The sequence below is a fragment of the Moorena sp. SIO3E8 genome, assembly GCF_010692445.1.
Taxonomy (GTDB): Bacteria; Cyanobacteriota; Cyanobacteriia; order Cyanobacteriales; family Coleofasciculaceae; genus Moorena; species Moorena bouillonii.
In genome coordinates, this window is sequence record NZ_JAAHHM010000061.1 from 1 (window position 1) to 42,148 (window position 42,148).

Annotated in this window: 38 protein-coding genes and 1 pseudogene; 22 read left to right on the plus strand and 17 right to left on the minus strand. The window is 44.1% G+C overall.

Going from position 1 to position 42,148, the window contains the following annotated elements:
- Positions 1-123: 123 nt before the first annotated feature.
- A complete protein-coding gene (locus tag F6K46_RS22815) occupies positions 124-1,197 on the minus strand; it encodes a CHAT domain-containing protein (RefSeq protein WP_293063635.1) in 1,074 nt (357 codons plus the stop codon).
- A gap of 427 nt (positions 1,198-1,624) precedes the next feature.
- Between F6K46_RS22815 and F6K46_RS22820 the strand changes: the two genes are divergently transcribed.
- Together F6K46_RS22820 and F6K46_RS22825 are read left to right on the plus strand one after the other, a co-directional pair.
- On the plus strand, positions 1,625-3,337 hold the full coding sequence (locus F6K46_RS22820) for a TIGR04222 domain-containing membrane protein (RefSeq protein WP_293063633.1): 1,713 nt from the start codon (positions 1,625-1,627) through the stop codon (positions 3,335-3,337).
- A 67-nt stretch (positions 3,338-3,404) separates the two neighbouring features.
- On the plus strand, positions 3,405-3,899 hold the full coding sequence (locus F6K46_RS22825) for a hypothetical protein (RefSeq protein ID WP_293063625.1): 495 nt from the start codon (positions 3,405-3,407) through the stop codon (positions 3,897-3,899).
- Here the strand turns inward: F6K46_RS22825 and F6K46_RS22830 are convergent.
- Positions 3,873-4,427 (minus strand): hypothetical protein, encoded by a 555-nt coding sequence (locus tag F6K46_RS22830; protein ID WP_293063623.1) that lies wholly within the window; start codon positions 4,425-4,427, stop codon positions 3,873-3,875. The genes F6K46_RS22825 and F6K46_RS22830 overlap by 27 nt on opposite strands.
- A gap of 777 nt (positions 4,428-5,204) precedes the next feature.
- Here F6K46_RS22830 and F6K46_RS22835 point away from each other — a divergent pair.
- Both F6K46_RS22835 and F6K46_RS22840 read left to right on the plus strand, forming a co-directional pair.
- Complete coding sequence (locus F6K46_RS22835) at positions 5,205-6,044, plus strand: SDR family oxidoreductase (RefSeq protein WP_293063621.1); 840 nt, start codon at positions 5,205-5,207, stop codon at positions 6,042-6,044.
- Between the two features lie 423 nt (positions 6,045-6,467).
- Positions 6,468-7,367: a sulfotransferase domain-containing protein gene (locus tag F6K46_RS22840; protein WP_293063619.1), complete on the plus strand. Its 900-nt coding sequence runs from the start codon at positions 6,468-6,470 to the stop codon at positions 7,365-7,367.
- Between the two features lie 33 nt (positions 7,368-7,400).
- Here F6K46_RS22840 and F6K46_RS22845 read toward each other — a convergent pair whose 3' ends face one another.
- Genes F6K46_RS22845 through F6K46_RS22855 form a run of 3 tightly spaced genes read right to left on the minus strand, consistent with a single transcriptional unit; the run spans position 7,401 to position 12,847 of the window.
- On the minus strand, positions 7,401-12,410 hold the full coding sequence (locus F6K46_RS22845) for a tetratricopeptide repeat protein (protein WP_293063617.1): 5,010 nt from the start codon (positions 12,408-12,410) through the stop codon (positions 7,401-7,403).
- A 36-nt stretch (positions 12,411-12,446) separates the two neighbouring features.
- A complete protein-coding gene (locus F6K46_RS22850; protein WP_293063615.1) occupies positions 12,447-12,584 on the minus strand; it encodes a hypothetical protein in 138 nt (45 codons plus the stop codon).
- 5 nt (positions 12,585-12,589) lie between these two features.
- A complete protein-coding gene (locus tag F6K46_RS22855; protein ID WP_293063613.1) occupies positions 12,590-12,847 on the minus strand; it encodes a hypothetical protein in 258 nt (85 codons plus the stop codon).
- A gap of 47 nt (positions 12,848-12,894) precedes the next feature.
- On the opposite strand from F6K46_RS22855, the gene F6K46_RS22860 reads away from it, so the two are divergent.
- Positions 12,895-13,479 carry a thioredoxin family protein gene (locus F6K46_RS22860; RefSeq protein WP_293063611.1) on the plus strand — a complete coding sequence of 195 codons (585 nt, stop codon included), beginning with the start codon at positions 12,895-12,897 and terminating at the stop codon, positions 13,477-13,479.
- Here the strand turns inward: F6K46_RS22860 and F6K46_RS22865 are convergent.
- The 3 genes from F6K46_RS22865 to F6K46_RS22875 form a co-directional block, all read right to left on the minus strand.
- Positions 13,464-13,592, minus strand: a complete 129-nt coding sequence (locus F6K46_RS22865; protein WP_293063609.1) for a hypothetical protein — start codon at positions 13,590-13,592, stop codon at positions 13,464-13,466. The genes F6K46_RS22860 and F6K46_RS22865 overlap by 16 nt on opposite strands.
- 213 nt (positions 13,593-13,805) lie before the next feature.
- Entirely contained in the window at positions 13,806-14,372 is a 567-nt protein-coding gene (locus tag F6K46_RS22870; RefSeq protein WP_293063607.1) for a GNAT family protein, read from the minus strand.
- 181 nt (positions 14,373-14,553) lie between these two features.
- Positions 14,554-15,012 carry a helix-turn-helix domain-containing protein gene (locus tag F6K46_RS22875; RefSeq protein WP_293117368.1) on the minus strand — a complete coding sequence of 153 codons (459 nt, stop codon included), beginning with the start codon at positions 15,010-15,012 and terminating at the stop codon, positions 14,554-14,556.
- A 117-nt stretch (positions 15,013-15,129) separates the two neighbouring features.
- Here F6K46_RS22875 and F6K46_RS22880 point away from each other — a divergent pair, with 117 nt between their 5' ends.
- From F6K46_RS22880 to F6K46_RS22895, 4 genes are all read left to right on the plus strand, one after another.
- Positions 15,130-15,747, plus strand: a complete 618-nt coding sequence (locus F6K46_RS22880; protein WP_293063603.1) for an NAD(P)H-dependent oxidoreductase — start codon at positions 15,130-15,132, stop codon at positions 15,745-15,747.
- A gap of 38 nt (positions 15,748-15,785) precedes the next feature.
- The gene (locus F6K46_RS22885) at positions 15,786-15,941 is read left to right on the plus strand and encodes a hypothetical protein (protein ID WP_293117371.1); all 156 of its coding nucleotides are present in this window, start codon (positions 15,786-15,788) and stop codon (positions 15,939-15,941) included.
- A 61-nt stretch (positions 15,942-16,002) separates the two neighbouring features.
- Complete coding sequence (locus F6K46_RS22890; RefSeq protein ID WP_293063639.1) at positions 16,003-16,602, plus strand: glutathione S-transferase family protein; 600 nt, start codon at positions 16,003-16,005, stop codon at positions 16,600-16,602.
- Between the two features lie 836 nt (positions 16,603-17,438).
- Positions 17,439-19,238, plus strand: coding sequence for a mechanosensitive ion channel domain-containing protein (locus tag F6K46_RS22895; RefSeq protein ID WP_293063601.1), 1,800 nt, complete (start codon positions 17,439-17,441; stop codon positions 19,236-19,238).
- A 464-nt stretch (positions 19,239-19,702) separates the two neighbouring features.
- Here F6K46_RS22895 and F6K46_RS22900 read toward each other — a convergent pair whose 3' ends face one another.
- Positions 19,703-19,876, minus strand: a complete 174-nt coding sequence (locus tag F6K46_RS22900) for a hypothetical protein (RefSeq protein WP_293117374.1) — start codon at positions 19,874-19,876, stop codon at positions 19,703-19,705.
- A gap of 265 nt (positions 19,877-20,141) precedes the next feature.
- Between F6K46_RS22900 and F6K46_RS22905 the strand changes: the two genes are divergently transcribed.
- Positions 20,142-22,064: a mechanosensitive ion channel domain-containing protein gene (locus F6K46_RS22905; protein WP_293117377.1), complete on the plus strand. Its 1,923-nt coding sequence runs from the start codon at positions 20,142-20,144 to the stop codon at positions 22,062-22,064.
- Between the two features lie 100 nt (positions 22,065-22,164).
- Entirely contained in the window at positions 22,165-22,857 is a 693-nt protein-coding gene (locus tag F6K46_RS22910) for a CPBP family intramembrane glutamic endopeptidase (protein WP_293063595.1), read from the plus strand.
- A gap of 56 nt (positions 22,858-22,913) precedes the next feature.
- Here F6K46_RS22910 and queD read toward each other — a convergent pair whose 3' ends face one another.
- Positions 22,914-23,297: a 6-carboxytetrahydropterin synthase QueD gene (gene queD, locus F6K46_RS22915; protein ID WP_293063637.1), complete on the minus strand. Its 384-nt coding sequence runs from the start codon at positions 23,295-23,297 to the stop codon at positions 22,914-22,916.
- Positions 23,298-23,931: 634 nt separating this feature from the next.
- Here queD and fumC point away from each other — a divergent pair.
- Positions 23,932-25,326 (plus strand): class II fumarate hydratase, encoded by a 1,395-nt coding sequence (gene fumC, locus F6K46_RS22920; RefSeq protein WP_293063593.1) that lies wholly within the window; start codon positions 23,932-23,934, stop codon positions 25,324-25,326.
- 4 nt (positions 25,327-25,330) lie between these two features.
- Here fumC and F6K46_RS22925 read toward each other — a convergent pair whose 3' ends face one another.
- Complete coding sequence (locus F6K46_RS22925; protein ID WP_293063591.1) at positions 25,331-25,465, minus strand: hypothetical protein; 135 nt, start codon at positions 25,463-25,465, stop codon at positions 25,331-25,333.
- A gap of 129 nt (positions 25,466-25,594) precedes the next feature.
- Here F6K46_RS22925 and F6K46_RS22930 point away from each other — a divergent pair, with 129 nt between their 5' ends.
- A complete protein-coding gene (locus F6K46_RS22930) occupies positions 25,595-25,915 on the plus strand; it encodes a hypothetical protein (protein ID WP_293063590.1) in 321 nt (106 codons plus the stop codon).
- Here the strand turns inward: F6K46_RS22930 and F6K46_RS22935 are convergent.
- A complete protein-coding gene (locus tag F6K46_RS22935) occupies positions 25,900-26,103 on the minus strand; it encodes a hypothetical protein (protein ID WP_293063588.1) in 204 nt (67 codons plus the stop codon). The genes F6K46_RS22930 and F6K46_RS22935 overlap by 16 nt on opposite strands.
- A 19-nt stretch (positions 26,104-26,122) precedes the next feature.
- Here F6K46_RS22935 and F6K46_RS22940 point away from each other — a divergent pair, with 19 nt between their 5' ends.
- A complete protein-coding gene (locus tag F6K46_RS22940) occupies positions 26,123-26,335 on the plus strand; it encodes a hypothetical protein (RefSeq protein WP_293117380.1) in 213 nt (70 codons plus the stop codon).
- Here the strand turns inward: F6K46_RS22940 and F6K46_RS22945 are convergent.
- Positions 26,270-27,226 carry a cation transporter gene (locus F6K46_RS22945; RefSeq protein WP_293065794.1) on the minus strand — a complete coding sequence of 319 codons (957 nt, stop codon included), beginning with the start codon at positions 27,224-27,226 and terminating at the stop codon, positions 26,270-26,272. The two genes, F6K46_RS22940 and F6K46_RS22945, sit on opposite strands and share 66 nt — an antisense overlap.
- Positions 27,227-27,242: 16 nt before the next feature.
- Here F6K46_RS22945 and F6K46_RS22950 point away from each other — a divergent pair, with 16 nt between their 5' ends.
- On the plus strand, positions 27,243-27,470 hold the full coding sequence (locus F6K46_RS22950) for a hypothetical protein (protein ID WP_198954364.1): 228 nt from the start codon (positions 27,243-27,245) through the stop codon (positions 27,468-27,470).
- Positions 27,471-27,830: 360 nt separating this feature from the next.
- Here F6K46_RS22950 and mutL read toward each other — a convergent pair whose 3' ends face one another.
- Together mutL and F6K46_RS22960 are read right to left on the minus strand one after the other, a co-directional pair.
- Positions 27,831-29,588, minus strand: coding sequence for a DNA mismatch repair endonuclease MutL (gene mutL, locus F6K46_RS22955; protein ID WP_293065796.1), 1,758 nt, complete (start codon positions 29,586-29,588; stop codon positions 27,831-27,833).
- Complete coding sequence (locus tag F6K46_RS22960) at positions 29,566-29,703, minus strand: hypothetical protein (RefSeq protein WP_293065799.1); 138 nt, start codon at positions 29,701-29,703, stop codon at positions 29,566-29,568. The genes mutL and F6K46_RS22960 overlap by 23 nt, the downstream gene beginning before the upstream one ends.
- A 526-nt stretch (positions 29,704-30,229) precedes the next feature.
- Here F6K46_RS22960 and F6K46_RS22965 point away from each other — a divergent pair.
- From F6K46_RS22965 to F6K46_RS22975, 4 genes and pseudogenes are all read left to right on the plus strand, one after another.
- Positions 30,230-31,102, plus strand: coding sequence for a sulfotransferase domain-containing protein (locus F6K46_RS22965; protein ID WP_293065802.1), 873 nt, complete (start codon positions 30,230-30,232; stop codon positions 31,100-31,102).
- Between the two features lie 259 nt (positions 31,103-31,361).
- Positions 31,362-32,873 (plus strand): AAA-like domain-containing protein, encoded by a 1,512-nt coding sequence (locus F6K46_RS40230; protein WP_366510829.1) that lies wholly within the window; start codon positions 31,362-31,364, stop codon positions 32,871-32,873.
- 147 nt (positions 32,874-33,020) lie between these two features.
- A pseudogene (locus tag F6K46_RS40235) lies at positions 33,021-34,883 on the plus strand (WD40 repeat domain-containing protein).
- Positions 34,864-35,430: a Uma2 family endonuclease gene (locus F6K46_RS22975; RefSeq protein WP_293036262.1), complete on the plus strand. Its 567-nt coding sequence runs from the start codon at positions 34,864-34,866 to the stop codon at positions 35,428-35,430. The pseudogene F6K46_RS40235 and the gene F6K46_RS22975 overlap by 20 nt, the downstream one beginning before the upstream one ends.
- 353 nt (positions 35,431-35,783) lie before the next feature.
- Here F6K46_RS22975 and F6K46_RS22980 read toward each other — a convergent pair whose 3' ends face one another.
- Positions 35,784-36,038 carry a hypothetical protein gene (locus F6K46_RS22980; protein ID WP_293065805.1) on the minus strand — a complete coding sequence of 85 codons (255 nt, stop codon included), beginning with the start codon at positions 36,036-36,038 and terminating at the stop codon, positions 35,784-35,786.
- A gap of 67 nt (positions 36,039-36,105) precedes the next feature.
- Positions 36,106-36,339 (minus strand): hypothetical protein, encoded by a 234-nt coding sequence (locus F6K46_RS22985; RefSeq protein ID WP_293065807.1) that lies wholly within the window; start codon positions 36,337-36,339, stop codon positions 36,106-36,108.
- A gap of 118 nt (positions 36,340-36,457) precedes the next feature.
- On the opposite strand from F6K46_RS22985, the gene F6K46_RS22990 reads away from it, so the two are divergent.
- The 3 genes from F6K46_RS22990 to F6K46_RS23000 all read left to right on the plus strand — a co-directional run bounded on the left by F6K46_RS22990 (position 36,458) and on the right by F6K46_RS23000 (position 41,330).
- Complete coding sequence (locus tag F6K46_RS22990; RefSeq protein ID WP_293065810.1) at positions 36,458-36,622, plus strand: hypothetical protein; 165 nt, start codon at positions 36,458-36,460, stop codon at positions 36,620-36,622.
- Positions 36,623-36,636: 14 nt separating this feature from the next.
- Positions 36,637-40,341, plus strand: coding sequence for a tetratricopeptide repeat protein (locus F6K46_RS22995; protein WP_293065812.1), 3,705 nt, complete (start codon positions 36,637-36,639; stop codon positions 40,339-40,341).
- Positions 40,342-40,409: 68 nt separating this feature from the next.
- Positions 40,410-41,330, plus strand: coding sequence for an Rpn family recombination-promoting nuclease/putative transposase (locus F6K46_RS23000; protein ID WP_293117383.1), 921 nt, complete (start codon positions 40,410-40,412; stop codon positions 41,328-41,330).
- The last annotated feature ends 818 nt before the right edge of the window (positions 41,331-42,148 follow it).

The window sequence follows — 42,148 nt, forward strand, 5'->3', positions numbered from 1 at the left end:
GGTAGAATACAGGTAACATTGTCAATAGGTAGGTCTTGTTGAACAAAAGAGACCTATCTTTTTTTTAGCACAAAATGGTGAAAGCTTTACATTTAAAGCTTTTCAGGCTATTTCGTCACCCCTTCAGGCTTTAGGATGGTGATAAATTACTGGTAACCAGGTGGCGTAGGGTAATTTTTTATCTAATCGATTCTCTAGATAATGCAGTCTTTTGCGTGCTAGTTTAACTGCCTTCTGGAGAGACTTTCCTTGAGAAAATTCTTCCAGAAAGAACCTGAGAAAAGTCTGGGCAACTTCATCGGGCACTGGCTCTTTCATAATAATCGCTTGTGGCATTTGTAATTTAGCTAGAGCATTGGCTAAACCTAAGCCATCACAGCTATTAAATATAGCTAGCTTCAAACCGTTTTTAATGGCTTGCTTGAGAGCTGGCATTAACTCATCAATGATAATACTGTCTTCCTGATTTATATAAATTCGACCGGTTTCATCATTACATTCGCTATAACTATGACCAGCAAAAAACAGAATATCCCAGCCTTCTTTTTCCCAAAGTTTTTGGTCTAACTCCTCTCGTGTCGGTTCTACTAGAAAGCAAGAGGATGAGTCTAAGCTAGAGACTTGCTGCCAATAGTTGCGGTCTGTTTCGATATCAATTCCGTCACTGTTACCAAGAATGGCTAATAGTCTGACTCGATTTCTCAGTTTAGTTTCTGGATGTGGCTGGTATTCCAAGGGAATTAAACTAAATTCAACGGAGTCATGATTATTTTCCCATACATCCCAGAGGTGCCATGGTAATCGTTGAAGCTGAGGATTATCGGTCTGAATCAATACCCGAGTATCACGATGACGGCTTAACTCAGTTGTTAATTGATCTCTGACCTGGTCAAAGCCATCGGATCTAGAATTCAGCCATTGGTTAATATTGTTCCTTAACTCGTCAACCAATTGCTCACAGGATTTAACCGAAGAGATGTACAGTCCTTTGGGAGTTAAGCGGGGGTTTCGGTAAAAATACTCTAAATTACGATATCCTTGCTGCCAATCGGTGTATAGTTGATAAATTTCGGGGTTTGGGGCCAACCGACTCATAATTTTTCCTTCAGCTGACTTGTCTGTTGTTCCCCATGTCAAAGTGACTCGAATTCCACTATCTAGGTCACCATCTAGTGTTAAAGTAACTACTCTATTCATTTCTATTGATTGCCGTATTTTGGTAGATTGCCAGATCCAATAAGCTACAGGAGTCTCCTTGACTCTGATTGACTTACGAAAATTTGCATGTTGATGATTAGCGCTGTTACTCCCTCAGGATTTACTAGGAATTTTAATCCTAAGAATTGTGAGTCAAGCAGCGCTTTAAGTTATGGGGGTATGGGATTCAGGCAACTAGCATACTTTATAGTATATAGATTATACCATATTTTTTAAATTATCCAGAAATATTTAAACTATCTTCACATTTATTTGAACAAAATCGCGACGCATTCCCCCACCTGGGCGTAGACCACGCTACGGGAACGCAAAATCAAAACACCTTTTCATAAAACCTTATTTTTGGGCTGAATAGAAATATATGGGTAGATTCAGGTAACTAGCATTGTACAAGAAAACACAAACAATGATGAACCTTCAACAAACCCAAATTTATCAACGCCTTCAGGCATTTTCTTTAGATGATCCTGAGGCCAAATTTCCCTTTAGCAAGCGACTAGCTCGGGAAAATCAGTGGAGTCTTAACTACACTCAGCGGGTAATTGAAGAATACAAAAAATTTGCGTTTCTAGCAGTAGTAGCTGACCATCCCGTCTCCCCTTCTGACCCAGTAGATCAAGTGTGGCATCTACACTTAACCTATACCCATTCTTACTGGGATGAATTTTGCCCAAACATTCTACAAACCCCCTTTCATCATCTGCCTAGTGGTGGTGGTGCCAGTGAAAAGTCTAAATTCGACGATTGGTACAGTAAAACCCTAGCCAGCTATCACTATTTCTTTGGGGAAGCACCACCATTAGATATTTGGGCACCTGCTGATATTCATGTTAGTCAGGATATCAATTTTGTGCGGGTAAACCCTCAGCAGCACTGGATTTTACCTAAAGTTAATTGGTTTTGCCCCCCTGCCCCCCAATTTTTCGGTGCGACCCGTGGCGAATTTAATTCGCCAACGGAAAGCGCACCGGGAGGGGTAATGATGTCAAAGTCCCCCAGAATTGGGGGATTTAGGGGGCACTTGCCTAAGGTTAGTTTAGGACTTACGGAGTTTAGTTGGTTTTGCCCCCCTGCCCCCCAAAATTGGGGGATAATGATGTCAAAGTCCCCCAGAATTGGGGGATTTAGGGGGCACTTACCTAAGGTTAGTTTAGACTCACTCCCCAACTTCAGCCTCAACCAATACGCGATTGTTTTCCTATTGTTCGTCTTGGCAGTAACCATCACAGGTTGTGAGTCATTAGCCTTAGTCAATAGCCCAAATCCACTTAATTTCACAGGACCATTATTTCTCAGGTTCTATCTATTGCTAGTAAGTGCTGCGGTAGTCTTGGCCTACGGTTTACGTTGGTATTTACGACAACCAGCTTCCGCACCCTATGGCAAATCGGTCTCTCTCGATGCCTATGAGACAGGCTATTTAGTTGGTGGTCAACAGCGAGCTGTCGATACAGCCATCGTTAACCTTGTGCAGAGTGGACATTTAAAACCTGTGCCTGAATACCGAGGGCTAGAATTAGTCAATCCTTTGGTTTACAAAAATGATCCCCTTGAGTTTAAGATTGATAATGGTGCTAGAACTGGTAAGACCATCACTCCGATCAGAAGAGCCGCTAGATCCGCTACAAACCAAATACGCGATCGCTTAATCGATCTCAATCTCTTACTTACAGAAGACCAAGGCAAATTAGCCCAGCAATATCCCGCACTTCCTATCTTTGCTGTCTTGCTCCTAGGAATCACCAAGATTATAGTAGGCATTTCGCGAGATAAGCCAGTCGGTTTCCTAATCATACTGTGCGTCATGACAGCAATTATTGGTTGGCGCTTTCTGGTTGTACCAGTAAACCGTAGTCGTTACGGCGATAGTGTATTAGGAAACCTAAGAGCTACCCATGGGATGCTGCGAAACCCTAAAGACAAGTCTCAACTAGCCCTGGCATTTGCTCTATTTGGTACTACAGTTTTAAACCAATATGGTCTAGAAGACTTGCTAAAGGTATTTAATCCTCCCAGCCATTCTGGTAATAGCGGTGGCTTCGGTGGCGGTGGCTGCGGTGGCGGTGGCGGTGGCGGTGGCTGTGGTGGCGGCTGTGGTGGCTGCGGTGGCGGTGGCTAAAGAATTATAGCGGTTTCCGCGACTGTGAGGTACATCTTGATCAGCCCTACTAGGGGAAAGCCATTTCTTGTGTACCTCATCCAACCACAGAACCGCTCTATTTGATCGTTATCCTTGTCTTCCTTATGGTGCCAAAGCATTGCTTGAGAGTGACTTTGATGATTGCTTTTGGCTCACCGTTGTTCATCACAGGAGGTCTCTTAGCAAAATATTTAATGATGCCATACCTCAAGGCCAAGCTAGGGCACTAGCTGAATTTTACGCATCAAAAACACCACCTACAGCTCAAGCAGAATCTAAGGAAGCAGTACCCGAAACGCCCAAGCCAGAAGCAAATCAGCCCCCTGTAGAGCCGAGCGCATTATCTGAAGCATCACAGATAGAAGCAGCACCCGAAATGACCCAACCACCAGAAGAGATTCAACCGCCAAAAGAGTCGAGCCAGCAACAGCAATGGGTGGAAAGTCTAGCGCCAGACCTAGCTCAACTTTTGTCAGACGTGCGATCGCGTAGCGTGACCTACGGTCAATCGCCCTTATTTTGCTTGATACGGCAGAGATGAATGGTGCAGATTGATTTTCAGATCACCGTTTTCATCGCGAACATAACCAAAAGAGTATTCTACCTTGATCTCGCTACCGTCTGTTTTGGTGAAAAAATACTCACCCATCGACATGGCTGTATCGCAGTTGGTAATAATTCCTTCATTCTCAAAGCGCACTTTGTTATAGGGCGCAAGAGCAAAACCTTTATCTTCGCTGATGCTGCCGCCGACAAAATAAGACAAAGCCTCTTTCTCCGTGCCTCTGAACGGATCATCGCTGGCTAGTGTTGGTTTGAACAAAACCGTACCAAGATCATAAGCATAAAGCCTGTCAAGAGTACTTTGTGCTTCTGCTTGTGGGTTTTGTGCCTTGCCAATGGCGACAATGGCTTTGCCCCAGCTTTCCTGTGCAGCTAGAACATCGTTTTTTGTGACAGGATTTTCGCATGGCGCAGCCTGTGCCCTTGGCGTACCACCAACGTTCGTGCAACCAGTCATTGTGGTTACTGTGGATAGGATTAAAAGTGCAGAGAAATATGGTTTCATGGTGATCTTTTTCTTTTACTTTTATAAGACTAGGCGTAAATCTCAGTACAGGACAAAAGTTGCCAACAGAGCAGCGTGGGCGTAGCGCAATCGGTGCTTTTGAATAAAAAAAGCTGTTCGCGCAGCGTGAGCTTTAGCTCACCGCTGTTCCCTTAGCTTGGTCTACGGCCAACGGCTGACGGCACATCAAGTAGCCTGAGCCAAAAGCTCACGGCTGTTCGCGCAGCGTGCGCGTAGCGCATATGCTGAGGTTACAGAGTTCGATATCAAGCTGCTGAATCCAGATTAAGCTGTTTAAGCGATCTCAACTCTGTAGCAATACCACAAATACTGTACCACTATTCCTCTCACATAATCCCAAATAATTGGGGTAAGTCGCTGATTTGAACTCTCCTCGACTTGAAACGTTGAGGATTTTGGGCTGATGCTGTGCAACCCTTGGCTAATCGCTGTTAGTTTACGACATTTTAGCACAGCAACGTATGTATTTTACATTACATTTACAAATATTTACATTTAGGCTAAAATTGATATAATAAAACAGCAATATCTATCGGGAAATCAAAAGCTGTTCAGGATTCAGCCAAAACTGTTACGTGATCATAACCTCTGGGAATTCTATTAGAAAGTCCTAGACAGGTTGATCTGACGTTACTTAATCCGGAACCAACAGCTCAACTGTTGAAGTCAAGCATATTCCTCCAACGGATCTATTTAGCGAGGGGTTCAGACTCGCTTTATTGAAATTGTTACGGATGTCCCTAAAGATTATACCTTATGAATATTACCATTATTGGTTGCGGTTATGTTGGCACAGCTCTAGCAAATTTCTGGCATCACCAGCAGGGTCACCAGGTTACAGCTACCACTACTACCCAAGAACGGGTAGCAAAGCTGAAGGAAGTCGCTTCACAGGTGGTGGTGATGAAAGGGGATGATACCCAAGGGATGCAGTCGGCACTTATTGATCAAGACACTATCGTCCTGAGTATTGCCCCGATCAGTAATAGGCAAGTTGATGCCAACTTCTACGAAGCCACCTACATCCCCACCGCTAGCAATTTGGTAGCAGCTTTAGCAGATAATCCCAATGTGAAGCAGGTAATTTACCTAAGTAGTTGCGCCGTCTACGGTAACCAACAGGGAGCATGGGTAGATGAAAATTCTCCTATCGTTCCAGCCAACGAACATGGTCGGGTTTTGTCTTTGACGGAACATATTTTATTAGGTGCAAGCAGTGAAAATTGCAACGTCTGTATCCTGCGCCTTGGGGGGATTTATGGTCCTGGTCGTGAGTTAAGCAAGCGCTTTGAGCGACTGGCTGGCACGACGCTTCCTGGCAGTGGCGATAACTTTATCAATTGGATTCACCGAGACGACATTGTTCAGGCCGTGGAATTTGCCCGACGAAACCGCTGCCAAGGTATCTACAACCTAGTTAACGACCTCAAACTCACGACGCGGGAGCTGACTGATCAAATATGCGATCGCTACAATCTCCCCAAAGTGTTATGGGATTCTTCACAACCTAACTTCCGAACCAATAACGCCCGGGTAGATAATCAGAAGTTGAAAGTTGCTGGTTATGAGTTGATTCATGCCCAAACTCTGATTTAAGCAACACCAGCCAGAGACGCAATCCTGATTTCAAGCTCTTCAAGCCATCGCGGATCCATTTTCAGTCTCAGACAGCCAGGGTGGAAAGTACTGGAAATCTCAGGATTGCGAACTTTCATTTCTACAGTTTTATTGCTACAGTTTCATTCCAAAAAAGAAGCCCCAGGATGAAGAACTATCCGAGCTGGAGCGAATCTATAACCCCGTGCTCTCCCTGAGAGCCCATTTGTATTGAAGATGTGAATCGCCGCCTCAAGGTCTTCAAGATTCTACGAGAGCTCTCATGGAATTAAATTATGACATCAGTTGATAATTGCTTAAAGCCCTGCTATATTATTCTTCCAGAGAAGCAAGGGAGAGTTAACAAACTCCCTGGCCATACCAAGGGCAATAAAGTCTTACCTCAACTTGATTTTGTTGATTATGCATCTTCTTCAAAGCGGACTTCCTAAAAGTGGAAATTTTTGGTTATATCAAATTATTCGCAATATTTTTGAAAAAGCAAACTTAGAAGAGAAAAGCTTTATTAAAAACCAACCAATCTATAAACTTGCCCAAACTTGGGATATGAGCGTTCGAGGACAAGTTAATATTAATTTTTTAGATATTACTGAAACTGCCTTGTTTTATAGAATTAGCAATATTTTCAGATATCCTGTAGATGACATAGACAATTATATTGATAGCTGTACTTTTGTTTGGACTCATTCTCAATTGAATTCTAAATGTCGAGAGGTTTTTCCTAAATTTGATAAGCTGATTTATATTATTCGAGATCCTAGGGATGTTGCAATTTCTTGGTCGAATTTTGTCTTTAGTCCCTATATGAAAAGATATTATCCGTTTCTAACTGATAATGAAATAAATCCTCAAGTGTATTTAACTAATCGCTTAAACGATATTATCTCCGATTGGGTTAATCATGTTAGTGACTATTTAAACTATCGAGATGAGTTTAAAATTTATATTGTTTTTTATGAAAACTTCGTTCAAGACTTTGATAAAGAATTACAAAAACTATTAAATTATTTAGAGATAGAACTTAATAAAGTAGAACTTGATGAAATTAAAAATAAAGTTAAGTTCACTACCATGAAGCAAGAAAATCCTAATCATGTTAGAAAAGGGAATAAAGGACAATGGTTAGAGATTTTTTCTGACGATCAAAATCGACAAGTATTAGAATTAGCTAAACCGTTACTGCAAGTTTTAAATTATCCAATTAATCGAGAAGAATCTTTACCGCAATTAACCCAAGGATTCTCAGAAACGTTTAGTTGTAATTTTGGAAAAGTTTCGTTATTAATTCCCACGCCCCATTAAACTCTATTAGGTGGATCGGGTGGATCTAACTCCCTACTCCCTATTCAAAATTTCTGGTAGAATCCCATCACACAATTTGCGATCGCTTTCACTCAAGGTCGGATTATGGTTCAAATAGTCACTGATCCAATAGCACCCCTTCACCAATAAATCCTTTAAATCAGAGCTTAAATCAGAGCTTAAATCAGACATAGCTGTATGACTCCCCCTGGTAACTATCCCCTGTCCAGGTTTTACATCTACAACTGTATTCCCATTAATCGGTCCACCAACAGTTTTGATTTCTGTACCATCGATATTCCAGATTTTAGCAGTACCATCTTCACTGACAGATACCAAGGTTTGACCGTCAGCCAGGAAACAGGCATTGCACACAGGAGCAAGATGTCCTTTTAGGGTTTTGAATTCCTTACCATCACGAGTCCAAAGCTTTACTGTTCTATCAGCACTAACTGAAGCAATCATTTGACTGTCTGGACTAAAAACAACACCTCTAACTCCTGCTTGATGTCCTTGTAAGGTAGTGATCAGTTTACCATTCAAACTCCACAGTTTCACTGTTTTATCAGCACTAGCGGAAGCCATAATTTCACCATCCCCACTGAATCTCAAACAGACTATTTTTAGACTATGGGCTGGCATCGTATCGATTAAGCTACCATCAAGATGCCAACGTTTAATGGTTTTATCTTCTCCAGCGGAAGCCAGCATCTGACCATCCTGACTGAATCTAATGGTAAGGATTTTAGCAAGATGACCGTTGAGAGTATTTATGATTACTCCGTTATCCTGTCCATACTTATCATCAATCCCCCACAACTTGATGATTCTGTCATTACCCGCAGAGGCCAGGATTTTACCATCAGGACTAAAACTTAGACTTCTGATACTCAGACCATGGGCTGGAAAGGTTTGCAGTAACGCTCCATTAAGATGCCAAATTTTAATGATACCATCCACACTAGCAGTGGCCAATAGTTTTGCTTTAGGACTAAAACTGACACTCCTGACACTAGCTTCATGTCCTGAAAATGTTCTAAGTAATGTGCCGTCTAGACTCCATAGTTTGACTGTTTTATCTTCACTAGCTGAAGCATACTGCTGACCGGTAGAATTAAAACAAAAGCCGATAAGTTTACCAGTATGGCTTTGCTGAGTATTCAGTCCAATGCCCTTGAGACTCCAAAGTCTGATAGTTTTATCTACACTAGCAGAAGCCAGTAGCCGTCCATCGGGACTGAAACTTACCCCACACACAGACCCTTTGTGTCCTCGTAAGGTCTTGAGCTTAATCCCATCAAGGTTATAAAGTCGAATTCGATTATCTTTACTGGCTAGTGCTAATAGTTGACCATCGGGACTGAATCTAACCCGATAGACTGGCAAGCCATAATTATCGATGGAGTTGAGTTCTTTGCCATCTATATTCCAGAGTTTAGCGGTACCGTCCCAACTCCCGGAAGCCAGCATCCGACCATCTGGACTAAAGCAGACACTCAAGACACCCCTAGCATGACGATTGAAAATTTTGGGCCAACTACTGTCTAAATTCCAGAGTTTGATAGTGCCATCTTCACTAGCGATCGCAAGGGATTTACCATCAGGACTAAAACTAATCCCAAAGTTAGCAGGACCAAACCTGGTCAGGGTTTTAATCCTAGTACCATTAGGATGCCAGAGCTGGATGGTGCCATCCTTACTAGCAGCAGCAATGGTGTGACCATCGGGACTAAAACTAATGTTGAAAACTTGGTTTTTATGACCTCTGAGAGTTTTCAGTAACTTGCCATCCCGTTGCCAGAGTTTGATGGTGCCATCAGCACTGGCAGAGGCAAACATTTCACCATTGGGACTAAAGTTAATGCTAAACACTTGCTCCTTGTGACCCCGACAGCTTGCCAAGGCTTTTCCATTAATACCCCAAATCCTGATGGTGCCATCTTCACTAGCAGAGGTAATTAGTTTACCATCAGGACTTAAACAAACACCAAATACTCCCGCATCATGTCCTTCCAAACGATTGCACTCTTGCAAGTTATTGATAATCTCCTGAAGCTGATTCACTTGTTGCTGTTTGATATCACGAGTAACCTCTGTGGTGATTAATCGTTTACCCGCTTTTACACTAGCCACCAATGCTCCTAACTGGTCGTCGGAAGAGAGTAGAGCTTGAGATAGAGAACTCAGGGCTTTAATTTCTGCAATTTCTGCTCGTCTTCGTTCCTCTTGTTCTTGATGGAGTGCTTGCTTTAGTTCTTCTTTGGTCAGTTTTAACTCGGCTAGGATTTGAGGCTCTTGTCCTTGGCGAATAAATGATACTAAATAATCATGAACTAACTGATAACGATCAGCAGGATATTCTGGCACTTCAAATACTAACCCAGACCCCACTAACACCTCCATTACTAAATCCAGTTGCTCCTCGTCTAAGTCCAAATCTTCCGCTAATTCAGCCTGAGTTTTTAGCGGTCGCATCCCGTTTTCATCGGTCAGTAAATACAAAACAAGTTTAGTGATTCGTTCGTTCTCTTCACCACAGTCTTTAATAGCTGTTTCTAGGTATCGTTCAACCAGTTTTTCCTTCGGACCTTTGGCTAGATAATCTGCTAAGGTGGTAATTTTTTCGGCTTGGAGCTGAGCTCCTACCACTTGCAATTCAATGGGGAGCACCTCATTGGTATCTCCTGCTAAATCCTTAACTAGGGCATCGGTTAGGTTTGGCTCTAGAGAAAATGCTGTGTTTTCAGTTAAGCTTTTAATAACTGATTTAGTTTGCTTTGGTGAAAAGTTACCGAGATAGTAAAGAATCGTTTTATTTAAAATATTGTTGTTAATGACATCTAAGTTAATTAGACGGTTACACTCTAACAAATAATGAAGGTCATCTTCTCGAAGGGATAAAATAATTTTTACATAGGGAATATTCAAACAGCTCTTCATAAATTCATAGAAAACCATTCGTTGTTTTCTGTCTTTGGCAGCAAAGAAAAATTCTTCAAATTGGTCAAATACTAAAACAACTAGGATATTATCTTCTGTTATTTGCCAGAATGTCTTGAGAATTGCGGCTGTTGTTTCTAGAGTATTACCATGATACTTAATCAGTTTTTTTTCGGCCAGAGACTTGGCTAATGCTTTCCCAAATTCGGGAATCCAATCGGTATAAATTTGCTGGAAAACCGTTAACACCTCACGGGAGCCAATGGTTTTTTGTTTCAAGGTGGGAATTAACCCAGCTTGGACAAGGGAACTTTTTCCTACTCCTGATGGACCATAAATTACGGTGAGTTTATGGTCACTACGACCCATACGTTGCATTAAGCGATTGACATCCCCTTGTCTACCAGAAGCCGCAATGGCTGGGGTGACAGAATTGTGGTAGTCTAGATCTGGTAATGCTGGGTTAGTTACCTGTTGTTTAGGCTGCAATCGACCAGCACCAATAAAGGCTCGAAAATTGTACTGCTGCTCAATGGAGCGTCGTTCTTGTTTAACCCGAAAAGCTGTCAAATAGTTACCTTGTTGGCAGTAGCACTGGCGCAATTCTTCTAAAATCAGAATGTAAAGCTCTGGATCGTACTGGGGTTTGGTTCTGGCTTTAGCCGTTTCCAGAGTTGTCAGACTGTCTTGGATTTTAGCTTGCTGCTGTTGCTGTTGCGATCGCGCGGCTCCACGATGCGATCGCGCTAGAGACAATAAATACCAACCTTGGTGAAATGAGCGCTCCCAATCACAATCGGTATCGAGTGAGCATGAGGTTGGTGTACACAATTCAGACAATGCCTGTTCTAAGATTAACAGAGCCTGTTGGGCTAACTGTTGCGCTTTATTCCAATCAGATTTCCATAAGGCGACTTCTGCTAAAAAGCCATAGGCTCGCGCTAGTCTAAAGGGATTACCATAGGTTTGATGGATAGTCAAGGCTGTGTTAGCAACTGCTTCCAAGTCATCCCACTGTCCCAGTCGTTGCAGTACCTCTGCCCAAGCATTAATAAACTTGGCAACTAAGTCTGGTCGCTCAGCCTGTTCAAAGACCTTAATACATTGCTGATAATACTCTGCGCCATGACCACAAGCGACTTGATGTTCAGCCCGATGTCTTTCAGCATAGGTACGCCACCATAATCCTAAATAGTACAGTAAGCATCCAACCCGCTCTGATGAGGAGGTGAATGTTTGGGGTTTTCCCTCGGTTTCCCTGACCTCTGGCTCAATCTGCTGCCAAAGGGCTAAACTACGCTGATAATGTTCCAGAGACTCTTGTGATGACCCATCAGCGGCACGACCCAAAACAAATTCTAAGCTGGCTTCTAACGGTGGGTCTAATGTGACTTTACGATGGTTTAGCTCATTCTGGGCTGACTTTAACTCGGTGCGGCGAGTCGAACCAATACCCAAATTCAGGTCATCATTGTCTAGAAATCTGCCAGCACCAGAGTGTAATACTTTGCCATAGACCTGATTGACGGTTTGCTCGATAAAATCAATTAACTCATCCGTTGCCATCTCAAAGCCTATGGGAGTAGCAGCCCAACTGGTGAAATCTGGTGCTACTCGCCTCAGCTTGTGCTGGACCTGATCGGTTACCCATAACACCAGGGGGAAGGGGAAGGTTTTGCGAAATTCATCCCGTGCATTATTGGTAGAAACTAATAACCTATCAATATCCCTGACTAATTCCAAATTGTGAACAATCAGGGCATCGGGTAGTATTGATGTCAGTTCCGCTTGAACATTGCTATAGAGGTTTGTAGCCGATGAGGCCAAAGCCCTGGAGTGAAACTTAATCTGGTAGCGTTCTGTCAGTTGTTGTGTTAATCGCTGCCGCAATGATTGATAATTACAACGGGCTAAAATCAGAGAAAATTGTCCCTGAGAAAATGCGATCGCCCGTGCTAGCATTCTTAATGATTCATTGTTATTCCCATTGAAATCTTTGGGTTGGAGCGTCATATTTATTCCAACGTTTGTGCTTCTGCCAGAATCGGATTTACGCCCTGACCATCCCCTCTGCTGATCTTGGTAGCCATGGAGCGCCTTCATGGGGGGGTTTCTACCATTATTGACTACTGCAAACCCTTAGGGTTTCCACCGTTGGGCAACGGTTTTGGTTTCCAAGGGTAGTGCGTTCGCGTAGCGTGGCCGAAAGGCCAGACAAGGGTTTGATAGGCATCTTTCCCTTTTGCTTGCCTTTGCTGCAACACCTGAAACAGTCATTCCCATTATTTACCAGTAACCGCTGGCACCTGAATCTTCCGTTGCTTTCTGATTACCTTTTCCAAGCAACGACCTCTAGGAAGTTGATCTATTATACCACATTTTTTTTGTTGAACGCGATCGCGTGGCCTTTTGGCCAAGGTTGGTTGGTGGAAGGTTGGTTGGTTGAAGGTTGGTTGGTTGAAGGTTGGTTGGTTGAAGGTTGGTTGTTCCCATAGCGTGGCCGAAAGGTCAAGGTTGTTGGGATCTGATATGGTAGGCAAGGTTAGAAGAAAATCAGTTTTGAGCGCAATAGTTTAGGAGTGAAACCATGGCACTAGTTAATTCGACAATGTTGCCCTTAGGTACCAAAGCACCAGAGTTTCAGTTACCGGATGCAGTGTCTGGCGAGACGATTTCCTTAGAGACCTTTGCCGGTAAGCAGGGGTTACTGGTAATGTTTATCTGCCGTCATTGTCCTTTTGTTAAACATGTACAGGGAGAATTGGCCAAGCTAGGGAAAGACTATGCCGATGCTAATCTTGGTATGGTGGCAATTAGCGCTAATGATGCGGATAATTACCCGGATGATGCTCCCGATAAACTTAAGGAAATGGCTCAGGAGCTGGGATTTACTTTTCCCTTCTGTCATGATCAAACTCAGGAAACTGCTCAGGCTTATACAGCTGCTTGTACCCCAGATTTTTTTCTATTCGATGCTAACCAAGAGCTAGTTTACAGAGGTCAATTGGATGATAGTCGTCCTAGTAATGGGATACCAGTTACCGGTAAGGATTTACGAGCAGCTATTGATGCGGTGCTAGGGTCGCAACCGGTGAATTCTGAGCAAAAGCCTAGTATTGGTTGCAATATTAAGTGGAAGCCGGGGAATGAACCGGCTTATTTTGGTGTTTGATATGTTGTTGAAGGTTGTTCGCGTAGCGTGGCCTTTTGGCCAAGGTTGTTCGCGTAGCGTGGCCTTTTGGCCAAGGTTGTTTGGTTGTTCGCGTAGCGTGGCCTTTTGGCCAAGGTTGTTTGGTTGAAGGTTGTTCGCGTAGCGTGGCCTTTTGGCCAAGGTTGTTTGGTTGAAGGTTACAGGTTTAAGGTTTAAGCTAAATTTGTGAGTCAGCTCAATTCCTTTTGATTACTAATATCCTAATGGGTAATATAGCAATCCGTGTAGGAATTGTGATAATTAATTTTTGATGCCATATTCTCTAGTCCTTCCAGAGCCGCTGTTCCCTACTCCCTACTCCCTGTTCCCTTTGCTAATTGCTGTGATTTCTGCAGCCACTTTTCTTTAGTTAGTATCCAACGATTTACTGTTTGATTAAAGTTGATCAAGCCTGGTGTAGTTTCATAGGTTTTAACAAGCTCAAACCCAGCTTTAGGTAAGGTTTTATTGGGAGCTGGATTGAGAGCATAAGGCTCACAAAACAGGTTTTGCAAATGGAATTTAGTGAAATAGCAATAAATTGATTCGTTAATAAAATATGTGCCATTCCCGCTTCTTCGTTTCTCTGGTTGCCAAAGGTGCAAATGCATGAATGCTTCTTGAGCATAGATAATTTTGTTGAGATTAGAATGCCCAACAGGAGTATCGTCTATTTCCCAGATGAGGTAGTATAATCTGCTGTGTTCTACTGGCCGTTCAAAATCTTCAAGCAGTATTTGACGCCACTTGTCCGAATTTGGAAGTTTACTTGGCTCTACCCCCATTCCCCTGAGAAATTCATGGTCAGCATTTAGGAAATAGTGGATCATTAAGTCTATATCACTGGCTTCAAATTCTCTAATACTTCGTTTCAAATGTCTCTCCTTTTTATTTGAGATGTAAACATAGGATTGATAGAAAAAGCGATACAGCGATGCATCGCTGCATCGCTACTCCCGACTCCCGACTCCCGACTCCCGACTCCCGATTCCCGACTTCCGACTCCCATTAACCCCAAGGGCGGGATACCTCACCGAACTGAGAACTGTTAAAAAATTATATATTATATTCCTCTGCCCATTTCTTTAGCTCCTCTAGAAATCTCAGGGCTGTTCGACCAAAATCTGTGATCTCATAGGCCACAGCAATGGGCTTGGTACTGATTACGTTACGGTTGACTAGGCCCGTATCCTCCATTTCTCTAAGCCGCTGGGTCACCATTTTTTTGCTAGCTCCGCCGATCTGGCGCGCTAGATCGTTGAAGCGCATCGGGCCATCCTTGAGATGCCAAAGAATCGATCCTTTCCATTTGCCACCCAAAATCCGCATTCCACGCTCGATTGGACAGGGGCTGAGACAGGGATCAATGGCTTTCTTGATGCGTTCGCTATCGGTTTTGATCTCGATGTCGCTATCTGTGTCGATGTCGATATCGCTATCAATTTCGATTGTGCGTTCGCGTAGCGGCTCCCTAGGAGCATCGCTATCTGTTTCCATGTCCATGAAGGAACTCATATTTTATACTTGGTTACTAAATGTATACTAGTTGACTATAGTAACTTAAATTTTTACCATGAAGCCATACATGAAGCAATAACTGTACACATTACCTGATTAGCAAAAGTAATAGTCATGAAAACCCTGCTTTTGATTTTGGGCAAAGAGACTAAGGAGTTCGCCAAAGGCCGCTACAATCAAGGTCTTTTTGAGATAGCGGTGGAGATATTGAAAGATCAATACAAGCTACTCACCACTGTTGTGGAAGACGGCTACAACATTCCAGAGGAGATTGCGAAATTCAAGCAAGCTGATGGGGTCATTTTTCAGTACCCAGTGTACTGGTTCATGATGCCGTCAACCCTAAAGCGTTACATAGACGATGTCTACGCCTATGGTGAGTTTTTCGGGCACAGTAATGGCTCATACGGATCGGGTGGCCTGATGAATGGCAAGAAATTCATGCTGTCTACTACATGGAATGCGCCCGCCGACGTCTTTAACAATCCGAATAGTTTTTTTGAAGGACTCTCACTACAAGAAGTGCTGCTGCCCATGCGTAAGAGCCATGAGTTTTGTGGCTTCGAGGAATTGCCCCATTTCGCGTGCTACAACGTCATCAAAAATCCACAATTTGACGCTGACCGAGACCGGTACATCAGTCACCTAAAGATGGTGTTTCTTGACCCCGACCATGATTTAGGTGTTGAAGTAGCGAAGCCTCTGTCTGCTCCGTGCTCCAAAGCTCATTAAAACTAACTGTTAGTAAGTATCTCATCCAAAGAAAAATCATGACGAAACAAGCTGAGATTCATCTCTACACCGCATCGACTATGAACGGATGGAAGCCGCTGATCTTTCTTCATGAAGCAGAGGTGGACTATGAGATGACCTATAGCAGTCGCCAGGGCAGGCGCGGACATGACAAAAGTCTCAAACCTAAGTAAGCGCAAGAGTTTGACTTCTGACTTCTGACTTCTGACTTCTGACTTCTGACTTCTGCTATATATTGATTTTTCCAAAAAAGAACAAAAGTCAGACTGGTACAGATCTCTTAACCCTAACGGGCGTATCCCGACTATCATTGATCGTGGTAATGACGATTTTGTGGTTTTTGAGTCGGGTGCAATTCTTTGGTATCTAGCTGAGAAATATCAAAAGTTCCTTCCCGAGGGGGAAAAAGCTCGATCCCAAGCACTTCAGTGGCTGATGTTTCAGATGAGTGGCATTGGACCGATGATGGGTCAATCGATGTACTTTCAGCGGATTGCAGAACCTCAAGGGCATCGTGATGAATTTGCCATCACGCGCTATGGGTCAGAATCACGCAGGCTGTTGGAAGTCTTGGATCAGCAGCTTGAGGGGAAAAGTTATATCCTTGGTAATGAGTTCACTATTGTAGATATGGCCACTTATCCTTGGGCACGAGCTTATTACTGGGCGAAAGTATCGGTGGATGGGCTGAACAACCTTCAAGGCTGGTTTGAGCGTATTGATGCTCGACCTGCAACTCAACGTGCACTAGAGCTCCCGAAACCTTTTCCTGCTTTTTTTGGAAAAGGGGATGTGGCTGCAGCCTCAGGGGGTGACAACAAGGCTAAAAACTAGACAGGGTATGGGGTGTGGGGGGTAGGGGGTGGGGAAAATAGAAGGGAATTTGGAGTGAGCCCAGGGATAACAATCGCTCCCAAACCTGATTCAACCGTCCCGTTGCAACCTAGCCAGCTCCTGATCTTTCCCCTCCTGGGAGGGGTTAGGGGTGGGTTCCCTACACCCTTCACCCCAAACCCCACACCCTGTAAGGCTTTGAAGGCTGTTTGTCACCCCGTCAGGGCTGCAGCAGAAGCGGCTAATTCTGCACGTTTTCAAAGTGATGTTAAACCATAAGCCATGGATGATGGAAACAAAAATTAACACTCGGGGAAATAAAAATGTGATAAAATCCTAGTCGTTGATCAGGGAAGATTGGGCAAAATTTTTGTCCAAGGTGTTTGTTTGCCAAAAATGTTGGTCAAAAATAAGCACATCCCTTGATTTGATCCAATAAAAGGCTATCTATACCTTTTTGACTGTTTACAGTTAACTGTTAACCGTTAACTATTGATTGCCCCGGGGTCTTCTTTTTAGGGTTAGATATAGAGGATTATTAAGGGATAAATTCTGTCAAAATCCCGAAGAGTTGGGGAAAATTCAGCTCCTATCCTCTTGAGATCTGCCCCCCTCAGTCTAAATCGAGCAATGTTACAGCTGTGCCGATCTTCCGGTGGTAAGGTCGGGAGCAACTGAACAGTGAACCAAACTATACACCTTATATCTTCTTTGATTAACACTGAAAAGTCAACCAAACTGTACAGGTTACATCTTCAGGTGCGCTTGACCTTGGCGAATTTAATTCTTAATAGGTCAAGGGCACCTAATTAACGTCTTATCAACACGAAAAACCAATGATTCGTTACCGACAAAAGAAATTTAGCATTTTGTTTGGCAGTCTCTTAATCGTTGGGGCATGGTGGTTACCTGTCCAAGCTCAACAGACCACTAATTCACCCAATGAGCAAGCGGTTACGACTGAAGATTCAACTATTCCGAAAGCGGTTACTACTGCAGATCCAACTATTCCGATTGAGGAGCTAGAGCTATTGCTCAAGCCATTCACTAAGGATGAGCTGGATGGTGAAGCTCAGGGGTGGATGTCCTTGCTGAAAACTAAAGTTAAAGAACTCAGCGATGCGGAAATTGCTGTCAAGCGCAAAAATCGAGAGCTTCAAAAAACTAAGGAAGCTGTTGATGCCCTAGAAGATGCAAAAAAGGCTCTTGAGGAAGGGACTGAGCCATCCCCATCAGGTGGCGTAAAAGCTAAAGAGGGGGCGGAAGAAGCACAGGAAGCTCTCGAAAAAGCTCAGGAGTCAGTAAAAGAAGCAGTCAAACAAGGAGAAAAGACCGAGCAGGATAAAACCTCGCAAGGGGCGATTGTTCAAGCAGTTGAAGGTACTCAACAGCAGAAAGATAAAGCCAAAACCTCAAGCTCAGAAGAGGAAGTTGCTAAGGTTCAAGAGCAGATCGGGACAATTAGCAACAAAGTCGTTACGGATGAACAAGAGCAGAAAAAGACTGAACAGGGACTGGAAAAAGCCAAAGAAAACATAGAAGAAGCGGTCGATGTGAAGGCCGAAGTTAAAAAGCAAGTACTGGTCAACATGACCAGATTGCGGGATGAACGCACTGCTTTGAGCGATCGCTTTGAGGTGGTACTTGAAGAGCTGGAACTTAAAGGCGGTGATGTCGAGTCGTACAAAAAATACATCGATGCCATCAGTGGGATTAAGGTAGACGTAAGCGACACTGAAGGAACCTGGATTACCATCGTCGGCTGGCTCCAGTCTAAAGAAGGAGGTCTGCGCTGGGCGAATAACATTGGCAAATGTATAGGAATCGTTGCTGGTTTTAGCATCCTATCGGTGATCTTAGGGACAATCCTCGAGAAATCGTTGTGGATGTTCCCAAATATTTCAGTGATGCTCGGTCAGTTCTTGGTTACTATCACCCGCCAAGGATTATTTGTGGTAGGTATTATGTTAGGGATTACTGCCCTAGAGATCAGTATTGGTCCACTGATGGCTATGATTGGAGCTGCTGGTTTTGTGGTAGCCTTTGCGTTTCAAAATACCCTCGGTAACTTTGCCAATGGGTTAATGATCTTGGTCTATAAACCTTTCGACGTGGGGGATAAGATTGAAGTAGCTGGGGTAAACGGTATCGTTAAGGATGTCAACTTAGTTTGCACCACCATCAATACTTTGGAAAATAAAATCGTTATCTTGCCGAACAACTCAGTCTGGGGTAACGTTATTACGAACGAAACCAGTAGCCCCGTCCGCGCTATGTTTCTCTCGATCAGGATCAGCTACCGCAATAGTATTCCTCAAGCGATCCAAGTTCTTAAGGATATTGCCAACTCCCATCCTTTAGTATTGGAAGACCCTGGACCTTGGATCGACACCGGTGAATTGGCTGAAGATGCTGTTAAGATTTGGTTTTTGGCCTATACTAAGACAGAGGATTACTGGACAGCCTATTGTGACATCAGCCGAATTATAAAAGAAAGATTTGAAGAAGAGGGAATTGTGATCCCACTGCCGAGCCAGGAACTATACATCAGCGAAGCTATGGCGTTGGAAGAGGGCAGTATGGCAAAAAGGTTTAAAGACAATGACCTTCCCCTAGAAGAAGTCATGCCCAGATAGCAACTCCTTGCGCTCCATAGCTCTCTCCCCAAGGGTTAAACCCCACATTCCGCAGATTAATTTGTAGTATGCAAAGTAATACGCTAATCCTGTGTACCTTGGGGATTTTTTACGTATGAATATTTAATTATATAATTATATTTATAGGCTACACATAAATCCTGATAATTACGTAGTACACGGTGAAGTGCGGAATATTGGTTAAAGGATGCTCTAATTAGCAGCCAGGTAAATAAAGATATGATAAAATCCTAGTCGGTGCTCAGGGAAGATTGGCCAAAATTTTTGTCCAAGATGTAAGTTAGATGAAAAATTTTGGTCAAAAATAAGCATATCCCTTGATTTGAGCCAATAAAAGGCTATCTATGCATTATTAACTATTTATAGTTGAGTGTAAAATTTTCACTATTCACAGGTGCATCTTAACGTTCTAAATCTATAACTCAAGGAACTGGAGAAGTGTTTTAGCCTTCAATGGTCGTATTTTTCCAAAAGCGATGCAGCGAGGTAGCACGGTCTTGGGGATCCAGCGCGGTCATGGGGGGAACCTCCATGAGCAACTGCCGTGGTTTCCCCGACTCGCGCTTGGGATCAAGACAGTGAGATGCAGCCACTATTGACTGCCCCCGGCTCTTCATTTCTTGGTTAGATACACAGAATTAGAAAGGGATAAATTCTGTTAAAATCCCCAAGATTTGCGGAAAATTCAGATCCGCTCCTCTGGTGCTCTACCCCCCTCAGTCTAGATCGAGCAATGTTACAGCCCTGCCGATCTTCGGGGGGTAATCGGGGAGCAACTGTTCACACTCAACGGTTCACACTCAACAGTGAACCAAACTATACAGGTTGCATCTTCATTGTCTTGATGCAAAGCGCGAGTGGGGGAAACCACGGCAGTCGCTCATGGGGGAGACCCCCTTTGGCGGCGCTGCCTCCCCAAGACCGCGCTGCATCGCTGGTTCACACTTAACAGTGAACCAAACTATACACGTTACCTCTTCATTAACGTCTTATCAACACGAAAAACTAATGATTCGTTACCGACAAAAGAAAATTAGCATTTTGTTTGGCAGTCTCTTAATCGTTGGGGCATGGTGGTTACCTGTCCAAGCTCAACAGACCACTAATTCACCCAATGAGCAAGCGGTTACGACTGAAGATTCAACTATTCCGAAAGCGGTTACTACTGCAGATCCAACTATTCCGATTGAGGAGCTAGAGCTATTGCTCAAGCCATTCACTAAGGATGAGCTGGATGGTGAAGCTCAGGGGTGGATGTTCTTGCTTAAAACTAAAGTTAAAGAACTCAGCGATGCGGAAATTGCTGTCAAGCGCAAAAATCGAGAGCTTCAACAATCTAAGGAAGCTGTTGATGCCCTAGAAGATGCCAAAAAGGCTCTTGAGGAAGCCAAAGACACTAAAGAAAAAATAGAGACTGAGCCATCGCCATCAGCTTCCGTTGAAGCTAATGACGCGGCTGTTGAAGCACAGGAAGCTCTCAAAAAAGCTCAGGAGTCAGTAGAAGAAGCGGTAAAAGAAGAAAAAAAGACCCAGCAGGATAAAACCTTGCAAGGGGCGATTGATCAAGCAGTTGAAAGTACGGAAGAGGATAAAAATAAAGCCAAAACCTCAGACGAGGAAGTTGCGAAGGTTCAAGAGCAGATTGGGACAATTAGCAACAAAGTCGTTACGGATGAACAACAGCAGAAAAAGACTGAACAGGGACTGGACAAAGCTCAAGAAAAGATAGAAGAAGCGGTCGAGGCCAAGACCGAAGTAAAAAAACAAGTACTGGTCAACATCACGAAACTCCGGGATGAACGGGCTGGTTTAAGCGATCGCTTTGAGGTGGTACTTGAAGAGCTGGAACTTAAAGGTGGTGATGTCAAGTTGTACCAAAAATACGTCAATGCCATCAGTGGGATTAAGGTTGATGTAACCGACACTCAAGGAACCTGGATTACTATCGTTGGCTGGCTCCAGTCTAAAGAAGGAGGTCAGCGCTGGGCCAATAACATTGGCAAATGTATAGGAATCATTGCTGGCTTTAGCATCCTCTCGGTAATCTTAGGAACAGTACTCGAGAAATCTTTGGGAATGTTCCCAAATATCTCAGTTATGCTGGGTCAGTTCTTGGTTACTCTAACCCGCCAAGGATTATTTGTGGTGGGTATTATTTTAGGGATTACTGCCCTAGAGGTCAGTATTGGTCCACTGATCGCTATGATTGGAGCTGCTGGTTTTGTGGTAGCGTTTGCGTTCCAAAGTACCCTCGGTAACTTGGCCAATGGCTTAATGATTTTGCTATATAAACCTTTCGATGTGGGGGATATCATTGAAGTAGCTGGAGTAAGAGGTAATGTTCAGGATGTTAACTTAATTTGTACCACCATCAAGACTTATCAAAATAAAATTATTATTGTGCCCAACAATTCAGTCTGGGGTAACGTTATCGAGAATGAAACCAGTAGCCCCGTCCGCGCTATCTTTATCACGGTAAGGGTCAGCTACCACAATAGTATTACTCAAGCGATCCAAGTTCTTAAGGATATTGCTAACTCTCATCCTTTAGTATTGAAAGATCCAGGCCCTTGGATTGATACCGGTGAATTGGCTGAATATGCTGTTAACATTTGGTTTATGGCCTATACTAAGAGAGAGGATTATTGGACAGCCTATTGTGACCTCAGCCGAATTATAAAAGAAAGATTTGAACAAGAGGGAATTGTGATCCCACTGCCTCAGCATGAAATATACATAAGCGAAGCAATGGCTAAGGAAGAGGGCAGTATGGCACAAAGGTTCAAAGGAATGACGTTATCCTAGGGATCCCCTTAGGAAACTTGTACAACTGGCACAGAACTTACCGATAGTTTCCAGCAAAGCTTCTAGCATAACCAATAAAGTTATCACCGGAGAATTTCCAATGCTCAATACTCACTCTGGTAAACATCCCCTATTGGCTCTGCTACTGCTAGTTCCTGCTGGGAGTATCGGTATAGCAATGGCACTATATATTGCTCCAGGATCATTAGGGCAGGCAGTATCCTTATTTTGCAAAGTCTGGTTACTAGCACTGCCTCTTGCTTGGTTTTTCTGGGTGGATCGTGGCAAGTTACGTATATCCTGGCCGAAGGGACAGGAGTTGTTGACTGGAACTATTTTGGGACTGTTGATGTTTGGGATCATCCTTGGGGCTTATTGGCTTTTCGGTCAGCACTGGATTGATCAGACGGATCTTCGCACTAAAGCCCAAGAAGTCGGCATAACTAGTGCATACATTTACCTACTCGGGGCGATGTATTGGACTTTGATTAATGCGTTCCTGGAAGAGTATATCTGGCGTTGGTTTGTCTGGAGCAAGTGCCAGATTCTCATCCCAGGACTTGGGTCAGTATTCCTTTGTGCATTGCTGTTTACCCTCCATCATATTCTTGCTTTAACCTTTTATACCCAGGATTGGCTGGTGGTCATCCTTGGCTCATTAGGGGTGTTCATGGCTGGAGCAGTATGGTCGTGGTGCTATCTAACCTACCGTTCAATCTGGTCTGGTTATGTTAGTCATATTCTGGCTGATTTAGCGATCGCATTTGTCGGTTGGCAACTCCTATTCGGGTAGCTAAGTCCTTGAAGTTGACTGTTGAGTGTTGAGTGTTAACTTCAAGGGCTTTCCATTCAGGGCTTAGGTTTCATGTATCGCGTACCAGAGGTACAGGTTTCTTGTATTTCAACGGCATACAATCCCGGTAAACCGGCTTCTTCAAGTCGCTCAAAAACCCACTTGGCGATCGCTTCACTAGTAGGATTCTCCAAGCCGGTGGTCTCATTGAGGTAATAATGATCCAAAAAGTTATCTAACAGAGGCTTGAGATAGGTCTTGATATCTCCATAGTCCATTATCATCCCCTGTTTGGAACCCTCCTCAATTAGTTGATTACCTTTGACATATACTCGCCCCACCCAGCTATGGCCATGTAACCGACTACATTTGCCGTCATGATGGGGAAGGCGATGAGCAGCTTCAAACCGAAACTCCTTGTAATTTAACCATTCTTCCATCATTAAGAATTAAGAATTAAGAATTAAGAATTAAGAATTAAGAATTAAGAATTAAGAATTAAGAATTATCTGAGAGGTTGTCTGAGAAGTCCCATTTGCTACATCCAAGCCCCCTAAATCCCCCAATTTTGCGGTGCGACCCGTGGCGAATTTAATTCGCCTACGGAAAGCGCACCGGGGGGGACTTTTAGAAGCAAATTGACTCTTCCCCCAAAGTTGGGGGGCTAGGGGGGCAAAATTCAGTATCAAAAAACTTTTCAGATATCCTCTGACAATTCCTAGAAAAAACTCTATTGAGTTTAACCTAATCATAAGAGGTAATCTAGACAAATACTATAACAGGGAACAGGGCACAGGGCACAGGGCACAGGGCACAGGAGAAAATAGAGCGGATTATAGAAAATTTAGGATAATTTAAGATTGGTTTTAATCATTTATTTTAAAATCATAATTAAGTTTTAATATAGCCATAAACGGTTACCAAAATTGCTGATATCTATCGCTATTTTAAACATAGCATGAACTACGATAAAAGCCATGCATACCTACTCCCTACTCCCTACTCCCTACTCCCTACTCCCTACTCCCTGTGCTATACCATAAACGAAGGAAGCAAGGGGAGTTGATATCACCGATGACTAAGATGCGAAGAGAAACCGATAGTATGGGGGAAATCGAAGTTCCTGCTGATCGGTATTGGGGCGCTCAAACTCAGCGATCGCTAAAATATTTCTCGATTGGACAAGACTTTATCCCCCCGGAAGTCATAACAGCGATGGCTATTCTGAAAAAAGCGGCTGCTCTGACTAACTCTGAACTGGGTAAACTACCAGAGGATAAAGCTAAGTTAATCATTGAAGCAGCAACAGAGGTGATCGAAGGCCAGCTAGACGGTAACTTCCCTCTCCGTGTTTGGATGACTGGTAGTGGTACCCAGTGCAACATGAACGTGAACGAGGTGATTGCTAATCGTGCTATTGAACTAGCTGGGGGGGTGATGGGTAGCAAAAACCCAATTCATCCCAATGACCACGTCAATATGTCCCAATCCTCTAATGATACCTTTCCCACAGCCATGCACATCGCGTCAGCGGTAGCCTTTCATGAGCGACTGATGCCCAAGGTCAAGAAAATGCGGGATGCTCTAGAAGAGAAGGCGAAAGCATGGGATAATATCGCTAAAATTGGGCGCACTCACCTTCAAGATGCTGTACCGTTAACCTTGGGTCAAGAGTTTTCCGGTTACGTTGCCCAGCTAGATGCTAATTTAGCACGGATAGACTCTGTGCTTCCTGGCTTATACGAGTTGGCGATTGGTGGAACGGCTGTCGGGACTGGGTTAAATGCTGGCAAGGGGTTTGCTGAAAAGGCTGCTGAGCATATTGCTAAGTTGACTGGCTTGCCCTTTGTGTCTGCTCCTAACAAGTTTGCGGCTCTAGCAGCTCATGATGACATGGTTATGGCTAGCGGTGCCCTCAAAACCCTAGCCTGCTCGTTATTGAAAATTGCTAATGATATCCGTTTCCTAGGGTGTGGACCACGCTGCGGATTTGGGGAACTGAAGCTGCCATCCAATGAGCCAGGGTCTTCGATTATGCCAGGAAAAGTTAATCCGACCCAGTGCGAAGCGATGACTATGGCAGCTACTCAGGTGATGGGCTACGATAGTGCGATCGCATTTGCTGGTGCTCAGGGGCACTTTGAGTTGAATACCTTTAAGCCCATGATTGTGTTCAACTTGCTCCAATCTGTCCATCTACTTGCTGACAGCTGCAACAATTTCACTGACTTCCTGCTGAAGGGACTAGAACCGAATCGAGAGAAAATCCAGTATTTCTTGGAACAGTCCCTGATGCTAGTCACTGCTTTGAGTCCAATCATCGGTTACGACAAAGCCGCAGAAGTGGCGCACCATGCTACTGAGAAGAACCTTACCCTGAAAGCAGCTTGTCTAGAATTAGGCTATGTTTCTGCTATTGAGTTTGACCAGATTGTTGATCCCTATCGGATGGCGTATCCCCTTGATTAGCTTTTTAGGGAGTCGGGAGTCGGGAGTCGGGAGTCGGGAGTCGGGAGTCGGGAGTCGGGAGTCGGGAGTCGGGGGAAGTGTGGGAGGTATGGGAGGTATGGGAGACAGTAGGGTGCGTTAGGGACGGGCTCGCCCTCATGTTTTCGGTAGCCAGTGTTAGGACAGTCCGTCCCGTAACGCACCACCGGGTCAAACTATCTTAAGCAATTCCCAATGTCTGTTAAACCTTTAACTATAAACTGATAAGGATAATCTTAGCAATTTTACAATGTTTGATTTTAATATCCTATTTGATTTCTCCCGTAACCATTGTGTAGCCATCTGTGGCATTTTAGTTCCTGCTAACTTGCTCCTGACCTTACAAACTATCATCTTTACTGTGATTGGTTATCCCCAAGTTCAGGTGCGGAAAGCTGCTTTAGTTGCGTGCATCCCAGCTTTGGTAATGCTATTCCATGTGTATAGTTGGTTGATGATTGGAGTGGTGATGGCTCCCACCTACATTCTGTTTACTTTAGCAGTTGTCTGCTTAAGTATTAATTTTTGGGCAATAAGCTATTATAGTAGATTAGTTTATTTTAGGGAATAGGGAATCGGGAATCGGGAATCGGGAATCGGGAATCGGGAATCGGGAATCGGGAATCGGGAATCGGGAACAGAGGAACCCACCCCTAACCCCTCCCAGGAGGGGAACAGAGGCAAGAGGCAAGAGGCAAGAGGCAATAGGCAAGAGGCAAGAGGCAAGAGGCAATAGGCAAGAGGCAATAGGTAAAACATCGGTAGTGGTAAACAATTCGTGATTTTAGCTCCCGAAACCTTGACCAGACCTGGGCTAAACCACTACCCGACTCCCGACTCCCGACTACCGACTCCCGACTCCCGACTCCCGACTCCCGACTCCCGACTCCCGACTCCCGACTCCCGACTCCCGACTCCCGACTCCCTACTCCCCATCTGGTTCATCTTTACCGTTGATTTGTTGGTTACGGTTCGAACCATTCCATCGTAAGGATGCTGTTAAGTCATCATCGATGTGGAAAATAGCTTGTACTGGTCCGTAGCGTTCTTGAATTCCCCCCTGAATCCGTTCAGCAATCAGGGAAATGACTCCTGAGAACTCTGGATGCACTACCAAATGCATTTCAACATACATGAAGCGTCCGACAACACCCCGGCACTGAATTTGATCACAGCGAGTGACACCTCCAACTTGATGGGCTATGTTAGCGATCGCTTCTGGATCAATGGGAGTTTGTTTGACTAGCAGGGGCAACTGCCAGTTGATAACTTTCCAACAATTTCGCCCGGCAAAAAGCACCAGCACACAACTCAGCAGTGGATCCAGCCATAGGAAACCTTGGGAAACCCCCCAAAGCCCACCGAGTACTAGTATAGTTAAGCCCACATCCTGGAGCATTTGAGCCGCCTGAAACCGTAGGGTAGGACTCCTGACCACTTTAGCTTGGTAAATCATCAGGCAAGACCAACCAAGGCTCATGGCTAATACTGCTCCCAACAATTGTATTAAGGGTAAACTGAGCCGGACAGGAATAGTTAAGGTTCCTCCCTGAATCAGGGTTAGTAACTGCTGAGAGGAGAGTAAGCACAAATTTCCCCCAGCAAAGCCGAAAAAGGCAATTAGCACAAAGGTAATCACCGTTTCCCGTTTACCATGACCATAGACTGACAGATCTGGCGAATTGTCATAGGTAGTGATCATCAGCAAATTGATAAGGGTATTAAAGCAAATTAATAGGGTGAACAGGGATTCCCCCATCAGACTGAGCGATTGGGTAGCCCAAGCTGCTGACACCTTGACTGATAAAACAAACAAGCTGAGCCAGAGGGTAATGAATAATACCAGACGACTAGTCTGATCGCGGTTTGGTCCTTCGGTCATGGCCTGAAGGTAACAGATGTGGATTACCTTCACATTATCTTTGATTACCCTATTATTGATTGAGGCATCAGGCAATTATGCCATTTTATGGCAGTTCTTAATGGTTTTGGGGAGTTGGGAGTCGGGAGTCGGGAGTGTGGGAGGTGTGGGGAGTGTGGGGCGGGGGCGCAGGGAGTGTGGGGCGGGGGCGCGGGGGGAGAAGAAAGAAGAGCAGAGAAGAGCAGAGAAAAGGAGAGAAGAGTAGCAGGGAAGAGGGGAAAAAATCCTGTGTACCTCATTACTATGAACACTGCTATTATTAATGAGCAAGTTTTAACCTTACAAACTTGCTAACTTGCCAACTTAATAACCTTTAACTTGATAACTTAATAATCTTCAACTTGCTAACTTGATAACTTGCTAACCTTCAACTTGATAACTTGCTAACCTTCAACTTGCTAACTTGCTAACCTTCAACTTGATAACTTGCTAACCTTCAACTTGCTAACTTGCTAACTTGATAACTTGCTAACTTACCAACTTGCTAACCTGCTAACCTTCAACTTGCCAACCTTGGCCAAAAGGCCACGCTACGCGAACAACTTGCTAACCTACCAACCCTTCCTTATATCCCATGACTTTTCCCAATCACCCAATGACGGCGGAAAAAACGGGAAAGAGCAGACTCTTTTAACGATAAATAAATGGGACGCCCGTGGGGACAAGTGCGAGGGTTTCTAGTCTTTTTCCACTGATCTAATAACTGCTGCATTTGTGATAAACTTAGAGGGATACCATTGCGAATTGCACTGCGGCAGGCAGTTGCTACTTGAGCGGTTTGTAAGTCTCCTCCTAAACTCAGCTCTAATAGGGCTTTGGCACAATCGTCTCGCTCGCGCAACAGTTCTGGTGCATTCCGTACTGCCCACAGCTCTTCTCCAAAGGGGTCAACTTCTAAACCAATGCGCTGTAGTTGCTCCACCTGGCTAGGGGATAACTGCTGGAGAATGATGGGAGGTTCTAAGGGGACTAACTGCCAGCGATCGCATAATTCTTCATACAACACCCGTTCATGGGCAATGTGCTGTTCAATTAACCAAATACCGGTGGGATGCTCTGCTACGATATACATATTATGAACTTGAGCTATGGCTCGCAGTTGAATTAGCCCAATATCATCAGTTTTGCTATCAATTTTGCTATCAGTTTTGTCAGTAATTTCTTGAGTGGCTGGTATCACTTCAATTGAACGACTAGTGGTGTAACCTCCTCTAGCTTCCGATGTTTTGAGTAACTGTTTTACCCTGTTCGAGTGAATCGCTTCTGGGAGAGTGGCTGGGGTGATCCGCAAAGCTTGCTCGATAGCTTCAGCAACTTGCTCTTGCCAGTAGGATACCGAGTGTAAGTAAATTTCGGTCTTGGCTGGATGACGATTCCAGTCGATTTGACTCGGACAAATCCGCAGGTGCAGGAAACAAATGGGATAGCGATCGCGAGGCAAGGTTCGAGCTAATGCTGTGATCATGGTTTGTTCCAATTCATGCGATCGCACAATCCGTCCATTAGTCGCTACCTTTACCCAGTCTGCACGTCTGCGATGGCATCGATCCGGTAATCCTAACACTAGCTCCATCAAACCATTTCCGAGATTTCCCTTAGTGCTTTTATCCTGTTCTTGTTCTGTTCCCGAATCCGGTATCGGCACCTCTACCGTTAGCGGCTGCAAATCACTTTCCTTTAAGTGCTTGATAATTTGAGGCAGAATCTGTTGGGCAGTATGACCAGGACAAAGATTAAACCATGGACGTCCATTTTGCTCCACTTGCCAGCTCACCCTCGGATGACACAGAGCATGTTGATGAATAATGGTTTGGACAGCACGCAACTGTTGTGCCATCGCCGGTAAACCCTGACGACGCACGGGGAGCTTACCAAATAAATTAGACACTATCACAATCGTACCGGGTGCGATCGCAGCAGTTTCAATCTGACGCAGTTCACCTTGGGAATTATAGAGCACTCGCCACCCCTGACTATTTCCTGAGCATCGGCTCAAAATTTCTAACTCTGCCACAGCCGCCAAACTATGCAACGCTTCCCCACGAAATCCCAAACTAGTAATCTTCCACAGATCATCACTACTAGAGATTTTGCTAGTACTGTGGGCAAAAGCCGCTTTTTGCAAATTCTTCACCTCCATCCCTGTGCCATTATCTGCCACTCGTACCCGCCATTGCTCAGTCCACAGGGAAACGGTAATCCGACTTGCCCCAGCATCAAGGGAATTTTCGATTAGTTCTCGCACCACTGCGGCTATTGAATCAATCACTTCCCCAGCAGCAATTAGATGAACTACGTTTTTAGGTAGGGTTTGAATAATCATTTAAGGGAATCGGGAATTGGGAATCGGGAATCGGGAATCGGGAATCGGGAGTAGGGAATCGGGAGTAGGGAATCGGGAATCGGGAATCGGGAATCGGTAAAAAATTGTACCTCATAAGTAGGATCAACGCTATATAGTGAATTTTTAATTAATTTTGTATAAAAGACAAACGACAACAAACAATTTTACTATAAATAATGTTATTAAACGGATTTACCTTAGTTCGATAGAACCAACGTGATCCAGGAATTAAGAATTTGGAGGATCGCGTCATTCCAAATTAATTATAAATTATTTACCCAATAATTAGTAATTCAGTAGCGTTTGATCAGCCATACAATTTTAGATTATATCTCAACAATATTGAGGAGTATACTAATTCAGTAATTATGGTTATTTATCTTAACAATAAAACTGCCAGTTTATGACCTATAATTGAGAGTTACTGCTATAGTATGTTGTGTATATAATCAAAAGTATTGCTGATATAGCATAACCCTAAAAAAATATCCGAATGAGTCTGATAATTTCTAGATGAGCTACAGTCAATTTTCTTCCCTCTACTCCCGATTCCCGATTCCCGATTCCCGATTCCCGATTCCCTACTCCCTACTCCCTACTCCCTACTCCCTAACGAAACAATGAAGCAACAACCACAAAAACCCCACTACTCCATGTGTCAGGGATTCCGTATTCCCATGGGATTTCCGGTAACCTGTTTTGAATCTGGACTAAATTACAATGCTCAACCGGAGGATAACTTTATTGTTACTTATCCCAAATGTGGCACAACTTGGGTTCAACATATTGTCTGGATGCTCAACCATGATGGCGAACCCCTACCTGTGGGCAAAGACATCAATTTAGAAGTACCTCATCTCGAAGAAGTGGGTGCTGATTTTGTAGCAGCCATGCCATCACCAAGGTTTATTAAAACTCATCTTTCTTACTCATTCACCCCTTACTGTGCTGATGCCAAGTATATCTATATTGCTCGCAATCCCTTTGATTGTGTTGTTTCTTTTTATTACCATACTAAAGGGTTTGTGAAGCACTATAATTTTGCAGAAGGAACCTTTAATGATTTTTTTGAATGCTTTATTGAAGGGGAAGTTGATTGGGGCGATTATTTCGATCATTTACTGTCTTGGTATGACCATCGCCAGGATGACAATGTTTTGTTTATCACTTACGAAGCTATGAAAGCTGATACTCCTAAACATATTCGCAAAATTGCTAAGTTTTTAGGTAGTTCATACCTAGACAAACTCAATAATGCTGAAATTTTCAATAGCATTCTCAAACACACTAGTTTTACCAGCATGAGCCAAGACCAAAGTCGGTGGTCGAGTCAGCGACCTAAAGAAATGACACCGTTTATCCGCAAAGGAGAAATCGGAGATTGGAAGAATCATTTTTCTGACGATCAAATAGCCCGTTTATCTGATAAATTTATAAAGAAGACTGCTGGAACAGATATAGCAATGTTGTGGGCTGATTTGATTCCCAATTAAAACCAAACCAATTTTAATAATCCTGATTACACAGGAATGTTTACCTGTTCAAGAGTATGTTAGCATTGTTAATGCCTAATTCAGATCCCCCTAAATCCCCCTTAATAAGGGGGACTTTTGAATCTAATTTCCCCCTTTTTTAAGGGGTGTTAGGGGGGATCTATATACCTAATTATAAAAGTAAAATTCTCCCTGTTCCCTGTTCCCTGTTCCCTAAAACCCAAAAATTTTTACCTCACCCAATTGAAAACTGCTACACATGGATACCTACGAATATCAAGTCGGTGGTAGTTTAAAATTAAATGCCCCTAGTTATGTAGAGCGTCGAGCTGATGCTGAACTTTATAACGCCTTAATTAGGGGTGAGTTTTGTTATGTGTTCAACTCCCGACAGATGGGTAAGTCTAGCTTGCGCTTACGCATAAAGCATCGACTGCAACAGGCTGGTTTTAGCTGCGCTTCCATTGATATGACCATAATTGGTAGCGAAACTATTACTCCCCAGCAGTGGTATAAGGGATTAGTAGTTGAGTTATTAAGGAATTTTAAACTTTCCAGAAAAGTTAATTTAAAAACTTGGTGGCGTGAACACGATGATTTATCGGAAATCCAGCGATTGAGTCAGGTGATCGAAGAAATTTTATTAGTTAACCTGACAACTGAAAAGATTTTTATTTTTATCGATGAAATCGATAGCGTTATTAGCCTCAATTTTTCCACCGATGATTTTTTTGCTCTGATTCGCTCGTGCTATAACCAGCGAGCGGAAAATCCTGACTACAATCGCCTCACCTTTGCTTTATTTGGAGTCGCAACCCCTTCGGATTTAATTTCCCAGAGAAAACGAACCCCCTTTAATATTGGTAAGGCTATTGATTGGCATGGGTTTACCCTAGAAGAAGCTCAACCCTTAGCATCAGGATTAGTAGGATTAGTAGACAATCCCCAAACTCTTCTCAAAGAGATATTGGCTTGGACAGGAGGACAACCATTTTTGACTCAAAAGCTGTGCTATCTGGTGCGGATATCAAATCAAACGGCAATTAGTGGCTCTCTGACTATTCCCCCTGGTACGGAAGCATTTTGGTTAGAGCAGCTTGTGCGCAACCAAATTATTGACAACTGGGAAGCCAATGATCAACCGGAGCATTTACGAACTTTAAGCGATCGCATTCTCAGAAATGAACAAGGGTCTAGTCGGTTATTAGCCCTTTATCAGCAAATCTTACAACAGGGAGAAATTGCTGCGGATGATACTCCTGAACAAATAGAATTACGACTAAGTGGGTTAGTTGTTAAGCAGCCTGGTCAGGAGAACAAAACTTCCCCAGTGCTAAGGGTTTATAATCGGATCTACCAGTCTATTTTTAATCAGGATTGGGTTGAGCAAAAATTAGGGAATCTGCGACCTTATAGTCAAGCCCTCAACGCTTGGTTAGCGTCCAACCGTGAAGATAATTCTCGGCTGTTGCGAGGACAAGCCTTAGCAGAAGCGTTAAACTGGAAAGCGGGCAAACGGTTGAGTGTAGTAGATGATGAATTCTTAGCTGCTTCTCAAGAATTAAGCTGGATTGAACAGCAACGGTATTTAGAAGCAGAACGGGCTAAGGAAGCAGAAGCAAGACTAGCAGAACAGAAAAAAAGTGCCAGACGACTCAAGTTCTTGCTGCTAGCAGTGGGTACAGCATTGATGGTTTCCACAGGGTTAGGGGCAACCACTTACCTCGGATATAGACGCTCAGCTATTAGCGAAATGAATGCGTTCGCGTAGCGTCGGCTTCGCCGAATCGCAAAATCCTCAGCAGCCCTCTTTGCCTCCAATCAACAATTAGACGCCCTAGTAGAAGCCATCAGAGCCAAGCAACGATTGAAAAGCTTTGGTAGTGCAGACCCCGCTACGGAAACTCAGGTAGAATCGGTGCTAAGACAAGCAGTTTATGGCACTGTTGAATATAATCGGTTAGTAAAGCATAGCCATCAGGTTTGGGCAGTTGCCATTAACCAGGATGCTAATCTAATCGCTACCGCTAGTTATGATAAGACCATCAAACTCTGGACACTGGATGGTAATTTATTATCTACCCTCAACGGTCATCAAGCTGGGGTTTACGACATTGCCATTAGCCCAGACGGGAATCTGATTGCTTCCGCTAGTGACGATAAAACCGTCAAACTCTGGAAACGCGATAGTCACGGCAGGTTTCAATCCCGACCCTATAAAACCCTCAACGGCCATCAAGCTGGGGTTTATGGTGTTGCGATTAGCCCCGACAGCCAGATGATTGCCTCAGCTTCTGGAGACAAAACCGTCAAGCTCTGGAAAGCTGACGGTACCTTGATTACTACCCTTAAAGACCATAGCGCTATTGTTTATGGAGTGGCCATTAGCCCAGATGGTAAAACCATTGCGTCAGCGTCAGGGGACAAAACCGTTAAACTTTGGCGCTATAATGGGAAATTACTAAGGACGTTTCAGGGGCATAATGATCGCGTTTACAAAGTTGCCATCAGCCCAGATGGTCAAACCATTGCGTCCGCGTCAGGGGATAAAACCGTTAGACTCTGGGGTACTGATGGCACTTTACTAAACACTCTTCAGGGCCATAGCGATCGCGTTTACAACGTTGCCATCAGCCCAGATGGTAAAACCATTGCGTCCGCGAGTTGGGACGGAACCGTTAACCAGTGGAGTTGGGAAGGCACATTACTCACTACCCTACGAGGGCATCAAGATTTAGTGTACGGTGTGGCCATCAGCCCAGACGGAAAAACTATTGCATCGGCGAGTTGGGATGGAACGGTTAGGCTCTGGAAACCCGATGGCATCATCCTCACCAGGCTCAGGGGGCATAGTGATTTAGTTTGGGGAGTGGCCATTAGCCCAGACGGAAAAACCATTGCATCGGCGAGTTGGGATCAGACCGTGAAACTGTGGAATACAGACGGTAGCCTACAAAGAACCATGAATGGCCATAGCGCTAGAGTTTAAGGAATAGCCATTAGCCCCGATGGTAAGATGATTGCTTCGGCTAGTGCCGATAACACCATCAAACTCTGGCACAGAAACGGTAGCTTGCTAAAAACCTTAACAAATCATAGCAGCGCCGTTTTAGCAGTAGTCTTCAGCTCCGACGGTGAGATGATGGCTTCCGCTAGTGCCGATAAAACCATTAAGCTCTGGAAACGGGACGGTACCTTAATTAATACTCTCAACGGCCATAGCGATCGCATTGATGGAGTAGCCTTCAGCAAAGACGGGACTCTAATTGCTTCCGCCAGTTGGGATAAAACTGTCAAGCTTTGGCAGCCAGACGGAACTTTAATTACTACCCTGAAAGGACACCATGACCGGGTTTACAGCGTTGCCATCAGTCCCGACGGTGAAACCATTGCGTCCGCGAGTTGGGACAAAACCATTAAACTCTGGAAGCGCGATGGAACCTTGATTACTACCCTCAACGGTCATCAAGCAGGAGTATTAGGAGTAGTGTTTAGCCCTGACGGTAACAGAATTGCTAGCGCTAGTTATGACAAAACCGTCAAACTCTGGAAGCAGGATGGAACCCTTTTAACTACCCTGAAAGGACATAGCGATGGCGTCTTAGCCGTAGTTTTCAGCCCCAATGGTGAAATGCTCGCCTCCGCCAGTGGAGACAACACTGTTATTATATGGGATTTAGATCAAGTCCTCGATTTAGATCAGTTACTAATCTATGGTTGCAATTGGATACAAGATTATTTGAACACCAACTCGGAGGTTAATGATGTTTGTGACCCTTAACTTAGAAAATGTCAACTTAACCGATCAGCAATTTGATCACCTTTGTCAAGTAAATCCAGAGTTCCAGATAGAGCGCACTGCTACGGGAGAATTAATTATCATGCCACCAGTAGGAGGAATTAGTGGAAATCAAGAAGCAGATTTGATTACTGAACTAACCATTTGGAACCGTCAAACTAACATGGGAAAAGTTTTCAGTTCTTCCACCATGTTTAAACTACCTAACGGCGGAGATAGATCCCCTGATGCAGCTTGGGTAATGTTAGACCGTTGGCAAGCCCTCACCCCAGAACAACAGCAAAAGTTTCCCCCGATTTGCCCTGATTTTGTGATTGAATTGCGTTCACGGACAGACGCCCTTAAACCTCTACAAGATAAGATGCAAGAATACCTCAACAGTGGCTTACAACTAGGTTGGTTAATTAACCCTCAGAATCAGCAAGTAGAAATATACCGTCCCAATCAACCAGTAGAAATAGTCGGATTTCCAGTTAGTTTATCTGGAGAAGAGGTACTCCCTGGATTTGTTTTGACAGTACCTATTTGAATTAAGAATTTAGAATGTAGAATTTATAATTCAGAATGTAGGGTGGGCAGTGAACCAGACCGATTGATCTAGCTTGGGGTTTGCCTAGGTATGCACTGCCCACCAAGAATTAATCACTAAAAAAATAGCCGCAGAAATACTTTCCACGGCTATAAATTATCTTTATGACTCAACTTTGTAAACCAAACCAGACAACATAATCCGATATGATTAGACCGTAAGCATTCAGCTATTAGCTATTACCCAAAGGCCAAGGGCTGACCGCTGACCGCTGACCGCTGACCGCTGACTGCTGATGGCTGACATCAGACCTGATTTTTTTGCCAGGGGGGTAAAACCCCCTGTCGATTAGTTTAACCGATAATTAAATACTTCGTCATCATTGTGATGAATTCCCCTGGGATGCCAGTGGGCTGAAGGGGGCTCCACTCCGAGATTTCCGCGTAACGCAGTGCATAAAGGGCATGCATGGTATTGAGTATTGCCTTACGTGACCCCTTCAAAATGTGCTTAACTGGGAATTTTTTTGGGGAAGGTTCCTGAGGAGTATTATCGGGAGTAGTCTCTTCAGGATTGTTGTTTTCGTTTGGCACAAAGTCTTCAGTCATAATTAAACTCGTGTTTGAGATTTATAAATATAATAATAACGATTATAATTTTAGTTGTCAAGGGTTTTTATAATTTTTTTTTGAGGGGGTATTGAAGTAAAATGTACGGAAAGGGAATTAAGAATGTAGAATGTAGAATTAAGAATGTAGAATTAAGAATTGAGAATTGGGAATTGGGAATTGGGAATTGGGAATTGGGAATCGGAAATCGGGAATCGGGAATCGGGAATCGGGAATCAGGAATCGGGAATCGGGAATAGAATAAAAATGTTAGCGATCGCGTAGCGTGACCTTCGGTCAATACCGTAGCGTCTTTTTCAGATAATCGCGTTTTTTTTTGGAGTTATTTTACTGATATCCTCGGCAACAGTAACTAAAAAAAATGAAAGATATCAGATAAATTGTGATAGGTATATAAAATGAATTGTTATAACTTTTGTTCCCTGTTCCCGACTCCCGACTCCCGACTCCCGACTCCCGACTCCCGACTCCCGACTCCCGACTCCCTATTCCCTAGATTTTCCTGTGTTAGACTAAATCGAGATTGGATTTCAAGCATCTACTGGTTAATGCTATATAGTTAACTGTAAGGTAATCGGTGAGTGATTCAACTAGCTTGCTCAAAATGTATGATCACACGGAGGTGATCCTTAGGTGGTTACATCTGACTGACCTTCACTTGGGTATGAAAGGCTCAAAAACTCTCTGGCCAAATGTTGAGGAAATTTTCTTTAAGGATTTAGAGTACCTTTGTGAAACGGTAGGCCCAATCGATTTGGTAATGTTTACTGGCGATATCACCCAGGGCGGCATTGAATCGGAATTCCAACAGGTAAACAGACTTTTAGATAAGTTCTGGAAAAAGTTTGGCAAGATGGAATGTGAGCCAAAGTTTCTGGCTGTACCTGGCAACCACGACCTGGTTCGACCAGATAAGTCTGACCCCGCATTGATTAATCTCCAGGATCGGTGGGACGATCATGAATTCCAACAGGCATTTTGGGATAACAGCAAATGTCCTGAGCGACAACTTGTAGACAAGGCTTTCGATAATTATCTTCAATGGTGGCAAAATACGACCGTACCTAAGCCCGACATCTATTCAGAAGGCATACTGCCAGGAGATTTTTCAGCAACAATTGAGAAGGATGGTTTCAAACTCGGAGTTTTAGGACTCAATAGCGCGTTTCTGCAACTGATGGACGGTAGAGAAGGTAAGCTGGCTCTAGATATATGCCAGTTCCATGAGGCATGTAATGAAAGTTATGACCATGGACCCTCTTGGGCACAAGACCATGATGCCTGTTTGCTACTTACCCACCACCCCCACGATTGGCTAACCCACGAAGCTCAAGAGCAGCTAAAAGGGGAGATTTATAGCTCGCCGGAACGATTCGCTTTACATCTGTTCGGACACATGCACCAGTCCAACCTGAGCAGCTGGGCTGAAGGTGGTGCTAATCCTCGAAGCACACTGCAAGGCTGCTCCCTGTTCGGCATTGAAGGGTGGGGGAAAGAAAAAAAGGAACGGCTCCATGGTTATTCACTATGTGAATTGAAAATGGAAGGGAACACCGCCTCCCTCCGCATCTACCCCCGTCAAGCATTGAAAAAACAGGACGGTGGACGGGAAATCGGTCGGGATCCTACCTTTAGACTGCCCAAAAGAGAGGACGGCACGAAACCGCTACCAGTGGAGTTATTGAGCCAACGACCAAATCACCCGATTGCAAGGGGAAAAAAAAAATTAAATCCCCCCAATCCCCCCAGTAATATTATCAATCGTGGCACTCCCCACTTTGTCGGTAGGGACCCTCAACTTGAGCAGCTCCATCAGGAATTTGAACAGACCGATCAATTAGCCATTTGTGCCATTGCCGGAATGGGCGGTGTGGGCAAAACTGAGTTAGCTCTACAATATGCTCTGAAAAATCAGGATAATTACCCTGGTGGGTTGTGCTGGTTCCCAGTGCGAGGGTTGGATCTCGGGACTCAAGTTGTCAATTTTGCCCGTACTAAATTAGGATTAACCATTCCAGATCAACTAGAGTTCAACCAACAAGTAGAATACTGCTGGGAGCATTGGCGAGAAGGAACAGCATTGATCGTGCTGGATGATGTGCCTTCTTTCAGCAACGACTATAAACAGAGAATTCAGCCCTACTTACCTCCAGCCCAATCCCGCTTCAAAGTACTGGTCACCAGCCGTCAGCGTCCAGGGGCTTCTTACCGACGAATTAACTTGGATGTACTATCCCGAGAAGCAGCATTAGAGTTATTACGTAAGCTTGTTGGACAAGAGCGCATTGAGAAAGAACTAACCGAAGCACAAGCGTTATGTGAATGGTTGGGTTATTTGCCTTTGGGTTTGGAGTTAGTCGGACGATATTTAGATCTACATCCGACCTTAACCATTGCTAAAGTTCAGAAACGTTTAGAGAAAAAGAAATTAGCAGCTAGGGCATTACTTTATCAAACAGAACAAGGGGAGATCACAGCCCAGTTGGGTGTAGCAGCAGCCTTTGAGTTATCCTGGGAAGATTTGGAAGAGTGTCCAGAAGCCCAGCAGTTGGGATGTCGTCTGAGTCTGTTTGCTCAAGCTCCTTTTGAGTGGTCTCTGGTAGAGTCTTGTGCTATCGAAACGGAAGATGAGGAGGAATGGGAAGAAGAACAAGAAGAATTGGAAGAATTACGCGTTCGCGAAGCGTGGCCTACGGCCAATCGCTATCTGGTCAATCGTAATCTCTTACAACTGACCGAACAGCAAACCTATCGGCTCCATCAACTAATTCGAGAATTTTTTCTGACTAAGCTCGCTCAATTACCACAGGCTGATAGCTACAAGCGAAGCTTGTGTAAGGTAATGGTGGCTAAGGCAAAAGAAATTCCCCAGATACCAACTCAAAAAATTATTGCAACAGTTAACCCGGCCATCCCTCATTTAGTCGAAACTGCCACAGTTCTAACTGACTGGCTGAGGCATGAAGATTTAATCTGCCCTTTTATTGGCTTGGGACGATTCTATAAAGGTCAAGGTACTTATGACGAGGCTGAACCCTGGTATGAGAAATGTTTAGAGATAACCAGAAGCCGCCTGGGTGAGAACCATCCCGATGTAGCAACCAGTCTCAACAACCTGGCTGGACTCTACTACTCAATGGGGCGCTATGATCAGGCCGAACCCCTCTATCAACAGGCATTGCAGATGAGAACGCAGCTGTTGGGTGAGGAGCATCTCGATGTAGCCGACAGTCTCAACAACCTGGGATTACTCTACAAGTCAATGGGGCGCTATGACCAGGCCGAACCCCTCTATCAACAGGCTTTGGAGATGACAACGCAGCTGCTGGGTCACCACCATCCCGATGTAGCCACCAGTCTCCATAACCTGGCTGCACTCTACAAGTCAATGGGGCGCTATGACCAGGCCGAACCCCTCTATCAACAGGCTTTGGAGATGAAAAAGCAGCTGCTGGGTCACCACCATCCCTCGGTGGCCACCAGTCTCCACAACCTGGCTGCACTCTACAAGTCAATGGGACGCTATGACCAGGCCGAACCCCTCTATCAACAGGCTTTGGAGATGAAAAAGCAGCTGCTGGGTCACCACCATCCCGATGTAGCCACCAGTTTCAACAACCTGGCTGGACTCTACGAGTCAATGGGGCGCTATGACCAGGCCGAACCCCTCTATCAACAGGCTTTGGATATGAGAACGCAGCTGCTGGGTCACCACCATCCCGATATGGCCCAAAGTCTCAACGGCCTGGCTGGACTCTACGAGTCAATGGGGCGCTATGACCAGGCCGAACCCCTCTATCAACAGGCTTTGGAGATGTATAAGCAGCTGCTGGGTCACCACCATCCCTCCGTGGCCACCAGTCTCAACAACCTGGCTGGACTCTACGAGTTAATGGGGCGCTATGACCAGGCCGAACCCCTCTATCAACAGGCTTTGGAGATGAAAAAGCAGTTGCTGGGTCACCACCATCCCTCCGTGGCCACCAGTCTCAACAACCTGGCATTTCTCTACAAGTCAATGGGGCGCTATGACCAGGCCGAACCCCTCTATCAACAGGCTTTGGAGATGAAAAAGCAGCTGCTGGGTCACCACCATCCCTCCGTGGCCAACAGTCTCAACGGCCTGGCAAATCTCTACAACTCAATGGGGCGCTATGACCAGGCCGAACCCCTCTATCAACAGGCTTTGGAGATTTTAGAACAGAGGTTAGGGTCAAATCATCCTAACACTTTAACCTGCCGTGATAATTTAGAAAGTTTGCGCAATAATTTGTCACAGTAATCAGTAATATTATTCATTAATTAGTTAGAAATACTATATACTGGCTTGGTCTTGCTTTTCCTAAGTGAATGACTTACGACAGCACCCTAAAATATTTGGTTGAACAATATCCTCAAGCCTTTACCCGTTGGTTATTTAACCAAGAACCAGCAGAGGATATCGAAATTCTCAACACCGAATTGAGCACAGAACCAATTCGGGCAGATGCCTTGTTTTTTGTGCGAGTTGCTGATGCTATTTTGCATCTGGAATTTCAAACCTTACCCCAATCTGAACCTCCCTTACCCCTGCGGATGCTGGATTATTGGGTAAGGTTGTATCGTCAGTACCGCTGTGATATTGAACAAGTAATAATATTCCTAAAACCAAGCCGATTAGCGGGAGTATTTGTCAATCAATTTACCGAGAGGAACCTATCCTTCCGCTATCGGGTGATTCGGATTTGGGAATGTGATCCACAACCATTACTTACCACCCCAGGGTTACTACCGTTGGCAGTATTAGCACAAACTGAAGTGCCAGAAACCTTGCTATCCCAGGTAGCAGCCAGAATCGATATGATTGAAGATAGACAACAACAGCGTAACTTATCTGCTTGCGTGCAACTGTTGGCTGGGGTGAAATTTGATGAACAGTTAATTCAAGCTTATTTTCGGGAGGATATGATGCAGGAGTCAGTAGTTTATCAACGAATTATTCGCCAAGGATTAGAACAAGGATTAGAACAAGGATTAGAACAGGGATTAAAACAAGGATTAAAACAAGGATTAGAACAAGGATTAGGACAGGGATTAGAACAAGGAAAGCGCAATGAGCTTAATTTAATTAAGCGTCTACTTAGCCGTCGCTTAGGTGAGATAAATCCCCAATTACAAAATCAAATTGAGGAATTATCCTTTGACCAGTTGGAAGATTTAGGAGAAGCGTTATTAGATTTTGAAACCGAAGTGGATTTGACCAATTGGTTGAACCAGTTTAGGGATAAGTAAAATCCCGTTAGGTTTAGCACTAAAAAGTAGTGCCATTGAGCTCTGATAGAGTGGGTTTGGATTTGCCTTACCCACTCTACTATTGCCCAAAAATCCCGATAATTCTTGTTCCCCCCCTTTTTTTAGGCTATGGGGTATCAATAGATTTAACTGAAGTAATTCACTCCCGATTTTAGCGAAAAAACTCTTCAAGTTATTAACTAAATTAACAGGAACATTATCGCTAATAAATATGATAAAATAGAAGAATAAAACCCAACAATACCTAGAAGTTTTGCTGGGTTTTATTCCCCGATATTCTGTTAATAGTTGTTGGGATTTACTGGGATTTAAAAAGTTAGTTAAGTAGCCGATATTTACGACATACCTTGCCCTGGGTTGATTGAAGATGATTTGGGATAGGTTCGAGTCGTCGAATTTGCGGCTCTTAACCCTGTTTTCGATTACTTAACCAGAATTGACTTAGTTAGATCAGATGTGTAATGACTTACGACAGCACCCTAAAATATTTGGTTGAACAATATCCTCAAGCTGAGGGGGTGACAATAAAGCTACAACGCAGTCTGAATAAGGCTCATAGCTTGTTGACCCCTCTGAAAAAAAGGCAGCTTATTGGATTTACTTCTCATTAACTCCTCAGCTAAACCTGACCAAAACTCCATTCCCGCAACCCATAAAAGTCCATAGGAACGGGTGCATCTCAGTTTTGCAAAAATACCAAAATCATGATATCATGATATTATTAATGATAAATAGTTTCTAATAATTACTAAAACTCATGAACTTGAGTCCGGAAGAAAAGCAAGAGCTAAAAGAAC

Excerpts from the sequence above, each read along its gene's own strand:
- F6K46_RS22815 (WP_293063635.1), bottom strand. The coding sequence starts at position 1,197 with ATGAATAGAGTAGTTACTTTAACACTAGATGGTGACCTAGATAGTGGA.
- F6K46_RS22820 (WP_293063633.1), top strand. The coding sequence starts at position 1,625 with ATGATGAACCTTCAACAAACCCAAATTTATCAACGCCTTCAGGCATTT.
- F6K46_RS22830 (WP_293063623.1), bottom strand. The coding sequence starts at position 4,427 with ATGAAACCATATTTCTCTGCACTTTTAATCCTATCCACAGTAACCACA.
- F6K46_RS22835 (WP_293063621.1), top strand. The coding sequence starts at position 5,205 with ATGAATATTACCATTATTGGTTGCGGTTATGTTGGCACAGCTCTAGCA.
- F6K46_RS22840 (WP_293063619.1), top strand. The coding sequence starts at position 6,468 with ATGCATCTTCTTCAAAGCGGACTTCCTAAAAGTGGAAATTTTTGGTTA.
- F6K46_RS22845 (WP_293063617.1), bottom strand. The coding sequence starts at position 12,410 with ATGAAGGCGCTCCATGGCTACCAAGATCAGCAGAGGGGATGGTCAGGG.
- F6K46_RS22850 (WP_293063615.1), bottom strand. The coding sequence starts at position 12,584 with ATGACTGTTTCAGGTGTTGCAGCAAAGGCAAGCAAAAGGGAAAGATGC.
- F6K46_RS22860 (WP_293063611.1), top strand. The coding sequence starts at position 12,895 with ATGGCACTAGTTAATTCGACAATGTTGCCCTTAGGTACCAAAGCACCA.
- F6K46_RS22875 (WP_293117368.1), bottom strand. The coding sequence starts at position 15,012 with ATGAGTTCCTTCATGGACATGGAAACAGATAGCGATGCTCCTAGGGAG.
- F6K46_RS22880 (WP_293063603.1), top strand. The coding sequence starts at position 15,130 with ATGAAAACCCTGCTTTTGATTTTGGGCAAAGAGACTAAGGAGTTCGCC.
- F6K46_RS22885 (WP_293117371.1), top strand. The coding sequence starts at position 15,786 with ATGACGAAACAAGCTGAGATTCATCTCTACACCGCATCGACTATGAAC.
- F6K46_RS22895 (WP_293063601.1), top strand. The coding sequence starts at position 17,439 with ATGATTCGTTACCGACAAAAGAAATTTAGCATTTTGTTTGGCAGTCTC.
- F6K46_RS22900 (WP_293117374.1), bottom strand. The coding sequence starts at position 19,876 with ATGAAGAGCCGGGGGCAGTCAATAGTGGCTGCATCTCACTGTCTTGAT.
- F6K46_RS22905 (WP_293117377.1), top strand. The coding sequence starts at position 20,142 with ATGGGGGAGACCCCCTTTGGCGGCGCTGCCTCCCCAAGACCGCGCTGC.
- F6K46_RS22910 (WP_293063595.1), top strand. The coding sequence starts at position 22,165 with ATGCTCAATACTCACTCTGGTAAACATCCCCTATTGGCTCTGCTACTG.
- queD (WP_293063637.1), bottom strand. The coding sequence starts at position 23,297 with ATGGAAGAATGGTTAAATTACAAGGAGTTTCGGTTTGAAGCTGCTCAT.
- fumC (WP_293063593.1), top strand. The coding sequence starts at position 23,932 with ATGACTAAGATGCGAAGAGAAACCGATAGTATGGGGGAAATCGAAGTT.
- F6K46_RS22925 (WP_293063591.1), bottom strand. The coding sequence starts at position 25,465 with ATGAGGGCGAGCCCGTCCCTAACGCACCCTACTGTCTCCCATACCTCC.
- F6K46_RS22930 (WP_293063590.1), top strand. The coding sequence starts at position 25,595 with ATGTTTGATTTTAATATCCTATTTGATTTCTCCCGTAACCATTGTGTA.
- F6K46_RS22935 (WP_293063588.1), bottom strand. The coding sequence starts at position 26,103 with ATGTTTTACCTATTGCCTCTTGCCTATTGCCTCTTGCCTCTTGCCTCT.
- F6K46_RS22945 (WP_293065794.1), bottom strand. The coding sequence starts at position 27,226 with ATGACCGAAGGACCAAACCGCGATCAGACTAGTCGTCTGGTATTATTC.
- F6K46_RS22950 (WP_198954364.1), top strand. The coding sequence starts at position 27,243 with ATGTGGATTACCTTCACATTATCTTTGATTACCCTATTATTGATTGAG.
- mutL (WP_293065796.1), bottom strand. The coding sequence starts at position 29,588 with ATGATTATTCAAACCCTACCTAAAAACGTAGTTCATCTAATTGCTGCT.
- F6K46_RS22960 (WP_293065799.1), bottom strand. The coding sequence starts at position 29,703 with ATGAGGTACAATTTTTTACCGATTCCCGATTCCCGATTCCCGATTCCC.
- F6K46_RS22965 (WP_293065802.1), top strand. The coding sequence starts at position 30,230 with ATGAAGCAACAACCACAAAAACCCCACTACTCCATGTGTCAGGGATTC.
- F6K46_RS40230 (WP_366510829.1), top strand. The coding sequence starts at position 31,362 with ATGGATACCTACGAATATCAAGTCGGTGGTAGTTTAAAATTAAATGCC.
- F6K46_RS22975 (WP_293036262.1), top strand. The coding sequence starts at position 34,864 with ATGATGTTTGTGACCCTTAACTTAGAAAATGTCAACTTAACCGATCAG.
- F6K46_RS22980 (WP_293065805.1), bottom strand. The coding sequence starts at position 36,038 with ATGACTGAAGACTTTGTGCCAAACGAAAACAACAATCCTGAAGAGACT.
- F6K46_RS22990 (WP_293065810.1), top strand. The coding sequence starts at position 36,458 with ATGAATTGTTATAACTTTTGTTCCCTGTTCCCGACTCCCGACTCCCGA.
- F6K46_RS23000 (WP_293117383.1), top strand. The coding sequence starts at position 40,410 with ATGACTTACGACAGCACCCTAAAATATTTGGTTGAACAATATCCTCAA.